48 protein-coding genes (1 of these 48 cut by a window edge) are annotated in these 57,671 nt (G+C 50.2%); 30 read left to right on the forward strand and 18 right to left on the reverse strand.

The genetic code is table 11. The annotated features are described in order from the left end of the window. Together B9Y59_RS02080 and B9Y59_RS02085 are read right to left on the reverse strand one after the other, a co-directional pair. On the reverse strand, window positions 1-701 hold a 701-nt coding region (locus B9Y59_RS02080), incomplete at its 3' end, for an ABC transporter permease subunit (protein ID WP_442856172.1). Between the two features lie 115 nt (window positions 702-816). Continuing rightward, a complete protein-coding gene (locus tag B9Y59_RS02085) occupies window positions 817-2,313 on the reverse strand; it encodes a sugar ABC transporter ATP-binding protein (protein ID WP_085531524.1) in 1,497 nt (498 codons plus the stop codon). 351 nt (window positions 2,314-2,664) lie between these two features. On the opposite strand from B9Y59_RS02085, the gene B9Y59_RS02090 reads away from it, so the two are divergent. Then, the gene (locus B9Y59_RS02090; RefSeq protein ID WP_085531526.1) at window positions 2,665-3,096 is read left to right on the forward strand and encodes a MarR family winged helix-turn-helix transcriptional regulator; all 432 of its coding nucleotides are present in this window, start codon (window positions 2,665-2,667) and stop codon (window positions 3,094-3,096) included. Window positions 3,097-3,179: 83 nt separating this feature from the next. On the opposite strand, the gene B9Y59_RS02095 is transcribed toward B9Y59_RS02090, so the two are convergent. Together B9Y59_RS02095 and B9Y59_RS02100 are read right to left on the reverse strand one after the other, a co-directional pair. Further along, complete coding sequence (locus B9Y59_RS02095; protein ID WP_085531528.1) at window positions 3,180-4,586, reverse strand: MATE family efflux transporter; 1,407 nt, start codon at window positions 4,584-4,586, stop codon at window positions 3,180-3,182. Between the two features lie 24 nt (window positions 4,587-4,610). Further along, entirely contained in the window at window positions 4,611-5,093 is a 483-nt protein-coding gene (locus tag B9Y59_RS02100; protein WP_085531530.1) for a MarR family winged helix-turn-helix transcriptional regulator, read from the reverse strand. Between the two features lie 562 nt (window positions 5,094-5,655). Here B9Y59_RS02100 and B9Y59_RS02105 point away from each other — a divergent pair. Beyond that, window positions 5,656-6,087, forward strand: a complete 432-nt coding sequence (locus B9Y59_RS02105) for a MarR family winged helix-turn-helix transcriptional regulator (RefSeq protein WP_085531526.1) — start codon at window positions 5,656-5,658, stop codon at window positions 6,085-6,087. A gap of 83 nt (window positions 6,088-6,170) precedes the next feature. Here the strand turns inward: B9Y59_RS02105 and B9Y59_RS02110 are convergent, their stop codons facing one another. Continuing rightward, window positions 6,171-7,577 (reverse strand): MATE family efflux transporter, encoded by a 1,407-nt coding sequence (locus B9Y59_RS02110; protein ID WP_085531528.1) that lies wholly within the window; start codon window positions 7,575-7,577, stop codon window positions 6,171-6,173. A gap of 24 nt (window positions 7,578-7,601) precedes the next feature. Further along, window positions 7,602-8,084, reverse strand: a complete 483-nt coding sequence (locus B9Y59_RS02115) for a MarR family winged helix-turn-helix transcriptional regulator (RefSeq protein WP_085531530.1) — start codon at window positions 8,082-8,084, stop codon at window positions 7,602-7,604. A gap of 351 nt (window positions 8,085-8,435) precedes the next feature. Here B9Y59_RS02115 and B9Y59_RS02120 point away from each other — a divergent pair, with 351 nt between their 5' ends. Both B9Y59_RS02120 and alr read left to right on the forward strand, forming a co-directional pair. Beyond that, window positions 8,436-12,194 carry a phosphoribosylformylglycinamidine synthase gene (locus B9Y59_RS02120; RefSeq protein WP_085531532.1) on the forward strand — a complete coding sequence of 1,253 codons (3,759 nt, stop codon included), beginning with the start codon at window positions 8,436-8,438 and terminating at the stop codon, window positions 12,192-12,194. 65 nt (window positions 12,195-12,259) lie between these two features. Beyond that, entirely contained in the window at window positions 12,260-13,453 is a 1,194-nt protein-coding gene (gene alr, locus B9Y59_RS02125; protein ID WP_054323465.1) for an alanine racemase, read from the forward strand. 813 nt (window positions 13,454-14,266) lie between these two features. Here the strand turns inward: alr and rbr are convergent. The 3 genes from rbr to B9Y59_RS02140 form a co-directional block, all read right to left on the reverse strand. Continuing rightward, window positions 14,267-14,809 (reverse strand): rubrerythrin, encoded by a 543-nt coding sequence (gene rbr / locus B9Y59_RS02130; RefSeq protein WP_085531534.1) that lies wholly within the window; start codon window positions 14,807-14,809, stop codon window positions 14,267-14,269. A 286-nt stretch (window positions 14,810-15,095) separates the two neighbouring features. After that, window positions 15,096-15,968: a PHP domain-containing protein gene (locus B9Y59_RS02135; protein WP_085531536.1), complete on the reverse strand. Its 873-nt coding sequence runs from the start codon at window positions 15,966-15,968 to the stop codon at window positions 15,096-15,098. Window positions 15,969-16,383: 415 nt separating this feature from the next. Then, complete coding sequence (locus B9Y59_RS02140; protein WP_158088919.1) at window positions 16,384-22,551, reverse strand: glycoside hydrolase family 97 N-terminal domain-containing protein; 6,168 nt, start codon at window positions 22,549-22,551, stop codon at window positions 16,384-16,386. Window positions 22,552-22,918: 367 nt separating this feature from the next. On the opposite strand from B9Y59_RS02140, the gene B9Y59_RS02145 reads away from it, so the two are divergent. The 12 genes from B9Y59_RS02145 to B9Y59_RS02200 all read left to right on the forward strand — a co-directional run bounded on the left by B9Y59_RS02145 (window position 22,919) and on the right by B9Y59_RS02200 (window position 32,199). Beyond that, window positions 22,919-23,509 carry a hydrolase gene (locus B9Y59_RS02145; protein ID WP_085534452.1) on the forward strand — a complete coding sequence of 197 codons (591 nt, stop codon included), beginning with the start codon at window positions 22,919-22,921 and terminating at the stop codon, window positions 23,507-23,509. 18 nt (window positions 23,510-23,527) lie between these two features. Further along, window positions 23,528-24,217, forward strand: coding sequence for a VanR-ABDEGLN family response regulator transcription factor (vanR, locus tag B9Y59_RS02150; RefSeq protein WP_054323474.1), 690 nt, complete (start codon window positions 23,528-23,530; stop codon window positions 24,215-24,217). Next, window positions 24,207-25,358, forward strand: a complete 1,152-nt coding sequence (locus B9Y59_RS02155) for a sensor histidine kinase (RefSeq protein ID WP_085531540.1) — start codon at window positions 24,207-24,209, stop codon at window positions 25,356-25,358. The genes vanR and B9Y59_RS02155 overlap by 11 nt, the downstream gene beginning before the upstream one ends. Before the next feature lie 7 nt (window positions 25,359-25,365). Next, window positions 25,366-26,415, forward strand: coding sequence for an ABC transporter substrate-binding protein (locus tag B9Y59_RS02160; RefSeq protein ID WP_085531542.1), 1,050 nt, complete (start codon window positions 25,366-25,368; stop codon window positions 26,413-26,415). Continuing rightward, window positions 26,399-27,460 carry a FecCD family ABC transporter permease gene (locus B9Y59_RS02165; RefSeq protein ID WP_143255210.1) on the forward strand — a complete coding sequence of 354 codons (1,062 nt, stop codon included), beginning with the start codon at window positions 26,399-26,401 and terminating at the stop codon, window positions 27,458-27,460. The genes B9Y59_RS02160 and B9Y59_RS02165 overlap by 17 nt, the downstream gene beginning before the upstream one ends. Continuing rightward, the gene (locus tag B9Y59_RS02170; protein ID WP_054323476.1) at window positions 27,408-28,190 is read left to right on the forward strand and encodes an ABC transporter ATP-binding protein; all 783 of its coding nucleotides are present in this window, start codon (window positions 27,408-27,410) and stop codon (window positions 28,188-28,190) included. Before B9Y59_RS02165 ends, B9Y59_RS02170 begins: the two co-directional genes overlap by 53 nt. A 210-nt stretch (window positions 28,191-28,400) precedes the next feature. Further along, window positions 28,401-28,778, forward strand: coding sequence for a GntR family transcriptional regulator (locus tag B9Y59_RS02175; protein ID WP_085531544.1), 378 nt, complete (start codon window positions 28,401-28,403; stop codon window positions 28,776-28,778). Window positions 28,779-28,805: 27 nt separating this feature from the next. Continuing rightward, window positions 28,806-29,285, forward strand: a complete 480-nt coding sequence (locus B9Y59_RS02180; RefSeq protein WP_085531546.1) for a hypothetical protein — start codon at window positions 28,806-28,808, stop codon at window positions 29,283-29,285. Window positions 29,286-29,336: 51 nt separating this feature from the next. Next, entirely contained in the window at window positions 29,337-30,035 is a 699-nt protein-coding gene (locus B9Y59_RS02185; protein WP_054323478.1) for an ABC transporter ATP-binding protein, read from the forward strand. Beyond that, window positions 30,029-30,838: a hypothetical protein gene (locus B9Y59_RS02190; RefSeq protein WP_085531548.1), complete on the forward strand. Its 810-nt coding sequence runs from the start codon at window positions 30,029-30,031 to the stop codon at window positions 30,836-30,838. The genes B9Y59_RS02185 and B9Y59_RS02190 overlap by 7 nt, the downstream gene beginning before the upstream one ends. Window positions 30,839-30,886: 48 nt before the next feature. Continuing rightward, window positions 30,887-31,645 (forward strand): type II CAAX endopeptidase family protein, encoded by a 759-nt coding sequence (locus B9Y59_RS02195; RefSeq protein WP_158088920.1) that lies wholly within the window; start codon window positions 30,887-30,889, stop codon window positions 31,643-31,645. A gap of 278 nt (window positions 31,646-31,923) precedes the next feature. Further along, the gene (locus B9Y59_RS02200; RefSeq protein ID WP_143255211.1) at window positions 31,924-32,199 is read left to right on the forward strand and encodes a hypothetical protein; all 276 of its coding nucleotides are present in this window, start codon (window positions 31,924-31,926) and stop codon (window positions 32,197-32,199) included. Between the two features lie 434 nt (window positions 32,200-32,633). Here the strand turns inward: B9Y59_RS02200 and B9Y59_RS16700 are convergent, their stop codons facing one another. Beyond that, window positions 32,634-32,753 (reverse strand): helix-turn-helix domain-containing protein, encoded by a 120-nt coding sequence (locus tag B9Y59_RS16700; RefSeq protein WP_442856145.1) that lies wholly within the window; start codon window positions 32,751-32,753, stop codon window positions 32,634-32,636. A gap of 552 nt (window positions 32,754-33,305) precedes the next feature. Between B9Y59_RS16700 and B9Y59_RS02205 the strand changes: the two genes are divergently transcribed. The 9 genes from B9Y59_RS02205 (at window position 33,306) to B9Y59_RS02245 (ending at window position 42,187) form a co-directional block, all read left to right on the forward strand. Beyond that, complete coding sequence (locus B9Y59_RS02205; protein WP_085531555.1) at window positions 33,306-33,767, forward strand: hypothetical protein; 462 nt, start codon at window positions 33,306-33,308, stop codon at window positions 33,765-33,767. 275 nt (window positions 33,768-34,042) lie between these two features. Further along, entirely contained in the window at window positions 34,043-34,291 is a 249-nt protein-coding gene (locus tag B9Y59_RS02210; protein ID WP_085531558.1) for a (2Fe-2S) ferredoxin domain-containing protein, read from the forward strand. 58 nt (window positions 34,292-34,349) lie between these two features. Then, window positions 34,350-36,056, forward strand: a complete 1,707-nt coding sequence (locus B9Y59_RS02215) for a [Fe-Fe] hydrogenase large subunit C-terminal domain-containing protein (RefSeq protein ID WP_054323485.1) — start codon at window positions 34,350-34,352, stop codon at window positions 36,054-36,056. A gap of 41 nt (window positions 36,057-36,097) precedes the next feature. Continuing rightward, the gene (locus B9Y59_RS02220; RefSeq protein WP_054323486.1) at window positions 36,098-37,276 is read left to right on the forward strand and encodes a SpoIIE family protein phosphatase; all 1,179 of its coding nucleotides are present in this window, start codon (window positions 36,098-36,100) and stop codon (window positions 37,274-37,276) included. A gap of 289 nt (window positions 37,277-37,565) precedes the next feature. Next, complete coding sequence (locus B9Y59_RS02225) at window positions 37,566-39,017, forward strand: 4Fe-4S dicluster domain-containing protein (RefSeq protein WP_085534454.1); 1,452 nt, start codon at window positions 37,566-37,568, stop codon at window positions 39,015-39,017. Between the two features lie 194 nt (window positions 39,018-39,211). Next, on the forward strand, window positions 39,212-40,171 hold the full coding sequence (locus B9Y59_RS02230; RefSeq protein ID WP_085531560.1) for an ABC transporter ATP-binding protein: 960 nt from the start codon (window positions 39,212-39,214) through the stop codon (window positions 40,169-40,171). 46 nt (window positions 40,172-40,217) lie between these two features. Beyond that, the gene (locus B9Y59_RS02235; protein WP_158088921.1) at window positions 40,218-40,961 is read left to right on the forward strand and encodes an ABC transporter permease; all 744 of its coding nucleotides are present in this window, start codon (window positions 40,218-40,220) and stop codon (window positions 40,959-40,961) included. A gap of 110 nt (window positions 40,962-41,071) precedes the next feature. Then, window positions 41,072-41,902: a PHP domain-containing protein gene (locus B9Y59_RS02240; protein WP_054323489.1), complete on the forward strand. Its 831-nt coding sequence runs from the start codon at window positions 41,072-41,074 to the stop codon at window positions 41,900-41,902. Window positions 41,903-41,929: 27 nt separating this feature from the next. After that, the gene (locus B9Y59_RS02245; protein WP_054323490.1) at window positions 41,930-42,187 is read left to right on the forward strand and encodes a TIGR03905 family TSCPD domain-containing protein; all 258 of its coding nucleotides are present in this window, start codon (window positions 41,930-41,932) and stop codon (window positions 42,185-42,187) included. Between the two features lie 65 nt (window positions 42,188-42,252). On the opposite strand, the gene B9Y59_RS15965 is transcribed toward B9Y59_RS02245, so the two are convergent. Beyond that, window positions 42,253-42,408, reverse strand: coding sequence for a hypothetical protein (locus B9Y59_RS15965; protein ID WP_162838195.1), 156 nt, complete (start codon window positions 42,406-42,408; stop codon window positions 42,253-42,255). A gap of 197 nt (window positions 42,409-42,605) precedes the next feature. On the opposite strand from B9Y59_RS15965, the gene B9Y59_RS02250 reads away from it, so the two are divergent. The 3 genes from B9Y59_RS02250 to B9Y59_RS02260 all read left to right on the forward strand — a co-directional run bounded on the left by B9Y59_RS02250 (window position 42,606) and on the right by B9Y59_RS02260 (window position 44,703). Beyond that, complete coding sequence (locus tag B9Y59_RS02250) at window positions 42,606-42,974, forward strand: UvrB/UvrC motif-containing protein (RefSeq protein WP_054323491.1); 369 nt, start codon at window positions 42,606-42,608, stop codon at window positions 42,972-42,974. Further along, complete coding sequence (locus tag B9Y59_RS02255; RefSeq protein WP_054323492.1) at window positions 42,967-43,989, forward strand: hypothetical protein; 1,023 nt, start codon at window positions 42,967-42,969, stop codon at window positions 43,987-43,989. Before B9Y59_RS02250 ends, B9Y59_RS02255 begins: the two co-directional genes overlap by 8 nt. 69 nt (window positions 43,990-44,058) lie before the next feature. Further along, entirely contained in the window at window positions 44,059-44,703 is a 645-nt protein-coding gene (locus B9Y59_RS02260) for a tetratricopeptide repeat protein (RefSeq protein ID WP_054323493.1), read from the forward strand. Between the two features lie 740 nt (window positions 44,704-45,443). On the opposite strand, the gene trpS is transcribed toward B9Y59_RS02260, so the two are convergent. Then, the gene (gene trpS, locus B9Y59_RS02265; RefSeq protein ID WP_085531564.1) at window positions 45,444-46,451 is read right to left on the reverse strand and encodes a tryptophan--tRNA ligase; all 1,008 of its coding nucleotides are present in this window, start codon (window positions 46,449-46,451) and stop codon (window positions 45,444-45,446) included. A 12-nt stretch (window positions 46,452-46,463) separates the two neighbouring features. Continuing rightward, complete coding sequence (locus B9Y59_RS02270; RefSeq protein ID WP_054323584.1) at window positions 46,464-47,654, reverse strand: aminotransferase-like domain-containing protein; 1,191 nt, start codon at window positions 47,652-47,654, stop codon at window positions 46,464-46,466. A gap of 1,115 nt (window positions 47,655-48,769) precedes the next feature. Here B9Y59_RS02270 and B9Y59_RS02280 point away from each other — a divergent pair. Continuing rightward, the gene (locus tag B9Y59_RS02280; protein ID WP_085531568.1) at window positions 48,770-51,184 is read left to right on the forward strand and encodes a SpoIIE family protein phosphatase; all 2,415 of its coding nucleotides are present in this window, start codon (window positions 48,770-48,772) and stop codon (window positions 51,182-51,184) included. A 99-nt stretch (window positions 51,185-51,283) separates the two neighbouring features. Here B9Y59_RS02280 and B9Y59_RS02285 read toward each other — a convergent pair whose 3' ends face one another. Next, the gene (locus tag B9Y59_RS02285; RefSeq protein ID WP_143255212.1) at window positions 51,284-51,571 is read right to left on the reverse strand and encodes a hypothetical protein; all 288 of its coding nucleotides are present in this window, start codon (window positions 51,569-51,571) and stop codon (window positions 51,284-51,286) included. A gap of 88 nt (window positions 51,572-51,659) precedes the next feature. On the opposite strand from B9Y59_RS02285, the gene B9Y59_RS02290 reads away from it, so the two are divergent. Then, on the forward strand, window positions 51,660-53,495 hold the full coding sequence (locus tag B9Y59_RS02290; protein WP_242967190.1) for a SpoIIE family protein phosphatase: 1,836 nt from the start codon (window positions 51,660-51,662) through the stop codon (window positions 53,493-53,495). A 99-nt stretch (window positions 53,496-53,594) separates the two neighbouring features. Here B9Y59_RS02290 and B9Y59_RS02295 read toward each other — a convergent pair whose 3' ends face one another. The 4 genes from B9Y59_RS02295 to B9Y59_RS02310 all read right to left on the reverse strand — a co-directional run. Beyond that, window positions 53,595-54,254, reverse strand: coding sequence for a TatD family nuclease-associated radical SAM protein (locus tag B9Y59_RS02295; RefSeq protein WP_054323496.1), 660 nt, complete (start codon window positions 54,252-54,254; stop codon window positions 53,595-53,597). Next, on the reverse strand, window positions 54,251-55,039 hold the full coding sequence (locus tag B9Y59_RS02300) for a TatD family hydrolase (protein WP_085531572.1): 789 nt from the start codon (window positions 55,037-55,039) through the stop codon (window positions 54,251-54,253). The genes B9Y59_RS02295 and B9Y59_RS02300 overlap by 4 nt, the downstream gene beginning before the upstream one ends. 9 nt (window positions 55,040-55,048) lie before the next feature. Then, the gene (gene metG, locus B9Y59_RS02305) at window positions 55,049-56,980 is read right to left on the reverse strand and encodes a methionine--tRNA ligase (RefSeq protein WP_054323497.1); all 1,932 of its coding nucleotides are present in this window, start codon (window positions 56,978-56,980) and stop codon (window positions 55,049-55,051) included. A 268-nt stretch (window positions 56,981-57,248) separates the two neighbouring features. After that, a protein-coding gene (locus tag B9Y59_RS02310; RefSeq protein WP_082402111.1) for an LCP family protein crosses the window boundary here: on the reverse strand, window positions 57,249-57,671 show its 3' end. Its footprint extends 705 nt past the window's final position; only the last 423 of its 1,128 coding nucleotides appear in the window; its start codon lies beyond the right edge, outside the window; the stop codon is at window positions 57,249-57,251.

A 57,671-nucleotide genomic window follows, 5' to 3' on the forward strand; every position in this document is an offset into this window, starting at 1 on the left:
CCGCCGATCGGCTGGGAACTGTTCGGAGGCATATCGAAATACAGAGAACATGCACCGTAGATCATAACCTGCACAGCCAAGGTGGCGATGAAGGGATGCATGTCATACTTTGCAACCAAGAAGCCATTGACCACACCAAACAGCATACAAGCTACAATTGCTGCGATGATCGGCAGAACAACCGGCAGCTGCGGCAGGTCCGGATAGAAACGATTTGCATATGTAGCTGTCTGCAACATAGAGGTGGAGATAACAGCTGCCAAACCGACCATACGGCCAGCGGACAGGTCCGTACCTGCAATCAACAGGGTGAAGCAGATGCCCAATGCAATAATCATTCTGGTAGAGGACTGCGTTAAAATGTCCAAGAGCACCTGAATCTGCATGAAACGGGGCTCAATAAAGCAAATCACGACAACCAACGCCAACAATGCCAGCATGATTGCGTTATTCGTCAAAAAGTTTTTCGCTGCTCTGGAGGAAAAAGAAACCTCCGGATGGAGGCGCTCGCCTCTCGTCATCTGTACAATACCATAGACAACGGCGATTACGCCAATGCCAAGGATAAACCACGGCAGATCAAATGTCGCTTTTGGATCCAATACAAAGTTGAGAATGACACCCAGGACAGCAAGAACTGCGCCCACAACGATGAAAGACAGCGCATATTTTTTGCGCGGGATCGTCTTTTCTCCTTGCATACCCATTTACCTCACTTTCTTTTTTACATATACCCATCTTTCGCGCGACGATCGTACAGGCATATGGCTATTAAAATTTTTGAAAAACCCTGCCACACTGGCCATGAGTTTTCATTTACATAAATTTGGTAGCCAAACGCATAACGCCAACGGAGTCCGCCTCGCCGCGGTCCAGGAAGCCCGTGACACGGCCTTCGCACATGACCATGACGCGGTCCGCCATGCCCAACAGTTCGGGCATTTCCGAAGAGATCATGATAATCGACTTGCCTTCCTTAATCAGGTCGTGCATGATCGTATAGATCTCATACTTTGCACCAACGTCGATTCCGCGCGTCGGTTCATCCAATATCAGGATGTCCGGATGCGTCAACAGCCAGCGCGCAATCAGAACCTTCTGCTGGTTACCACCCGACAGGTTCTGCATCAATTCCTTCATGCTCGGCGTCTTTGTGTGCATGCTTTCGTTCGATTCAGTCGCCGCTTTAAAGCGTTTGCTCTCCTGCAACACGCCATGCTTTGCAAAGCTCTTCTGTGCGGCAATGACCGTGTTGTCCTCGATCGACAGAATGCCAAATACGCCGCTCTGACGGCGTTCCTCCGTCAACAGCGCCAGCCCATGCGCCTTTGCATCGCGCACCGACTTCACCTTGAACGGCTTGCCGTCCTTTTCCACATGGCCCGATGCAATCGCACGCAGACCGAACAAAGCCTCGACCATCTCTGTACGCTGTGCGCCTACCAGACCGCCGATGCCCAATATTTCTCCTTTATGCAGCTCAAACGACACATGCTGGAACGACTTCGGCAGCGGCGAACACAGATCGTCCACCTTCAGCACGACTTCCTTCCCCGGCTTGTACGCCTTCGGCGGGAAACGGTTCGTCATATCGCGCCCTACCATTCGGTTGATAATCAGGTCCGTTGTCAGTTCGCTTGCCGGCCAGGTTCCTACATACGTGCCGTCTCGCATGATCGTTACTTCATCCGAGATCTTCAAGATCTCTTCCATCTTGTGGGAGATGTAAATGATCGCGCAGCCTTTTTCCTGCAGCTGCCGGATAATCTTAAACAAGTGCTCGGTCTCGTTGTCTGTCAACGATGACGTCGGTTCGTCCATGATGATGATCTTCGAATTGTAGCTGACCGCCTTCGCTATCTCCACCAACTGCAAGTTGGACGCCGACAGCGTTCCCGCCAGTACCTCCGGATCAATGTCCAGGTCGACCTCTTTAAAGAGCTCCTTTGTCTTTTTGATCATCGTCTTTTTATCGACGGCGATCCCTTTCATGGGGAATCTTCCCAGCCAGATGTTTTCCATTACCGGACGGAACCGGATTGGGTGCAGCTCCTGGTGGATCATCGAGATTCCCAGGTCCAACGCCTGTTTCGACGTATTGATGACCCGTTTCTTTCCATCCAGGATAATCTCGCCGCCATCTTCATGGTAGATGCCGAACAAACACTTCATCAGTGTCGATTTTCCTGCACCGTTCTCGCCCATCAGAGCGTGCACGCTGCCGGGCCGCACTTTCAAGGTTACTCCGTCCAGCGCTTTTACGCCCGGGAATACCTTCGTGATGTTGTTCATTTCCAGCACATATTCTCCCATACGATCAATCCTCCTCCCATGCCTTTCTTCTTCATGCTTTTGCAACTCCTCATTGGAACATTTTGGTGGGTTATACAACTAAATAAAAGGGTTATTTTTATTTATTGATAGAGAAATCGCTATATTATATCTATAAATTAGTTGCATAACCAATTAATTGCATTATAATGAGAAACAAAAGGATTGTCAATATAAAATAAAAAGTTATAGGAAGATCAAAGAAATTCGTAGATTTTTTATCCTGTCAACGGAAGGATTCCAGCTGTCGGAAGATTCGTTGACAACCCGTTTTCTACAAGTTAAAATAAACTTGGCGGAAGACGCAGGTATTGCTGTCGGGAGGGGAAAGCCGTGAAAGGACCATATTGGGATTACATCAAAATTTTTTCGGTAATCTATTGGCAGTCACAGGGATTTTGTGCAAAGCGTCTTAAGGATTTGGGGGTCACCTGCGGTCAGTTCATGTATATTCTCTGCATTTGCGACAACCCTGGGGTTTCACAAGAGAAGGTTGCAGAGCTGACCTGTATTGATAAGAGTACGGTTGCAAAGGCGGTACAGCAGCTTTTGAAGGGTGGTTTTATCACGCGGCAGGTCAGTTGTGAGGACCGTAGAGTCAATGAGTTATATCCTACGGAGAAGGCTACATCGATTTATCCTGAAATCGTACAGATCGTTAATGATTTTCATGAGGAGCAATTGCGTGGCTTGACAGACATTGAACGTGATCTATTTATGCGCCTGTTGCAGAAAATTTTTGAACATGTAAAACCAAAACCTTAAAAGGCTAAAGAGGGCACACCAATTGGTGTGCCCTCTTTAGCCTTTTGCATGCGATAAGAGTTGTTCTCGGTTAGATGCACCGTTCATAGGGTGGGTACCGCTGTTTGAATAGAAGCGTCTTTTCGGGATAGACGCCGCATTTCATGAATCATAAAAAGAATCGCCATCAATCCGGCGGCACCATCTGCCAGCGGCCCAGCGTATAGTACGCCGTCAATCCCCAAAAAGAGGGGAAGAATGAGAACAAGGGGCAGAAGGAAAAAGATCTGCCGGCTTAGGGAGAGTAGAATTCCTTTGAGTGCATAGCCGATAGAAGAAAAGAAATTGGATGTTAAAATTTGAATTCCATTGATAAAAATACAGAATAGAAAGATACGGAAATAGCGGATTCCAAATTCGTAATACAGCGCGTCGCCCTGTCCAAATAGGTAGATGATCTGTTTGGGGAAAATTTGAAAGCAGAGGAACGCCGCGGTTGCGATACAGGTTACCACGATTGCAGCCATTTTATAGGCGTTCTTGACACGCTTATAATTTCCAGCGCCGTAGTTAAAGCCCATAATCGGCTGACAACTTTGCGCGATACCAAAAATCACAGCAATAAAAATAGTATTGACCTTCGAGATGATTCCGACACAGGCGAGCGGAATATCCCTTCCATAGATGGAGAGTTCTCCATAATACCCCAGGGTGTTGTTTAAGACGATTTGTACCAAGGTGACAGCCAGCTGATTGAAGCAGGCGGCTGCACCGAGGGAGACGATGGAACGAACGGTCCGCGCACGGAAGAAAAAGTGTTCTCTTTTTAAACGCAGAGATCGGAATTTTCGAAAGTAGAGTAGGACGGCAATTGCCGTTACAATCTGTCCCGTGATGGTTGCCAAGGCAGCCCCCTGAATGCCCATACCAAAGCCAAAAATAAAGATGGGGTCCAGGACTGTGTTCAGGATGGCGCCGGAAAGGGCGCTGAACATGGAATACTTGGGACTCCCGTCCGCTCGGATCAATTGGCTTCCGGCAGAACCGAACAGTGTAAAGGGAATTCCGATAGCAGTGATGCCAGTATACTCTCTGGCGTAGATCAGAACCTGTCCTCTGGCACCGAAAAGCACCATCAGTGGTTCCAAGAATACCAAAACAGTAACGCTTAACGCAATGCCCGATAGGACTGCCATGCAGAGGCTGTTCCCGACAACCTTTGCCGCCTTTTCGTTTTCATTTTTTCCTAAATACAAGCTGAAATTTGAAGCACCACCCACACCGATCATCATCGAGAGCGAGGCCATGATGGTCACCAGTGGGAAGGCGACATTTGTTGCCGCATTGCCCAATGTGCCGACGCTTTGGCCAATAAAAATCTGATCGACAATATTATAGATGGAGTTCATCAGACCGCTGATAATGGCTGGGATGGCAAACTGACGCATGAGTTTTCCAATGGATTCTGTTTCCAGAGGGTTATGTGCTTCTATGGTGTTGGTTTGATTCATTCGTTTTCCTTTCTCCTGTGTCCCTTATTCGTTACAATTCCTTTCGGCTCCAGATGTATGTGAGATGTGGCCCTGTAACAGTTCGTTTCGCAATCGAATCCGCAGTTGTTCCAAGCTTTGTTCCATTGCGTCACACTCCGCCTCGGACATACCGTCCGTCAAGATTTGATGGAGCTGTTGATGGAGCATACGAATCTGTTTCACTGCCTCTTCCGCCTTTTTCAGGGGTTGAATGATACGCACACGATGGTCCCGCTTATCCACTTCTATCGCAACATAGCCCTCTGCACAGAGCTTTTTTAAAACCTTGGTGGTAGTGCCCTTGTCCACATGGAACCGTTCGGTCAACTCCTGTGGCATCCGTCCAGGGTGTTCATAGATGTATTGCAGAAAGAACTGCTGTCCCCATCCAATGCGATAAGCTTCCAAGCCACGGTCATAATACATGCGCATCATACGTGTGAGACTGGAAATGTTCCTCCCAATACTGGTAAAATCTTCGTTCAAACGACCACCTCCTTTTCCTGCGAAGATGATCTTATCATAAAATAGTAGCGTGCGCAACTATTGAACGGAAAAAATGGGGCTCTGCCTGTCCGATTCTTTTCGGGCTAGAATCGGATACTTGGTTGTTCAGAGCAGGGACGGAATTGATTATCTTGGGGAAATNCGGGAATACCTTCGTGATGTTGTTCATTTCCAGCACATATTCTCCCATACGATCAATCCTCCTCCCATGCCTTTCTTCTTCATGCTTTTGCAACTCCTCATTGGAACATTTTGGTGGGTTATACAACTAAATAAAAGGGTTATTTTTATTTATTGATAGAGAAATCGCTATATTATATCTATAAATTAGTTGCATAACCAATTAATTGCATTATAATGAGAAACAAAAGGATTGTCAATATAAAATAAAAAGTTATAGGAAGATCAAAGAAATTCGTAGATTTTTTATCCTGTCAACGGAAGGATTCCAGCTGTCGGAAGATTCGTTGACAACCCGTTTTCTACAAGTTAAAATAAACTTGGCGGAAGACGCAGGTATTGCTGTCGGGAGGGGAAAGCCGTGAAAGGACCATATTGGGATTACATCAAAATTTTTTCGGTAATCTATTGGCAGTCACAGGGATTTTGTGCAAAGCGTCTTAAGGATTTGGGGGTCACCTGCGGTCAGTTCATGTATATTCTCTGCATTTGCGACAACCCTGGGGTTTCACAAGAGAAGGTTGCAGAGCTGACCTGTATTGATAAGAGTACGGTTGCAAAGGCGGTACAGCAGCTTTTGAAGGGTGGTTTTATCACGCGGCAGGTCAGTTGTGAGGACCGTAGAGTCAATGAGTTATATCCTACGGAGAAGGCTACATCGATTTATCCTGAAATCGTACAGATCGTTAATGATTTTCATGAGGAGCAATTGCGTGGCTTGACAGACATTGAACGTGATCTATTTATGCGCCTGTTGCAGAAAATTTTTGAACATGTAAAACCAAAACCTTAAAAGGCTAAAGAGGGCACACCAATTGGTGTGCCCTCTTTAGCCTTTTGCATGCGATAAGAGTTGTTCTCGGTTAGATGCACCGTTCATAGGGTGGGTACCGCTGTTTGAATAGAAGCGTCTTTTCGGGATAGACGCCGCATTTCATGAATCATAAAAAGAATCGCCATCAATCCGGCGGCACCATCTGCCAGCGGCCCAGCGTATAGTACGCCGTCAATCCCCAAAAAGAGGGGAAGAATGAGAACAAGGGGCAGAAGGAAAAAGATCTGCCGGCTTAGGGAGAGTAGAATTCCTTTGAGTGCATAGCCGATAGAAGAAAAGAAATTGGATGTTAAAATTTGAATTCCATTGATAAAAATACAGAATAGAAAGATACGGAAATAGCGGATTCCAAATTCGTAATACAGCGCGTCGCCCTGTCCAAATAGGTAGATGATCTGTTTGGGGAAAATTTGAAAGCAGAGGAACGCCGCGGTTGCGATACAGGTTACCACGATTGCAGCCATTTTATAGGCGTTCTTGACACGCTTATAATTTCCAGCGCCGTAGTTAAAGCCCATAATCGGCTGACAACTTTGCGCGATACCAAAAATCACAGCAATAAAAATAGTATTGACCTTCGAGATGATTCCGACACAGGCGAGCGGAATATCCCTTCCATAGATGGAGAGTTCTCCATAATACCCCAGGGTGTTGTTTAAGACGATTTGTACCAAGGTGACAGCCAGCTGATTGAAGCAGGCGGCTGCACCGAGGGAGACGATGGAACGAACGGTCCGCGCACGGAAGAAAAAGTGTTCTCTTTTTAAACGCAGAGATCGGAATTTTCGAAAGTAGAGTAGGACGGCAATTGCCGTTACAATCTGTCCCGTGATGGTTGCCAAGGCAGCCCCCTGAATGCCCATACCAAAGCCAAAAATAAAGATGGGGTCCAGGACTGTGTTCAGGATGGCGCCGGAAAGGGCGCTGAACATGGAATACTTGGGACTCCCGTCCGCTCGGATCAATTGGCTTCCGGCAGAACCGAACAGTGTAAAGGGAATTCCGATAGCAGTGATGCCAGTATACTCTCTGGCGTAGATCAGAACCTGTCCTCTGGCACCGAAAAGCACCATCAGTGGTTCCAAGAATACCAAAACAGTAACGCTTAACGCAATGCCCGATAGGACTGCCATGCAGAGGCTGTTCCCGACAACCTTTGCCGCCTTTTCGTTTTCATTTTTTCCTAAATACAAGCTGAAATTTGAAGCACCACCCACACCGATCATCATCGAGAGCGAGGCCATGATGGTCACCAGTGGGAAGGCGACATTTGTTGCCGCATTGCCCAATGTGCCGACGCTTTGGCCAATAAAAATCTGATCGACAATATTATAGATGGAGTTCATCAGACCGCTGATAATGGCTGGGATGGCAAACTGACGCATGAGTTTTCCAATGGATTCTGTTTCCAGAGGGTTATGTGCTTCTATGGTGTTGGTTTGATTCATTCGTTTTCCTTTCTCCTGTGTCCCTTATTCGTTACAATTCCTTTCGGCTCCAGATGTATGTGAGATGTGGCCCTGTAACAGTTCGTTTCGCAATCGAATCCGCAGTTGTTCCAAGCTTTGTTCCATTGCGTCACACTCCGCCTCGGACATACCGTCCGTCAAGATTTGATGGAGCTGTTGATGGAGCATACGAATCTGTTTCACTGCCTCTTCCGCCTTTTTCAGGGGTTGAATGATACGCACACGATGGTCCCGCTTATCCACTTCTATCGCAACATAGCCCTCTGCACAGAGCTTTTTTAAAACCTTGGTGGTAGTGCCCTTGTCCACATGGAACCGTTCGGTCAACTCCTGTGGCATCCGTCCAGGGTGTTCATAGATGTATTGCAGAAAGAACTGCTGTCCCCATCCAATGCGATAAGCTTCCAAGCCACGGTCATAATACATGCGCATCATACGTGTGAGACTGGAAATGTTCCTCCCAATACTGGTAAAATCTTCGTTCAAACGACCACCTCCTTTTCCTGCGAAGATGATCTTATCATAAAATAGTAGCGTGCGCAACTATTGAACGGAAAAAATGGGGCTCTGCCTGTCCGATTCTTTTCGGGCTAGAATCGGATACTTGGTTGTTCAGAGCAGGGACGGAATTGATTATCTTGGGGAAATGATAAGGGGAAAAAGATACAGTCGGTGATGCGCTTTCAGGAAATCTACAGGGATTGAATCTTGCAGAACTCTCCCGTTTGCAGTAAAATGGCAGCGTCCTCTTTATTAAATGACATAAATATGCTATCATATTACCATCAATATCTGCTTGGCCGGTGGGACGGCACAGGCGGGGAAACGGGGGAAACAATGTCTGACGTAATCAGAGTATTTGTCGAAAAAAAACCCGGCTTCGACGTGGAAGCACAGCACATGAAGGCGGACTTGGTGGAAAATCTGGGAATGCCGGTCGAAGATTTAAAATTATTGAACCGGTATGACATTTCTGGATTGAGCCGTGAAGAATTTGAGGCTGCACGCGGCACGATCTTTTCCGAGCCGAATGTCGATACTGTTTATGACGAGGAATACCCATTGCCCGAGGGATATTCGATCTTTGCTATGGAATACCTGCCCGGACAGTATGACCAGCGCGCTGATTCTGCGGCTCAGTGCGTGCAGCTGCTGACCCAGGGGGAGCGCCCTCAGGTCGTTACCGCCCGTGTCATTGCACTCAAAGGGAATCTGGACCAAGAAAAACTTGAGAAGATTCAAAATTACCTGGTCAACCCGGTGGAGAGCCGCTTGGCGTCTTTGGACAAGCCCGAATCGCTGGATATGCAGGCGGATGTGCCGCCGGACGTGGCGCGGGTAACAGGCTTCATTTCCTGGAGCACAGAGGAAATGACCGCCTATTATGAGAAGATGGGCTTTGCCATGACCTTGGAAGATCTGCTCTTCTGCCGCGACTATTTTAAAAAGGATGAACACCGCGACCCAAGTGTCACAGAATTGCGTGTGATTGATACTTATTGGAGCGACCATTGCCGTCATACGACCTTCTCCACCCGCTTGGAACATATCAAGATTGTGGAGGGGGCATTAAGCGAGGCGATTGAAGGGGCTTTGCAGGCGTATTATGAGGCGCGCAGAGAGGTCTACGGAGAAAACACCGACCGGCCGGTTTCTTTGATGGATATGGCGGTGATCGGCATGAAACTTCTGCGTAAGCGTGGCCAGATTCCGGATCTTGACCTCAGCGACGAGATCAACGCCTGTTCCATCGAGGTTCCTGTGACCATCGACGGCAAGGAAGAAAAATGGCTGGTCCAGTTTAAAAATGAGACACACAACCACCCAACAGAGATCGAGCCCTTTGGCGGAGCGGCGACCTGTCTCGGCGGCGCAATCCGCGACCCGCTGTCCGGCCGCGCATATGTCTATCAGGCCATGCGTGTGACGGGGTCCGGGGACCCGCGCATTCCTTTTGAAGAGACGTTGCATGGAAAACTGCCGACTCGCAAGATTACAACCGGTGCGGCCAGCGGCTACAGCTCCTACGGCAACCAGATTGGCCTTGCAACCGGACAGGTCACAGAGCTGTATGATCCCGGTTATGTCGCAAAACGGATGGAGATTGGCGCAGTAATCGGCGCCTCTCCAAAGGAGAACGTGGTGCGCGAACAGCCGCAACCGGGCGATGTGATCGTGCTGCTGGGTGGCAGCACAGGCCGCGACGGGATAGGCGGTGCAACTGGTTCCAGCAAAGCGCATACAGAGAAATCCGTCGAAGTATGCGGTGCAGAAGTGCAAAAGGGCAACCCGCCGACGGAGAGGAAGATTCAGCGCCTATTCCGAGACCCGCAGGTTTCCCGCCTGATTAAGCGCTGCAATGACTTTGGAGCAGGCGGCGTCTGTGTGGCGATTGGAGAATTAGCGGACGGTCTGGAGATCGACTTGAACAAGGTTCCCAAGAAATACGAGGGTTTGGATGGGACGGAACTGGCTATTTCGGAATCTCAGGAGCGTATGGCGGTGGTCCTTGCTCCAAAGAGTGTGGAGGCATTCTGTCAGGCGGCCGCGGAAGAAAACCTCAATGCACAGGTGGTTGCCATTGTTACGGAGGCGCCACGCCTCAAGATGGAGTGGCGCGGGGATACGATTGTCAACATTGCGCGTGCATTCCTGAATACAAACGGCGTGACACAGCGCGCCGATGTAGAGATTGAAGCGCCAAATCCGGACCAGTATTATCGCAAGCAGATTCCCGATTGCCTGAAAGGAAAACCGTTGGCAGAGGCATTCCAGGAGAATCTGAGCCGATTGGAAGTCGCCTGTCAAAAAGGGTTGGCCGAGCGTTTTGACGCGAGCATTGGCGCGGCCACTGTGCTCATGCCGTTTGCAGGGAAGTACCAGCTGACGCCGGAGGAGGCGATGGTCGCCAAGCTGCCGGTTATCCATGGGGAAACGGACGATGCAACGGCAATGAGTTATGGCTATATACCCGGTATTGCAAGATTTTCTCCGTTTCATGGAGCGGCCTATGCAGTGGTGGAGAGCCTGTCCAAGCTCTGCGCAGTGGGGGCAAATCCACTCAGTTGCCGCTTGACGTTCCAGGAATATTTTGAGCGTCTCCGCACGGACCCTAAGCGCTGGGGCAAACCGACTGCAGCGTTATTGGGGGCGCTGGCAGCCCAGTTGGGGATGGGTCTGCCGTCCATCGGTGGAAAAGACAGTATGTCGGGTTCGTTTGAGCAGATGGATGTGCCGCCAACGCTGGTGAGCTTCGCGGTTGCCATGACAAAGGCAAGCAAGACGGTGTCAGCGGCGTTCCAGCATGCTGGGTCCCGCGTCGTTTTGCTTCCGATTCCGGAGGATGCCAAAACGCTGCTGCCGGATTGGGAGCGTTTAAAGACGTTCTATAAGCAAATCGGCGAAAAGATGGCGGATGGCAGCATACTGTCCGCGTCGGTTGTTAAGGAAGGCGGCGCCGCGGCGGCCGTGGCAAAAATGTGCTTTGGCAACGGTATCGGCTTTGACTTTGACACCGTGGATGAGGGAATCCTCTTTGCACCGTTGTCCGGCAGCCTGGTGGTTGAACTGGCAGAAGGCGTGCCGATCACCAATACAGCTACGGTGCTTCTGGGAAAAACGGTAGAGCCATCGGCCATCCAAATTGGCGGAGAGGTCCTTCCGCTTCAAAAGCTGGCCGAACGCTGGACGGGTACGTTGGAAAAGATTTTCCCGAATCATGCCCCAGCAGTGGAAATGCAAAACGAAGTGCCGCTCTATACAGCGCGGTATGCGCAAACGCCGGCGATCAAGGCGGCTAAACCGCGGGTATTTATCCCCGTATTCCCTGGCACAAACTGTGAGTACGATACCGTCCGTGCATTTGAAAAAGCAGGAGCAGAAACCGATGTGTTGGTTGTGCGCAATTTGTGCTCGACTGACATTGAAAATACCATCGAGCGGATGGAAAAAGCCATCCGCAATGCGCAAATTATCATGTTGCCCGGTGGTTTCTCCGGCGGCGACGAGCCGGACGGCTCTGGAAAGTTTATTGCGACAACCTTCCGCAATCCAAAGATTGCAGAGGCAGTTATGGAACTGTTGAAAAACCGCGACGGCCTGATGCTGGGCATCTGCAATGGATTCCAGGCGCTTATTAAATTAGGTCTGGTGCCCTATGGAGAAATCCGCGAGACAAGTGAGACTGCTCCAACATTGACCTTTAATACATTGGGGCGCCATGTATCCCGTATGGTGTATACACGAATTACGTCGGTCAAGTCTCCATGGTTTGCAGAGGTAAAAGCGGGCGATGTGGTCACGGTGCCTGTATCTCACGGAGAGGGGCGCTTTGTCGCAGACGATGCGACGTTGGCTCAGTTGATTGAAAACGGCCAGATTGCCACGCAGTATGTAGATCTGAATGGAACGCCAAGCGGCGAGATCGCTTGGAATCCGAACGGCTCGGTCTGTGCAATCGAAGGCATCACCAGCCCCGACGGCCGCGTCTTAGGCAAGATGGGCCATTCCGAGCGGAAAGGAACGGATCTTTATCGCAATGTACCTGGCGAGAAAGACCCACGTATTTTTGAATCCGGTGTGGCATATTTTAAATAAATGTAGATGAAAGCAGATGGGCCGGTGTCTGCCACAATCGAAAACATTGGGAGCGAAGTAGAAGGATGAATGACTTTTTCAGGCGCACTTGGGCGGAAATCGACCTGGACGCCATTGCACATAACTATCATCAGATCAAAGATCGTCTGAATCCGGAGACAAAGGTATGCTGTGTAATCAAGGCAGACGCCTATGGTCATGGGGCAGAACTTTTGGCGCGTGAGTATGAGGAGCTGGGGGCGGACTGGTTTGCAGTATCCAATTTGGAAGAGGCAATCCAGCTGCGAAATGCGCAGATTGGCCTGCCGATTCTTGTGTTGGGTTATACACCGCCAGAATCGGCGGCTGAACTGGCCAATATGGATGTTGCACAGGCGATCCTTTCCCGCGAATATGGGGAGCGGTTGGCCGCCTGCGCCCGTGAAGCTGGTGTCACAGTTCGTGCACATATGGTAGTAGATACCGGTATGAGCCGGATTGGTTTTATGTATCAGGACCCGGAGCGGGATGCCTGTGCAATCGATGAGATTGCGGAACTCTGTCAGCTGAAAGGCTTGGACCCGGAGGGAATCTTTACGCATTTCGCTGTTGCGGATGAAGGGAACGACGGACGTGGATATACCTTGATGCAGCTGGACCACTTCCTAAAGTTAATCGACCGGTTGGCACAGCGTGGGATTACCTTCCGTCTGCGCCACTGTTCGAACTCGGCCGCAGTCCTAGACTATTCAGACGCACAGCTCGATATGGTGCGGCCGGGAATCATTCTCTATGGGTTGAATCCTTCCAGCGCGGTCAAGGAACCTTTAGATCTGCGTCCGGCAATGCAGCTCAAATCGATTGTCTCCATGTTGAAAACCGTAGAGCCACAGACCAGTATCAGTTATGGACGGCGATTTACGACCAAACAGCGCACGATCGTGGCGACAGTCCCTATTGGATATGCGGATGGGTATCCGCGCCATCTGTATCACCGTGCCAGTGTGTTGGTGCGCGGCCAGCGTGCAAAGATTATCGGTCGTGTCTGTATGGATCAATTGATGGTGAACGTCACCGATATTCCAGAAGTTCGGGAAGGCGACATCGTTACGCTGTTTGGATATGATGGAGAGGCGTTTCTTCCAGTGGATGAGCTTGCCGGCTACAATCATACCATCAGCTATGAGTTGGTCTGTTTGCTCAGTAAGCGGGTACCGCGCATCTATTTCCGCAACGGAGAAGCGGTTGCAGAGTTGGACTATCTCTGCTCCAGCAAATAAAAGAAAGATGCAAAGGAAAGCATACTCTGAAGGTTATAAAAATACTTTTTCTGTAAGAACATTTAAATTGGGAAGCCTTTAGGAGGTTGAACAATCAATTGAAAAAGAGGGGAAACGCAAGGATTCAGTCCTGTGTTTCCCTCTTTTGCTGTTGTAGCAGGGCATACGGTGCAAAAAGGAGAGGAGAATGTCGTGCGATCAAAGGGCGCCATCGGACGGACGTTTGGGATAGCGTTTCCGTTCAATCGAACGTAAGAACTCCGTAAATATGTTTTTGAATTTGAAAAATCTTAAGTAGAGGGACTTTTTCGATACCCACTCAGAATGTTTAAGGCATGGAGAGAAAAGAGATAATAATCTATTGGCAACCTGTAGAAAACGAGAGAAGAATTCAGTTATTATTTATGAAATGGCTCCGGCCCTTATAGGCGTGTGTACAAAATTCTTCATGGTTTCTCCAATAACAAAGTACAGAATAATTGAAGTAAGTCCGCGCCGTTTATCCTTACAGGAGCCTAGACGAGTACCTTACGATCAAAGGTGATACCTCAGATACAGCTTTGGAACCTATATTGTTGGAACAATTGCATCGATGGATGCCAATGATGATAGAACAGGGGAAACGTTCCATGCAGAGTACAGATGAAACAGAAAAAGCACTGAATTGTTCCACAGAAACCGAATGGGGTTGAAGGAGGGAATAGGGAACACCGAGATGGCAAACCTATCATCATAAAAAACAACAGCCACCAGAGGAACTCCTCTGGTGGCTGTTGTGCAATAAGAAAGGTACGAACAAATCGGACTTACCAATCAATAGTTTTTAGCTAAAAGTTGGAAATACGCCTTCGGGTGGGCGCAAACAGGGCAGATTTCTGGGGCCTTTTTGCCCACGACAATATGGCCGCAATTGGAACACTGCCAGATCATATCGCCATCTCTGGAGAAAACCAAACCTTCTTCAACATTTTTCAACAGGGCGAGATACCGGGCTTCATGTTCCTTTTCAATCTTGCCCACCATTTCAAACAATGCGGCGATACGGGGAAAGCCTTCTGCACGGGCATCTTCGGCAAAGCTCGCATACATATCGGTCCATTCGTAGTTCTCACCTGCTGCCGCGTCCTTTAGATTGGTAGCGGTATCTGCGATTTCTCCGTCATGCAAAAGCTTAAACCAAATTTTTGCGTGCTCTTTTTCATTGTTTGCGGTTTCTTCAAAGAGATTTGCAATTTGTACATATCCTTCTTTGCGTGCTTTAGAAGCGTAGAATGTATACTTATTGCGTGCCTGGGATTCGCCGGCAAAAGCTGCCATCAAATTTGCTTCGGTCTTTGTACCTTTAATATTTTCCATACCAAATATCCTCCTGTTTCTCTTAAATTTTAATAATAATACTTAATATTATTTTATAGTCTTATATTACCAGCTGTGGAGGATTTTGTCAAGGAATATCTAAAAAATTAATAATTATTCTTAATTTTAAGCCTGCTAGAAATAGACCTTCCGAAAAAATAGAATATGACAGACGATTCATAGAGAGTTCTATATGGGAAAAATCCTTTTCAAAGAGGATAGAAGCACTTTCTATCCAGGTACATGAAGAATATTGGATATCGTTTTAAATAGAGATATTTAAAAACTACAATGCTTCGTGCAATCTATGCAGAAGGTTGGATTCTTGTCCACCACAGTCGAAGCCACCCAGGGAGATACTGGGCTTGATTTTTCCATGAAAATCACTCCCACAGCTTACAGCGAGAGAGAGGTCCTCCGCTTGACGTAGATAAAAGGCAATTTGCTCAGGAGAATGGTAACTGCTGTATGCTTCCATTCCGCAGACCCCCTGCGCGGCAATATCTCGGAGCAACGTCACATCCTCGTGGATATTGTTGCCTGGATGTGCTAAAACGGGAAGACCTCCCGCGGTTCGAATCAAAGAAATGGCTTCTTGTAAGCTTTGAAAAGCAATGGGAACATATCCGGGTTTCCCTTGCGAAAAGAAGTCCCAGTAAAAATTTACGTAGGGATTATCGCTGCGATTACCTCCGGGCAGATAAGGGGTGAGAGCAGGATGGTGAGGGTCCTGCGCCAGTACAGCTTCAGCGATCATCTCACCGGTTACCACACCATCTTTCTCCGCAAGGAGAGGGGATGCATCAAAGTGAAAACCCATTTCATAAGCGTGTTGAATACGGTATTCACCGGCCCTCTGTTCTTGTTCCAAAATAGCACGTTCGGTCTCATGAAATCCTGGATATTCCGGTTGAATCCAGTAACCTAGAAGGTGCAGATCGATGCCTTTATAGGTGCAGTCCAGCTCTACAGCGGGAATACATTCCATTCCCAATTGCTGTGCCCGCTGCATGGCGCGAGGAACCCCACGGGTGCAATTGTGATCTGCAACAGCAGCGACACGTACGCCGTTCTTCAGACAAAGATCCATCAATTCCTCTGGGGAATATGTGCCATCATCACTAAAGTTGGTATGCATATGTAGATCCAGCCAGCTCATATAGAATTCTCCTTGTATAATAAAGTAGTAGTTATTAGAGCCCCTCTCCAAGGGCTGTGCTACACTGTGAGGGATGCTGTGGATTGGATTAGGCGCTTTTTTTAGCACTGGTTTGAGTAGAATCTGTTTTCAGTATAGGGAAAATGAAAAAAGAAGCAAGCCCTTTTAGAGATTTTTGGGGAAGACAAAAGAAGAGAGAAGTAAAACGAATCATCTATTTTGATAAAAAGTTTTCCAACCCCATTACAAATTGACATTTAGGAGAAATATATCGAACCGGTAAACAGGCTTTCACTAGCAGCGTTTTGATCCAGCATCTTACCTCTCGAAGGGCCGTAACCGAACTATAAAAAACTCCCGGCCCGTCACACGGACGAGCCAGGAGAAATTTGGAAAGGGAAGGTGGCTGATATACTTATGCAGTGATGGTCGCAACGCAGTGGCGCACTGCATTCTGGTTGGGCATCGTGGTATAGATGCCAGAAGCACTGCCTACATTGCCGGTCGCCCAGATGCGGAAGTAATAGTCATTGCCGTCCTTCTTCACAAACTGGGTCTTAAATACGCCGTCTGTACCGCTTACAAAGAGCGGTGTAGAGGTGCTACCATCGGTAACGGTCATCTTAAAGGTGTACACCTGGCCTTTCTTGATCGAAATTGAACCAGTTGTATCGCTGTGCACAGAACCTTCCAGAATATTTGCCGTAAAGGTGGAGGAAGTTCCATCCAAGGTGACCGTAATGGTGGAGTCGCCCATTCCAGCGCCGTTCAGCTGGAAGCTGTATCCATCCGCAGTTTTGGTGAGATACTGCACCGAAACGTTCGCGTTATTTGCGGTAACCGTTGGGGCGGTTGCAGAGGTTGTCTTGACTGTAAAGACAAAGCGTTCTCCCACGCGGAACGAGCAACTCTTGGTAGATTCGTCCAGCGTAAAGTTGGAGGCTGTTGTGGCCGTCGAAGTAGAATCGTTGTTGGAAGAACTACTGGAAGAACCACTGCTGGAACCACCGCTAGAACTACTGCCCTTTTCGTCCAGATGGTCGATTGCAGCAGCTAGCTTGGTTTCGATATTGCGAATCTTGGCTTCAGCGGCCGGATCGCCCTCGGCAAGAGTGTTGTCGTCCAAAACAACCTGTGCTTCCTGCATGACCTTGACCAGGTTCTGATAACTCGCCACTGTGAACCGGTCTGCGTCCTTTGCCTGCGCGATCTCCATCAATTCCTTTAAATAATCCTTGTTTGCGATCTTACGCAGGGCGGTCATGGCGCCTGTTAAGGTCTTGCTAGCGTTATCGACTTCTTCCTGTGTTGCCTGTGGATCTTCATAGACCTCTTGGGCTTCCTTTCGTGCAGTGAGGAATTCCTCCTTGCCCTCTTCAACATACAGGTCGAGTTCATTCGAGATAGCCTCAGCTTTCGCTAGGACTGTGGCCAAAATCGATTTGTCTGCCTGATGGCGGACATTATCAATTGCTTCCTTGAGCGCGTTGACAGCCTCTGTAATTTCTTGCTCCATCGCATCGGGATTGTCGTAGACCTTTTGGGCCTCTTCCATGGCATCCTTCAGTTCTTCAATGGTACTCGGGTCCAGACCTTCCGAAGCTTCTACAATCGCTTCTGCAATCTCCAGCTGAATTTCCAGCTCGCTCTTGTCGCCAGGCTGGAAGGAGAGATAATGGATGGCATCCAGCAAACCTCCCCAAGCGTCGTTGATATCTGTCTGTGTGACTGCAACCTCTTTCGCGACTCTTACGGCTTCATGATATGCCTTTTCAAATTTTGCCTGGACGGTTGGCACAGCAGCGGCAACCTCATTGTCCAATGTATCGGCATACGCAATCAGGGAATTCAAAATCTCCTTATTGACGATTGTGAAAGAGAAGTCAAGGGTTTCTGCCGTAGCACCTTTTTCCGCTGTATAGGTGAATTCCTTTGTGTTTGTGATTTTTTGCGGTTCGCCGCCCAAGAGGATTTCACTGAATTCGCGGCCCTCTACAGAAGGAACAAAGGAGAGATTCAGCTCAGTGCCCTCCTCAAAGTTGCCGGTATACCGGCCAATGAGATTGGCAATGGTCTGCTCTTCGCCATTGAGCGTAAGCTCTACATTCGTACCGTAGTTGACCATGAAGCTGGTGCTCTCTTCCACAGTCGGCTCCTCCGCAAACGATCCAACATTCCCATTAACGGTGAAGTCTTCAAAGGTTGCTGGCAGAGAACCGGTCTTTCCGTTACCGTCCACTGCATAGATACCAACCTTGAGATCGCCATCCATTCGGACTTTGCCGCCCATCGTCATATCGACAGGATCGGCGATAGGCGTCCAATTCTGGTTATCATAGCTGTAATAGGAGGAGAACGTAGTTCCTTCCTTCACAACCTTCAGATAGACGCTTGCCTCTGGATCGGCGTCCGGGGTTGTATGTTCAGAGAACTTGCCATTATTGAGGACAAAGTCCGTAAAGATGTTCCCATCAAACCCACTGTGATAGCGCTTATAGGCGCCATAAATGTTGCTGGAATCCTGATAGACGATGATACCGGCGGTTTGATAATCGTCTGTCGGAACAAAGTCAAGCTTCGTCGAGACAGTGAAGTCGCCCTCTACCGGGGACAGGAATACGTTTTTGGCATTGTCGGTGTTGGTATAGAATTCACCCGGCTGTGTGATGATCGTAATGGAGTTTTCACTGTTGATCTGCCAGTGCTCCGGATCATTGCGCAGGACATCCCAATCGTCCGTCAAGACCAGATCTGCAGGAGAAATGGTCACTTCACAGGAAGCAGTCACCTCGTTGTTGAAACCTGTCATAGCGGTGATGGTGACCGTACCCGCCTGGTATGCAGTGATCTTTCCGTTTTCATCGACCGATGCGACGTCTGGGTCGCTGGACGTCCATACAACTGGATCGTCGGCTCCCTCCGGTGTAACCGTAGCGGTGAGGGTAGCGGTCTCATACTGTTTCATGGAGAGCTCTGTATGATCGAGTGAAATTTCGGTTGCTTCCACGTATTGGTTGGCAAACGGGATCACTTCGTTATTGATTGTGAAGTCTTCGAAGGTTGCCGGCAAAGAACCGCTCTTGCCATTGCCGTCGACCGCATACAGACCGACCTTGAGATCGCCGGTGAGGCTGGACACATTCAACGGATCTGCAATTTGTACCCATTCCGAGTTGTCATAGCTGTAATAAGCGGTGAAGGTTGTACCTTCCTTGACAACCTTTAGATAGACCGGTGCGTCTTTGTTCAAATCTGGCGTTGTATGCTCGGAAGCGCTGCCCTTATTGATTGCAAAATCCGTGAAGATATTGCCATTATATCCGGAATGATAGCGCTTGTATGCGCCATACAGATTCTTGCTGTCCTGATACACGATAATGCCAGCGGTCTGGTAGTTAGCGCCCGGAACAAAGGTCAGTTTTGTCGTAGCTGTAAAATCGCCCTCCACTGGGGTCAGGAATACGTTTTCTGCATTGTCGGTACCGCTATAGAATTCGCCTGCCTTGGTTGTAATGGTAATGGAATTCACGCCCGTTAGTTTCCAGTTTTCCGGATCGTTGCGGATGATGGACCAGTCGTTGGTCAGGGAGAATTCTGGACGGCGGACGGTCACTTCGCAGCTGGCGGTGATATTGCCGTCAAAGCCAGTAGCGGCGGTGATCGTAGTGACACCGGGCTTTAATCCGAGGACTTTACCATTTTCAACTGTGGCAACCTCGGGATTACTGGAAGTCCATGTGACAGTGTCGTATTCAACATCCTCAGGGGTGAGGGTCGCGGTCAATACCATTGAATCGTTCTGTTCCAGAGTGAGTTCACTGGCACTCAGGGTGATGGATTCTGCCTGGCTGGGCTGATTCCGGAGGATCTTAATCATAGCACCGCCGTGTTCGGCCATCGGAATCGTCAAAACGGTGTCCTTGTCGACCTTTTCAATGCGCGCGGTGATGTCATCCACAGTCTCGCCGTCCTCATAGATAAAGGCATAATAGTCCCCCTCACCGAGGAAGTCCAGCTGGAACTCTGCGGTGCGCTGCTCGTTGCAGATCAGGCCAAGATACCAATTCTCTCCACTTCTGCGCGCGGTGTTGACATATTCGCCCGGCTCGCCTGCCAACAGCTGCGTCTCGTCCCACTGCCCAGGGAAGTCCTCAAAGAAATAACGGGCGGGGCTGTTGAGGTACGCTTCTGGACGGTCCGCAAAGCATTGGATACCGCTCTCATAGGTGACGGTCAGGGCGCCCATCTGCGCGATGGTGAACTGTTTGCGGGTATTGGTGCGGTGGGAGAACATCGGTGTATAGTCTGCGGGACCAACCGCACAACGCATAAATGGCAACATACAGTTGTGGTAAGCGCTTACATCCGCAGGGCGGAAGAGATCCTGTTCGGCACCGAAGATACCTTCACGGCTGAGTGCGTTCGGATACGTGCGGCGCTCGCCGGTCGTCTTATTCGCACCATGGATATTGATGAACATATGGTTTTCCGCGGTGACCCGCATCAAACGATTATAGAACTGGATATAATCCTGGGATTGTGAGTTGAAGAAGTCCGGCTTGATGCCTTTGATTCCCATGTCAGCGAGCTCCTTGATACGGCGCTCTGCTTCATCGCCCTTCTTCAAATCGTTGTGGTTTTGCCAGGCGATCAGGCCGATGCCCTTCTCGTTGGCATAGTCGATCAGATCTTCGGTCCAATCGTAATAACCATAATAAGCGAATTCGCTGTGGCCCTGGCTGCTGCCGCTTGGCTGCCAGCCCTCATCCAAAAGTAGATACTGCCAACCCATCTCTGCAGCGAGATCGATGTATTCTTTATAGACATCCGGATCGTTGACCGGATCGCGGTTCAGCCAAGTCCAGGCGGTGACACCGGGCTGAATCCAGGAGGTATCCTCCAAAACGTTGGCAGGACTGAGGTTTTCCGCCATAGTATTCTCAACGATGTCCGCGGTGGTGCCAATCACAGCAAAGCGCCACGGCGTTGCAAACGGAGCTTTTGTCTGGATGGCAGATTTCTGTTCGTTGGAGAATACAATGTCAAGGCGTCCGTTCGGATTGCCGATGATGTCTGCACCACAATACTCATCGTGGAGCCCTGCCTCAGAGATCAAGGCGTACTCACCCGTAGGCGTCTTGTACAACAATGGCATACAATACCGTTCATCCAATTCTGAAAGCTGCTTTTCCTCCTCAACTTGCTCGTTATGATTGATGTACGGCATCACATAAGCGGTAGAGCCCTGCGGAATTTGCAAAGTCGTATTTTCAGAGGAAATGGTGATGGGCGTGTCTTCATTTTCGGCTGTGATCTGATATTTAAAAGCAATTCCGTCGTCGTACGCGCGTGTAACAATACTGAAGGTGACACCTTCGACGCCTTCTTTGGTAAAGTTCAGCGTTGTCTGGTTGGCGTGATTTTCAACCTGTGTAATCTTTGCACCGATCAACTCATAGGGATCGTTGATTTCTTCATCGACACGATCGACGAAAGTCAGCTCGGAAAAATCCCCCAGGCTGGTGGTCAAGCCGACAGCGGAATTGTCTACAACTAAGTTGTTGTCCTTAAAAGAAGAATAAGAAACCTTGCCATCATGTAGGGCAAACAGGGCGGTGATGCTGCCGTCCGGAGAAGCAATCTGCCAGGAAGAAGCTGGATCGCCCTTACCAATGATGATATCCACGGTGGCTTCACGGACGACGTCGCCTTGCGCGAGTGTACAGGTAATGGTTGCAATACCATCTCCGATACCGGTTACAACGCCGCTGCTCGAAACTGTGGCGATGGAATCGTCCGAACTCTTATACGAAACAGCCAGCGTATCAGCGGGGATCTCTGCGCCACCGATGGAATAACCGACCGGGGTCAACTGGGTAGTCTTACCAACCGGCAAAACGGACTGCTGTGCAGTGACCGCTGCGGAAGCTAATGTGGTTTGTACCTCGCGGTCGCAGAGAATCTTTGCATCGCACCACAAGCTGTGGTCACAGGTAGTAACCCCGTCCGTACCGTTGTCGGTCTTGAGGGTCAGTGTTTTGGCGCCCTCCGGAATGTCGATATTGACAAAGACCTGGGCAGCCTGTCCGGAAAGGTCGTCGATGTGATATTTTTGTTCGCCGTCAACTTCTACAGTGAAACCACAGTTGCCATAGATGCCATCGTAAACAGAATCCGCTTGAACGCCTATGTAGGCCTGAAATGTTTTTGCACCCTGGGCTGAGATGTCATAAACCAGCTCCGATGCTGCATGGGCACAGAGCCCCTTTTCGTACTCAACGATGTCTAAGTTTTCATCGAGCAGGCGTAGCGGCTTATTGTCGATGTCCTGATCTACCCCCAAGCTACCGAAGCCAACCTTTGTCTTGGTCGGTTTCATGTCGCTCAAATAAAGCGCAATGTCGCCTTCTTCCTCTTGCACAACAGCCGTGATTGCCTGGCGGGCGGCAGGAACAGCCTGAGCCGCCTGTGCGGCAAATACCGGTGTTGCGCCGGCAGCCGCCATCTGTAGCGCGAGTGCTACAGCAATAAAAGATTGCACGGTCTTTCTCTTCATAATTTTCTCCATCCTTTTCTCTACCATTGTGGGTTTCTCCTCCATTTGGAAGGAACTGGGACCTCCTTTCCGAACCGACGTCCTTCCCTAAAATAATGATAAAAATAACTTGAAACGGCTTAATCAATATCTTTCTAAAGCTACATTTTAAAAATATTCTATTTAAAATGCATAAAAACGAATCACGATTTAGCCGTTTGTTGTCGCTATAGTATCACGAACTCTGTCTAAAATCAATATCTAAAAAGATGATGAGACAATCGTATATATTTTTGAAACAATTTTCCATATAATATGAGGAATTCTGGATTGCCTTTACACACCCGGACCTTTCCAGTATAATGGGGAAAGGTTGGCCGAGAGGCATTAAGGAGAAAGGTGGGATACCATGGGCTTGAGTTATCAAGAGGAATTTGAAGAGATTTTCCGCAGTAAAGTTACCCGGGAAGGCAGCGCGGCCTTTTTGGAATGGCTCTCCAAGACGGACTTTTTTACCGCGCCGGCAAGTACAAAATTTCACTGTGCCTGTCCAAGCGGCCTGGTACAGCACAGTATCAGTGTGTACCGCACTATGGTGGAGCGGTATTTCGACCCTGAAACGGACAGCGAAGAAAGCTTTGCTATCTGTGGCCTGCTGCATGATGTCTGTAAAGCGCAGTTTTATAAGGAAGGCACCCGCAATGTCAAAAATGAACAGTCCGGGGCCTGGGAGAAAAAGCCATATTATATGATTGAGGACAGTTTTCCCTACGGACATGGGGAAAAGTCCGTGTTCCTGATCGAGCGCTTTTTGCGCTTGAAAACCAGCGAAGCGATTGCGATCCGTTGGCATATGGGCGGCTTTGACGATGCGGCGCGCGGCGGGAGTTTTGCCATCAGCCAGGCGTACGACCGCTATCCGCTGGCGGTAAAGCTGCATTTGGCCGATTTGGAGAGCACCTACCTGCGTGAGAAGGGTACCTCCGTGGTGCGCGCACAGCGATAATTACAGGGGGAGAATGGAATGCCGGACATTTTGGTGGTTGACGATGAACAAGAGATTGCCGACCTGGTGGAGCTCTATTTAAAGAACGAGGGTTATACTCTATATAAATGTTATGACGGAACGCAGGCATTGGAACAGATCGAAATGCGCCCCTTCGATCTGGCGATTTTGGACGTTATGCTCCCGGAAACCAGCGGATTTGCGCTTTGCCGCAAAATTCGTGAGAAGTACACGTATCCAGTCATTATGTTGACGGCGCGCACCGAGGATATGGATAAGATCACAGGGCTGACCATCGGTGCTGATGACTATGTGACAAAACCGTTCAATCCTTTGGAGCTGGTGGCGCGGGTCAAGGCGCAACTGCGCCGGTCGACTCGTTACAATGCAGGAGCCGCTCCAGAGTCACATGTGATCGACTTTTCCGGCTTGGAGATCAACCGGGATACCCACGAGTGCCGGCTGTACGATCAACCGGTCGATCTGACGCCGACAGAATTCTCCCTGCTGTGGATGCTCTGCCAGAATCGGGGGAAGGTGCTGTCCTCAGAGGAGCTTTTTGAAGGGGTTTGGGGAGAAAAATATCTGGATTCCAACAACACGGTGATGGTGCATATCCGGCGCCTGCGTGAAAAGCTACATGAGCCTGCACGCAACCCGAAGTTCATCAAGACGGTCTGGGGGGTGGGGTATAAAATTGAAGGATAGATACACACGCCTGAAAGTTAAGATGGTGCTAGAACTGGCAGGTATCACGTTGATGACCGCTGTTCTGGGGATTGTCCTGATGTATGTTGTGGTGGACGGCATCTTTCAAGCTCCCTTTGCCGATATTTTTGTCGGTTTCTGTCAGAACTTCTTTGGAATCAGCGAAGAGTTTGCCGTTTCCCTCTACCAAAATATTTTTCAGCAGAATAAATTCTTTTTTATGGTACTTGGGTTTCTATTTCTGCTGTTGATTGCGGTTTATCTAGCGATGTCGCGAATCAGCCGGTATATGAACCTCATCAGTGAGGGGGTGGACAAGGTGCTGGAGGATACGGGAACATCGATCTCACTGCCGTCGGAGTTAAAACCCATGGAGGACCGGCTGAACACTCTCCGGGACCGGTTACGGCGGCGGGAGTACGAGGCGAAGGAGGCAGAACAGCGCAAGAACGACCTGGTAGTCTATTTGGCGCACGACCTCAAAACCCCTTTGACCTCTGTGATTGGTTATTTGAGCCTCTTAAACGAGGAAAAAGAAATCTCTCCAGTTCTGCGCGATAAATATACGAACATTGCCTTGGACAAAGCCGTAAGGTTGGAAGGTTTGATCGATGAATTTTTTGAGATTACGAGGTTTAATCTTCAAGGGATTGAATTGGAACGGTCGCGGATCAATTTGACGCGATTGTTGTGCCAACTCGCGGATGAGTTCTACCCGGTGTTCTCCGAGGAACGTCTTACCTGTAAGCTGCATATTCCACAGGGGTTGGAAGTTCAAGGGGATGCGGACAAGCTGGCTCGCGTATTCGACAATCTTCTCCGCAATGCGGTTCACTATAGCCCGGAGGGAGCAGAGCTTACGGTGGCTGCGCGCCGGAACGGACCCCAAGTGGAGATCCTTTTCCGCAATACCGGTACACGGATACCACCGCAACAGCTGGAGCGGATTTTTGAGAAGTTTTACCGGCTTGACTCTGCTCGTTCCAGCCGAACCGGTGGGGCGGGGCTCGGATTGGCAATTGCCAAAGAGATTGTAGAGCTGCACGGAGGGAATATTGTTGCATCCAGTGACGACCAGTATACGGAGTTCCGCGTCACACTCCCGGCTGTGCCGGAAATAACCATACAAGAGAAGGAGTAAATATCATATGAAAAATCGAATTGTTGGGAAGGCTACGGCGGCGTTTTTGCTCGCCTTGGTGCTTCTTTTTTCCATGGTGGGTTGCGGCCCACAGGTACAGAATGTCACAGAGCCCTCCAACTCTGTAGAATCGTCGGAACCCGCCAGCAGCGCAGAATCCGCTTCCTCTGAGGAGCAGGATCTGCCAGTGGGGGTGATTGCAGAAACAGAGGACACCATCACTTACGACGACATGCTGGCAGGGGAGGTCACCATTCAGAAGCGCCCACAGCGCGTGGTGGTCATGCTCAATGCGGTCATGGAACTGTGGTATATGGCGGGAGGAACAGCCGTCGCCCGCATCGAGGGGGAGGACAATATCCCGGAAGAGGCGAAGGAGCTGCCGACCATTGGAACGATGAGTACGCCAAGTGTGGAAAAGATCGTCAGTTATGAGCCAGACCTGGTTATTTTGGTGAATACTTTGACGAAGAACCGGGAGATTCAGCCAGCCTTGCAGGAGGCGGGAATTCCGAATATTTCCGTACGCTATAAGGATTATCAGGATTTCTGCGATCTGTTCGAATTATTCACCCATATCACCGATCAGCCCGAGCGGCTGGAGGCATTGGATGGGATTCAGGCCCAAGTGGATGCAGAGGTTGAAAAGGTACAAGGGCAGCCCCAACAGAAGGTGATGATTCTCTATGCAACGGCCAAGTACGTGAAGGCTGGTGTTCGCGAAAGTGTGATCGGCGATATGCTGGAACGCCTTGGCGCAGTAAACATCATCGATGGAGAGGCGGCAAACGGCCAATCCATGGTTGATTACAGCATGGAGAAGGTATTGGAAAGCAACCCGGATGTTTTGTTTATCCAGATGGCGAACGGCGGAAAAAAGGCGGAACAAAACGCTTTGGATGAGATTCAGAACAATCCCGCTTGGCAGGAAGTACGTGCGGTTCAGGAAGGGCGCGTGTACACGGTGCCGCGAGAGTACTCGACTTTAAAGCCAAATGCCCGTTATCCGGAGGCATTCGCTTACTTCGCAGAAAAGCTCTATGGCGATGCGTCTTGATGGTGGTCACCGGACCGCCGCGCGGCTGACCGCATTGGCGCTGTTGACAGGGCTCTGTGTTTTGGCATTTTTCCTCAGCGTTGGCGCGGGTGCAGTGAATCTATCCCTCACTGAGGTGGGGCGCGCCCTGTTTGTGGATACGAGCGGCGTACAAAGACAGATTGTTTTTAACTTACGCCTTCCCCGGGCACTGGCAGGGGCGATGGTCGGGGCTTGCTTGGCGGTATCCGGTGTATTGTTGCAGGCGGTGATGCGCAATCCGCTCGCTTCGCCCAGTGTGATCGGCGTTTCTTCCGGGGCTGGATTTTTTGGAATGCTGGCAATGGTGCTGTTTCCCGGCAATCTCTACACGGTTTTGCCGCCAGCCGCTTTTTTGGGAGGGCTGGCCACCACGCTGGCGATCTATCTGCTGGCATGGCGCAATGGAATCAATCCGACGCGGATGATCTTGGCCGGGGTAGCGACCTCCACTTTTCTGCGTGCAGGGGTGGACGCCCTGATGGTCTTTTTCCCGGATGAACTGACCGGGTTTGTCAGTTTTTCCGTGGGAGGGCTTTCCGGTGTGACCTGGAGGCACGTCTGGATGCTGCTTCCCTATGCGGCCGTTGGATTGGCGCTTGCGGCGCTTCTTTCCCAGCAATTGAATGTGCTGCTGTTGGGAGATGAGGCGGCCACTGGTTTGGGACTGCACGTGGAGCGGACGCGGGTGTTGGCGATTGCGGTATCTGCACTTCTGGCGGCGGCGGCGGTCAGTGTAGCGGGGCTGTTGAGTTTCGTCGGATTGATTGCTCCCCATCTCATTCGGATGTTGATCGGGACGGACGAGCGTTACCTTGTACCTGGCGCGGCCTTAGGCGGCGCGACGCTTGTCATGCTGTGCGATACGTTGGGGCGCGTGCTTGTCCCCCCGATCGAAGTGCCGGTGGGCATCATCCTCGCCATCCTGGGCGCACCATTTTTCCTGTATGTTTTGAGGGGGAGGTCGAAACACGATGTTGCAGGCAAAAAATATTACCATCAAATACGGCGCAAAAACCGTCCTTGAAAACGTCTCTCTCGACTTTGCAGAAGGTTCTCTCACAGCGATCATCGGGCGAAACGGTTGTGGAAAATCGACCCTGCTCAAAACCATGTCGCGCAGTCTATTCCCTTTAGAGGGAGATGTGTTGCTCGATGGACAATCCATTTTCCGTCAGAATACCAAAAAATTGGCCCAACGATTGGCGATCTTGTCGCAAGGGGTGCGTTCGCCTGAGGATTACACGGTACGCCGTCTGGTGTGTTGTGGCCGTTATCCCTATGCAGGGTTTGGAGGCAGATTGACACAAAAGGACTTTGACGTGGTGGACCGTGCCGTCGCGGATGTGAATATTGTACATTTATGCGATCGTCCTGTGGAGACGCTCTCCGGTGGAGAACGTCAACGCGCCTGGATCGCCATGCTTTTGGCTCAAGAGCCAGAAATCATGCTGCTGGACGAGCCTACCACCTTTTTGGACATCGGCTGCCAATATGAGATTTTGCGGCTGGTGCGCCGCCTAAATCGGGAGAAGGGGATCACTACGGTGATGGTGCTGCACGATCTCAATCAGGCAGCGCGTTATGCAGACCGCATTGTCGTGATGCAGGATCATCGGGTGTTTGCAGACGGTTTACCGGAAGATATCCTTACCGAAGAGCTGATTGCTTCGGTATTTGGAGTGCAAGCACGCGTCCTGAGAGACGATGTGACCGGTACCCCCTACTACATTCCGATGGAGAGCGAATCAGATTGAAGCATTTTAAAGAAAAGCCTTTGGCGCATCCTCTCTATCAAGGGAATCGGATTCTGGACAATAGAGAACCATAAAAGCGACATACAAAAATGCCCATGGTATATTCCATGGGCATTTTTGATTTTTTTTGTGGGAGGACTTGACAATTCCAAAAAATAGCTGTACTATTGTATTAGGTCGTTAGTACAATAGTACAATGGAGGTGAAGAAATGGGATGGAACTTAAAATCAGACCGGCCGATCTATGCACAGCTGATCGAACAGATTGAGTTGATGATTGTATCCGGATTGTATCCGCCGGGCGCAAAGCTGCCCTCTGTGCGAGATCTGGCCGCAGATGCAGCGGTGAACCCAAATACCATGCAGCGTGCGCTTTCACAACTGGAAGCGGATGGGCTTTTGTACACACAGCGGACCAGTGGACGATATGTGACGGAGGATGTGGAAAGAATTATGCAGACAAAACGAAGCCTTGCCACGGGGTTGGTAAAAGAATTTTTGGAAAGTATGGGACACCTCGGCTTTGACCGGCAGCAAACCATCGAGCTATTGCAATCACTGGGGGATTCAAAGCGCGACAGCGCCTGACTTTGGTATAGAAAGAGGGAAATCGGTATGAAAAGGATCGGAACAGTCGCCTTGTCATTTTTGGCTGTTGGCTGTCTGTTGAATGGATGTGCCTTGGGAGATGCTGCACAGATGGATGGAGCGGTACAGAACAGCGATTTTGCGAAGGCGCAGGAGATTACCGCAGTTCGGGTTGGGGAGGACGTCCCCGTCTATACCGCAACAGAGAAGGAACACATTGAAACCTTCGTAGAACAGTTGCAAATCGATGAGTGGAAGATTGGGACTCTCCCAGAGGACGCCGAAGCAAGTGTGGTCTATTCCTTTCAGCAGGAGAAGACCGTTCTATTTGGGGAATCGAGCACGGACGGCAGTATGGATGAACTTTTGAAATTTACCGTCTATGTGGACGCTCCATACCTTTCGTTGGAAGTTCTTGGACAGTCCCTGCATTTTCAGATTCCTGAAGATGCAGCCAACTATTTAAATCATCCGGAAGAGATCGAATCGATCGGCTCCGGCGTGTAAAGATACAAAGAACCGCCCCGGAGTTTTGCCGGAGGCAAGGAGGAATGATTGATGGAAAACATTTTAGAGTGCCGCGGACTAATCAAGTTCTTTCCGAACTGCTTGGCGCTCAATAACGTCGACCTGACCGTACCAAAGGGACGGATTGTCGGCCTGTTGGGTCCAAACGGCAGCGGAAAAAGCACCCTGATTAAGCTGGCAAACGGCTTGCTGACCCCTACGCAGGGCACCATCTTGGTGGATGGAAAAGCGCCGGGCATTGAGACCAAAAAGATCGTCTCTTATTTGCCGGAACGTACCTATCTGACTGAGTGGATGACGGTACAGGACATGTTGGATTTGTTCAACGACTTTTATGCCGATTTCAATATGGAAAAGGCGCGCGATATGTTAGCGCGGTTAAATATCCAGACCAAATCCAGAATTAAGACCATGAGCAAAGGGACCAAGGAAAAGGTGCAGCTGATCTTGGTGATGAGCCGGGAAGCGCAGCTGTATTTGCTTGACGAGCCGATCGGCGGAGTTGACCCCGCAGCACGCGATTATATCCTGAATACGATTATCGGAAATTACAATGAAAACGCCACGGTTCTGATCTCCACTCACTTGATTTCAGATGTGGAGCAGATCCTGGATGACGTCATTTTTATCAATCAGGGAAGCGTCGTTTTAACTTCTTCGGTGGACGACATCCGTGAAAAACAGGATAAGAGCGTAGACGCGCTGTTCCGGGAGGTGTTCAGATGTTAGGAAAACTGATTAAATATGAGTTCAAAGGGACGGCCCGCCTGTATTTGCCGTTCTTTGCCCTCCTGATTCTTTTGACAGTAGTAAACCGCCTCTCCTTGCAGTTTGGCCTTGGCAATTCTGAGTTTCTGGAGATTCCAGCGGTCATCTCGATGATGCTCTACATTGTTGCGGTCGTTGCAGTCTTTGTGATTGCCATGGTGGCGACGATTCAGCGTTTTTATAAGAATTTTATGACGGATGAGGGCTATTTGATGTTTACCCTGCCGGTCTCGCAGGACGGATTGATCCTCAGCAAACTGATCGTTGCAACGATCTGGAACATTTTTAGCGTCCTTATCGCAATGGTTTCCCTCTTTTTCCTGTTGATTGACGGGGACATTTGGAGCGCCATGATCGAAGTGCTGTGGCGACTTCCGTCCCTGGCGGCAGCGAATGGGATCAACCTGTTTTCGATCTGTGCGGTGATTCTGCTGGCGATGTTGACCAGTCTGGTAGCGGGGATTCTACAGATTTATGCCTCGATAGTGATCGGCTGTATGAGTTCCCGTCATAAGCTGATCCTCGGACTCGGCGTGTACTTGGGGTTCAACGTTGTGATGCAGACGGCTTCCCTTGTGATGTTGCCCTTCATCACAAACTGGTTTACCGCGATCACGGAGCAGGGTGGGTCTCCCACTCCGGTACAGGTTGCGGATTTCTTCCAGGGGACAATGCTTTATGGGATAGGGTTTTCGTTGGTGTTTGGCGCAGTATTTTATGTGATTACCCGCCTGATGCTCAAAAAGAAACTCAACCTGGAATAAGCAGAAATTTTTCAGCGTTATCAATACGGCCAGCAAAGGAGGATGACCATGGGCCCCCCATATGCCAGACAATACCTGTTGAATTTTGCGCGGTTGATTGTTACGACTGGTTTGACAATCGGATTATTTGGGGCCGCGGTAATTCTTCTGGCTGGCCGCCTTCCTGGGTTACTCGGCAAGTTCCTGTTTGTAATAGCGGCCTTGTCGCCTGTTTTGATCTGTGTATGGGGGTTTGAGAAAAAGCCCCTACAGGCGGTGGGGCTGACGGCACGGCGGATAGACATCGGTTACTTTTTCTTTGGGATGCTTTGGGCAGCCGCTTGGATGGTGGTTGTCCTTTGGTTGGTCGGCCTTTCGACAGGCCGGAATGATTTTTTTGTCGCCCTACGCCAGAGTGCGAGCGGTTCCCGGCTTGTCCATTATCTGCTATTGGGCTTCTGCGAAGAGTTGTTTTTCCGCGGATACCTGTTTCAGAACCTGTTCTGCGAGTGGCCCTTTTGGAGGAGGAGCCTGCTCTCCGCGGCGATTGTGTTGGTGTTCCACAGCTTGGGCGCCTATGAAAAAAATGCTCTGCTACTCTTTGCTTTTCTGTTCGGCCTTTTAGCGAATTACCTCGTTCATTGCACCGGGAGTATTTGGATGGGAGTCGGATTGCATGGAATGTGGAATTTTTTGACCGTATCCTGCTTTTTGGATCAGGGCACTGGGAAAATCGCCATGCCCCTATTTCCTTTTCTTCTCCTGCTGTTCTTTCCGCTGTTCCGCCTGTTGTTTCACCGGGATAAACGGCATGTTCAGAGGGCGTGATCTTACCCTTGCGTTTTTGCTATATATGGAATATACTGAGGTTGGTACATGGGGGACGGCACCCATCACAAAAAACAGGGCATGTACATTTCCCAAACGGAGAGGGGACGATACCCATCGAACGGACCATTGTCGTGGAGGACGGATGGGGGAATCGCTGTGAATCCACCTATCCGCGCCGGGCGAAACAATTGGTAAAAAAGGGCAGGGCATGCTTTGTCGGCCCGGACCGGATCCGCCTTGCGTGTCCGCCAGTAAAACAGTTGGAGGATATAGCTATGAGCGATCGGCAAATTTCTGCAAAGGAAATTTTGGAACGCATCGACCGTATACTAAGCGATACCGCTTATTTAAAGGACGCTTTTACCACAATTGAAAAGATTCCGCAGGGGGGCGACGATACAGAGGCCGCCCGGCTGAAGGCCGAAGCGGTGGAACGGATTGTTCAATCCCGCGAAGAAACCCATCGCCAGGCGCTTCGCTTGCTGGAGGCGCTCGCTTGGGAGACCGACGAGGACGAAGACGATGAAAGCGAGTACGAAGCGGAAGCATAAACCGTGGAAAAAGAGCGGTCGCTTTTGATGAACGTTGGCCAAGGATGAACCGAATAAACGGACTTGTGGCCTAAGAAACCGATTGCGACAAGGACGGGCAAGAAGCTGTGGCTTCTTGCCCGTTTTTTGCGCTTTTGGGAAGACACAGGGGTTCTCCCCTCCTAGCCTACGATGCATAACCTGCTATATGACCTGCCTTCGTTAGAAATGCCCTCTGTTATAACCGCCCCTTATGATTCTCTTGACATTTTTCTAAAGCTATTTTTGTGGCTTTGGCTATATTGGTTATGACCCGGAGTTGTGTGGTCGAACAGCTTTCCAATGCTTGCCCCCATTCGTTTAAGGATGCTTTACGCGACGAAGGGATTAAATAACAGGTCGTCTGTTGGGGTCTCAAGGATTTTTACAAGTTTGGCAAAGATAGGTAAACTTAGCTACGTATTTCCGGTCTCAATATGGCCCATATGCGTAACAGAAATCCCGATTTGTTCCGCCAATTGCTCTTGTGATAGCCCTATATTTTCGAATCCGTGGCCCAATCTGATAACATCCATAAAAATCACCGAATGAGTTTATTTATACTCAAATTGTATAGGCAGATATGATATATAGAGAAATAAACTGTAAAGGCTATTCTATGCTTATCTTATACAGTTAATATAATGCGGGTGGAAAAACGGAAACAGGGAGACGCGATGGACAAAATGTGAATTTGTAAAACCTGTGGGGTAGAAATTGCTGCAAGTACAAAGAGTTGCCCATCTATTTCCGAATCCGTTGCCCAATCTGATAACATCCATAAAAACCACCGAATGAGTTTATTTATACTCAAATTGTATAGGCAGATATGATATATAGAGAAATAAACTGTAAAGGCTATTCTATGCTTATCTTATACAGTTAATATAATGCGGGTGGAAAAACGGAAAGAGGGCGACGCGATGGATAAAATGTGAATTTGTAAAACCTGTGGGGTAGAAATTGCTGCAAGTGCAAAGAGTTGCCTATCTTGTGGAGCCAAGAATAAGCCGCCTGTTTACAAAAGAATATGGTTTTGGCTTTTCGTTGCGCTTGTTGTCATTCCAGTGGTTGGCGGGATTGTAGGAATGGGAGGGGACACAAATAGCGCCAATCTTTCAGATGAAACCGTATCTTCAACCGAAAAGGTCGTGTCAACGAAGAGTTCGGTGTTTGATGGCGATTGCGGGATGGTTGCCTCCGCTGAAATGGGTCCATCGTCAATCGGGTATCCAGAATGGACGATTTCCATAACGAACACAACGGAACAGGAAATATCGGCAATTCCGTTCTATGCCGTTCCCTGCGGTGTATATGGGGATGAAATTGCAGGATGGACAAGCCAAAATAAACTGTATACAGATACGGCGATCGGGGCAGGCAAATCGGATTCGATCCGTTACCAATTTATGGAAGATAGCGTGAAAACCTTAAAATTGTATGTTTATAGCGTTTACTTTGCTGATGGAACCGTATGGGGCGATCAAGACGCTACAAAACCCACGATTCTGAACAATGGAGCAGCCATTGAAGTACCTGGGCAATCGTAATCAAAAGGAGGCCGCCGCAGATTTCAAAATCTGCGGCGGCCTCCTTTTCCATCTCTATTCTGTTACAAAACCGGCGTCTTTAATGGATGTATCTTTCCAGGCATTTCCTTTGGAGAGGATGGGGGAAATGATGAAATCTCGCATAAATTCTCTTGTCAGAAAAACGTTGGAATGTTATAATATAACCAAAATTGCACGGTCTATATTTTTTTGTCCTTTGCATCATTGCCGTGTGAAACAAGCAGCAGGGGAGCACCCCAGGAGGAAATGAGAGTATGGAAATAACAGTGTGTATCGGCAGTTCCTGCCACCTGAAAGGTTCCCGCGACGTCATCAGTATCTTTCAGCGTCTGGTTTCGATGAATCATCTGGAAGATAAGATTGACTTAAAGGGTTCCTTCTGTATGGGAGAGTGCACCAACAACGGCGTCTGCGTCTGTTTGGACGGGGAACGCTTTAAGGTCACCCCGCTTGAAACGGAGGCCTTTTTTAACCGAGAGGTTATGAAACGCTTGGAGAAGTAACGCGCTCCAGAGAGTATCAATGGGGAATCCCCCTAAGTATTAGGATAGGTGATGACAAATGAGTATTATTGGCTTAAAGAAAGCGAACTGCAAGAACTGCTATAAATGTGTCAAGGTTTGCCCTGTGAAATCGATCAAAGTGGAAAACGAACAAGCCAAAATCATCGACCGCGACTGCATCCTTTGTGGAACCTGTTTGGAGCAGTGCCCGCAGAATGCAAAAACGGTGGTAAGCGATGTGGCGTTGGTCAAAGAAATGCTCAAGAGCGGGGAGAGGGTCATCCTTTCGATTGCCCCCTCGTATTATGGATGCTTTGATTTTGACGATGTGCATCAATTTGCAGGCGCCCTCAAGGAGCTCGGCTTCTATGGCGTTTCAGAAACAGCGGAGGGCGCAGCTTATGTGACAGCGGAATACCATCGGATTATGCAGGAAAACAGCATGAAGAACATCATCTCCACCTGCTGTCCCTCGGTAAACCGTCTGATCGAACTGTACTACCCGTCGTTGGTGGATCAGATGGCTCCGGTCGTCTCCCCTATGATCGCGCATGGGCGTCTGCTCAAGCAGAGCTATGGTCCTGGGACGCGTGTGGTCTTTGCAGGTCCCTGTATTGCGAAGAAAGACGAAGCAGCAGACATCCGCCACAACAATGAAATTGATGCGGTGTTGACGTTTGAAGAGCTCAATGCTTGGCTAAAGGAAGAGCACATCTCCTTTGCAAAGGCGGAACCGGCGACATTCCTCAATCCGAGTTCGAAGATCCTGCGTATGTACCCGATCGAAGAGGGAATTCTCGCTTCCTTGCGGTCCAGGGGCGACATCGGCGATTGGAAGCTCTTGTCGGTTTCCGGTTCCGGCGCCTGTATCGACCTTTGCCGGGCGATGGAGCGCGGGGAGCTCGACCATTGCTTTATTGAGATCAATATGTGCCGCGACGGCTGTGTCAATGGCCCTGGTTCTGGAACGGATACCGTCTCCCGCTTTGCTTCCCGCGTGAGGATTCGGGACTATGCCTATGAGGATGCAGATTCCTATCCGAACCTGCCGGAGAAAATCCCAATGGCAATGCAGTTTGTCGATCGTTCCAACAAGGAGGATATTCCGGACGAGGAGACGATTCGCGCGATTCTGGCAAAGATCGGCAAGAATGGCCCCGAGGACGAACTCAACTGTGGTTCCTGTGGTTACCCCACCTGCCGTGCCAAGGCGATTGCTGTCTACCAAGGCAAGGCGGAACTACATATGTGCATCCCTTATATGAAGGAGCGCGCGGAGTCCTTGAGCAACTGCGTCCTGACGGAAACCCCGAATATCACCATCATTGTGGACAGCGATTTGAATATTATTGAATTTAATGCTGCGGCGGAGCGCGCCTTCCATATTACCCGCCACGAGGCATTGCAGAAGTGCATCTATGAGTTGATTGACAGCTCGGACTTCCAGTTTGTCTTTGATAGTAAGCAGTCCATCACGGATAAGAAGGTGCACTACAAAGAATATGGCATCACGATGGAACAGACCATCGTGTATATTGCGAAGGAAAATATCGCAATGGGCATCTTTAAGGATATTACCAAGGAAGAAGCCAGCATTGAGAATCAGTATAAACTGCGTGCGGAGACGATGGAGATGGCCCAGAAGGTCATTGATAAGCAAATGGTTGCGGCACAGCAGATTGCAAGTCTGTTGGGTGAAACCACAGCGGAGACGAAGGCAACGCTGACCAAGCTGAAAAATATGATCGTGTTCGACGAGGACTGAGTGCCTCCGATGCGGAATTTATGCTGTAAAGGAATGATTCGATGAAAATGCATGTGGATGCCGCATATCGGAGCCTCAACAAATATGGGGAAGAGCTTTGCGGCGATAAGGTTAAGATCATACGAGCGCCTGATTCCACCATTGCGGTGCTGGCGGACGGCCTGGGCAGCGGTGTCAAGGCCAATATTCTTTCGACGCTCTCCAGCACCATTGTGTCAACCATGCTGCACGAGGGTTCCACCATCGCTGAGGTAGTGGAAACCATCGCAAAGACACTGCCGGTGTGCAGTGTGCGAAAGTTGGCGTACTCAACTTTCAGCGTTTTGCAGATTTTTGACGACGGAACCGCACACTTGGTGGAATTTGACAACCCGCCGTGTATCTTTGTGCGCAATGGCAAAGTGATGGACTTGGAATCGCGCAGCGAGTTGAAGGAGTACGGCGGCAAGCAAATTTCAGAGTGTACCTTTTCTGTGCGGCCGGGCGACGTCCTTGCGTTGGTCAGCGACGGTGTGATTTATGCCGGCGTGGGCCAGGCTTTGAATTTTGGTTGGAACTGGGACAATGTATCGTCCTGGTTGGCCAAGACGACTTTGAAGGAAAATTCTGCGCCCCGTTTGGCGGTTTCCCTTTCGGAGGCCGTGCGCGAACTGTATCTCGACAAGCCGGGCGATGATTCGACGGATCTGATTATTCGTATTTCGCCCAAGAGTGTAGTGAATATGCTTTCTGGTCCGCCAGTCAACAAAGAGGATGACAACCGTATGGTGCACGATTTTATCACCTCCTATGGGAAAAAGGTGGTTTGCGGCGGCACCAGTGCCAATATTGTGGCGCGTGTCCTCAATCGCAAAATCGAAACTTCCATCAATTATGTTGACCCGACGATTCCGCCTACGGGCAAGATCGAAGGAGTGGACCTTGTGACCGAAGGCGTGCTCACACTGAGCCGCACGGTCGATATTTTGCGTGACTATCTGAATAAGGAGGCCGACTCGTTCTATTTCCATCGGTTGGACGAAGAGAACGGCGCTTCTATGATTGCAAAGATGCTTCTGGAAGAGTGCACGGACCTGCGCGTTTTCATCGGAAAAGCGATCAATCCGGCGCATCAGAATCCAGGGCTTCCGTCAGACCTCAGTATTAAAATGAAACTGATCGACGAACTGTGTGATCTCGTCAAGAAACTGGGGAAGAACGTCGAAAAAGTTTATTATTAATCACGAAATTAAGGTTACCCCTTGTCAGGACAGGAGAAATGATTTAAGATGATAAAAAAGGATTGTTAAAAAAAAGGCAAAGTGTCGAAAGGTATGGATTCGGCGTCCCTCTGTGGAGCCTTATTTTTACAATCTTTTTTAGACGAAGGAAGAATGGATGCCTCTTGACCTGCGGAGGGACCAGGACGTAGGATGAATGCCGTCAGCTTGTCCCCCTATGTCTACTTTGTATTGTTTATCAATGCAAAATGAGGGAGCAGGTGCAATTTCGAAAAGCGAGGATAGAATCATGCAATACGATAATGACGCGAAACAACTGAAATATCAAGTGCTCACAAAGGTAGCAAAATATACCTTTGATGGAACATTGGATAAGCATATCCAGGAGATTCCGTATGACATTATCCCCGGCCCAGTGCCAACCTTCCGGTGCTGTATTTACCGCGAACGCGAGATCATTCGCGAACGCATCACCTCTGCACAGGGAGTGAGCCTTCCGGGGCAGGACGATCGAGGGATTGTCGGCGTGTTGCCGGCAGCTTGCGAAGGCTGCCCGATCAGCCGTTTTACCGTGACAGACAACTGTCAGAAATGTTTGGCGAAAAAGTGCCAGGCGGCCTGCCCGTTTGGCGCGATTTCCATCACAGGTAAAGGCGCATATATCGACCCGGCCAAATGTAAAGAATGCGGCCGCTGCGCAGCGGCCTGTCCGTACAATGCCATTTCGGACACCATGCGTCCCTGCATCCGCGCTTGCCCGGTCAATGCGATCAGCAAGGACGACTACAATCGTGCTTCTATCGATTACAGCCGTTGTATCAGCTGCGGCGCCTGTGTGGTTGGATGCCCGTTTGGTGCGATTACAGACCGTTCAAACATCGTTGCGGTGATTGAAGCGATCAAGAGCGACGACCCGGTCATTGCAACATTTGCTCCGGCTATTGAAGGTCACTTTGGAGATGCGAATGTCGGCCAGCTCAAGGCGGCAATCCGTAAATTGGGCTTTACGGATGTTGTCGAAGTTTCCTTGGGTGCGGACGCAACCGCATGGCATGAGGCCCAGGAACTCAAGGAGGCGGTCGAGTCCCACAGAAAGATGACCACTTCCTGCTGCCCGGCCTTTGTGGAAATGATTGAGAAGCATTTCCCGAAGTTAATTCCCAATATTTCGACGACGGGTTCGCCGATGACATTGGTTTCCCGTTACATTAAAGCGAACAACCCGAATGCAAAGGTGGTCTTTATTGGACCATGTATTGCAAAGAAGCTCGAGGCCAAAAAGGTCGAGGATACGGCAGACTATGTGATTACCTTTGAGGAGCTTGCGGCGCTCTTTGAAGCAAAGGCCATCAATGTTCATGACGCTGCTGAAAATGAGCAGGACGGCAGCCGCTTGGGCAAGGGCTTTGCGCAGAGCGGTGGTGTTTCTGCATCTGTAGCCGCGGTTCTGGATGATGAAAACTTTGAGCTGCCGTTCTCCTGCGTCAAGTGCAATGGCGCGAAGGAGTGCAAGAAGACCTTGATGATTTTGAACGCCAACCGCCTCCAGGAGGACATCGTGGAAGGTATGGCATGCGAGGGCGGCTGTATTGCAGGCCCTGGCGGCGTAGAGACGATGCAGAAGCTCCTAAAGAATCGTACAAAGTTGTTGGCGACAGCGGATAAGCGCGGGATTAAAGAGAATATTGAAGAAATTCACGACTTCTCTAAGATCAATATGGTTGTCCCGCACAATGTTTGAGTTTGTACCAGCAGGATTCTTAGGTTAGAAAGATTGCGGTTGAATAGAAGGATGCCTGTATGATCGGGCATCCCTTGGGGTAAATTGAGGATAGGGGCGCTTGCGCCCATGGATCAGGGGCGTGGATCACGCCCCTGATCTTTTATAGACGTGTGCCTGTTTGGGGTGTGCGGTTGGGGAAAGGAGGCTGTGCTTTGGACGCAGTCACAGCGGTACAGCTTACAAAGACATATGGGAAGATTCAAGCTGTGGATCATTTGAACCTCTGTGTTCCACAAGGGGGAGTGTTTGGCCTATTGGGGGCAAAGGGAGCGGGAAAAACAACAGTTATCCGGATGCTCTGCGGTTTAACAAAGCCGACCAGTGGAGAATGTAGGGTGCTGGGGCGCTCTCCGGCGGAGGACCCAGCGGGTGTTCACGCGATTTGCGGTGTAATGTTAGGAAATGCCAAGCTGTATGCCCATTTGTCGGGTCAGCAAAATCTACTGTTTTTTGCACAGGCGGCCGGCATGGGAGAAAAGGCTGCGGCGCGCCGTGTCTCAGAATTGATGAAAGATTTAGAGCTGTGGGAGGTACGGGAACTGCCTGCTTCCAACTATTCCACTGGAATGTTACAAAAGCTCTCTTTAGCCCGTGCCTTAATCAATTATCCCAGTGTCCTTTTACTGGATGAACCCACAAATGGTTTGGATTATGAAGCTGCACATGCGTTGAATACGCTGGTGAGCAAATTTGCTGCGCGTGAGGATACCACGGTGGTGTTATGCACATCAAAGATGCACTATGCACAGAGTATCTGTACAGAATTTGGTATATTGGACCACGGAGAATGGCTTGCTTCCGGCGATTTTCAGACGCTTCGGGAAATGTCTGGATGCCGGGCACACGCAGAGTTCCGTCTGTGTGGGGGACAAGATTTAGAGGGTTTTCAGCTGGATGAGACTTCGGTCTCTGGCTTGGTGGAGCACAACGGCTGGTGGCGTGCAGAGTTGCGCGACGAAGAGGAAATGCCTGGACTACTGCGGCGGATTGTGGAGAATGGCTGCGACATTTTGGAGGCCCGGTTGGTTCAGCCGACCATAGAAGACATCTATAAAAGGATCTTAGAGCAGCATCCGAGAAAGGCAGGGGAACAGAATGTTTACACCGGCTGAACACGCATTGATTAAAAAAGATTTTTTGGAGATATGGAGCTCCAAAATGGCACGAGCTACTTTGATTGCAGTACCGATCGGCCTGGTAATCGTAGTACCAGCGCTTTTCCTTGGAGCCGTTTGTCTGGTGCCGCTGGAACAAGCGCCCGGAATACAGGAAATGCTCTCCATTCTACCGCCAAAGCTAGAGGGATATACTGCACAGCAGGGGCTTTTCGATCTCTTGACCAATACATTGTTTTCACTCTTCTTTTTGATGATTCCCTTAATGGCCTCTGCTGTATCCGCCTCTTGCATTTTTGTGGGGGAAAAAGAACGCAGTACCATAGAAACCCTTTTGCTTACGCCGTTGAAAGTCCGGCAAATCTTCCGGGCAAAACTGGCGTGCTGCTTATTCCTGTCGTTTGTGACCACGGCAATCGCGTTTGGTGCCTTTACAATTGTGGTTTCCGTGGGAGACATTATGCTGGGGATTCCATTCTTTTTGAATTGGTCGTGGCTGGTGATCATCTTGTTTCTTGCGCCGGGGCTGATGGTGTTTGGCGCTGTATTCATGGTGTTTGAATTCAACCGTATTAACAGCCGGTTGGAGTCCTTCCAAACCATTGCCTATGTGGCATTGCCATTTTTGTTGTTGTATATTGCTCCATTTACCGGCTTGTTCCGGGTGAACGCTTCCGTTTTGCTGGTGGTTTCGGCGATTGTCTGGCTTTGTGACTTGTTCCTATGGATCATAGATATCCGAACCTTTCTGCCGGAAAAATTTCTCGAACAGCCTTTGGAAGATTGAGCCATTGTGCCGCTTGTTTTATGAGGATGAATCGCTTATAATAAGGATGGAAATATTCTCAAAAGAAGTTCATAGAATCAAACCGCTGGCTAAATGGATGGGGTGATCGTGTGCCAGCAGATTTGCATTGTCATACAAAGATGTCCGACGGTTCTGTAGGGATAGACGAGCTGGTTCAGCTGGCTAAACGTTCCGGCCTTTCTGCCATTGCCGTGACGGATCATGACACATTTTCCGGCGCCTTGCGTGCAAAAAGTTATGGGGATCGCATCGGAATGGACGTGTTGCCCGGAGCAGAGTTTTCCTGTATGGACCCAGCTACGGGCCGTAAAGCGCACATTTTGTGCTATGGAAATGTCCGAGTGCATCGCTTGGAGGGATTGTGCAAAAAGATCGGGGAAAGCCGGCGAAAGTCAGTCAGTGTTTCTCTGCAAAAGGTGATGCGCTTATACCCAATTACCATGGAGATGGTGGTGCAGCGGGCCCATGGCAGTAGCAATATTTTTAAACAACACATCATGCATGCGTTGATCGATGCAGGTTATGCGGATTCCTTTTATGGTGCGGTCTATCAGAAACTATTTCGGCCGCGGACTGGCTTTGCCTACTGTAAGACGGAGTATCCAGATGTACATGATGTAATTGCCCAGATTCACGATGCAGGGGGGATTGCCGTCCTGGCCCATCCGGGCGTGTATGATAGCTATGATCTTTTAGAGCAATTGGCACATGACCACGAAATTGAAGGAGTAGAGGTCTGGCATACGCGCAATCGAGAGGGAGAGGAACAGCGTTTCCAACAGATTGCTGCGCACTATCACTTACTTATGACAGGTGGTACGGATTTTCATGGGATGTACAGCAAAGTGATGCATCCCTTGGGGTCTTGTACGACACCGGACGATCAACTCGCCTTATTGAAAAGATGGCGGACGGAATAGGTTCGATATATGAGGAGGCTTTATAGAATGGAGTATCGCTATAAAACGCGCGGTGTATGTTCATCGGAGATTTTGCTCGAGCTTGACGGGGACGTTGTAAAGTCGGCAAAATTTGTCGGCGGATGCAACGGGAACCTCAAAGGAATCGGCGCTTTGATTGCGGGGATGAAGGTGGACGACGTTATTGCACGGTGTAAAGGAATTCGTTGTGGGTTTAAGCCGACGTCCTGTCCCGATCAATTGGCGAACGCCCTGATGCAGGCGAAAGAGCAGCAAAACAAATGAAAGGCTTGTCCTAAGTGGGCAAGAGGAAAAGGGGCTGCGAAAGGCAGCCCCTTTTCGCGCGGGAATTAGCAGCCGCAGCCGCAGTTGTTGTCGCAGCCACAGCCGCAACCACTGTTGTTGCCATAGCCGTAGCCGCTGCCACCGCAGCAGCACAGGAGAATGATGATGAGGATGATGATCCAAGAGCACCCGCAGCCGCCTAAGAAGTTGTTGTTACACATAATTGTTTGCCTCCTTTCGAATTACAGTATAGTATATTGCGCGGGGGCAAAAGGTGTTACAACCAAATTGAGGGAGGAAACGCTCTTTGATAAATAATCCTTTACACAAACGTATATAGATGAAGAACAGGCACAAAAGCCAAGTAAACGCGGCTAGCGTGAAAAGGATGCAAATCCTGTTGATTGGAGGAATACTTATGACACCACATCGCCAGGAAGAAGAAAAGAAGAGAGTACCCACACATGTGCGGGTTGTGGTCGACGTCCATTGTCCTGTGTGCGGGGCCTCATTTGACGACATTGTGCGCAATGGCCGGGCGGGATGTGCGGAATGCTACCACACGTTTTCCGACCGTTTGAAGCCAATGATTGAGCGTATTCATGGAGAAGCCATTCATCGGGGAAAGGCGCCCGGCGCCAATCTGCCACAACCGAGGCAGAGCAGCCAGCTGGTGGTAAAACGCCGCGCTCTGCGGGAAGCGATTGACACGCAAAACTTTGAATACGCCGCCGCCCTTCGCGATCAGATCAAGGCGTTGGAAGAGGGAGGCGACCGCCATGCATAAGTGGTATCAGGAGGTTGGTGAACAGAACGATGTCGTCATCAGCACGCGGGTCCGTCTGGCACGCAGTTTGCCGGGGTATCCGTATCCCAAGCGAATGAATGCCGCGGGACGGCAACAAGTGGAACAGATGGTCTATGAAGCGGTGACAAATGAAAATGCCGCAGTGGGGCACTCGTTTTCTTATCTGCGCATGGACGAAATCGGCCGGACCGACAGCCTTTCTTTGGCAGAGCGGCGGTTGGTGCGTCCGGATTTTCCCGCGGACCGCATCGGAGGAATCTTGGTCACACAGGATGAGGGTCTCTCACTATTAATCAATGATGAGGATCATCTGCGGATTCAAGTGTTCCGGGCTGGGATGGACCTCGAAGGGGCCTATGCAGAAGCAGACCGGCTGGATACCATTCTGGATAAAGCGCTGCATTTTGCATTTGATCCGAAGTTGGGGTATCTGACACAGGACCCAGCCAACCTTGGAACAGGTATGCGGGCTTCCGTTCTGCTGCACCTCCCAGCACTGCATGAGAGTGGTTCCATCGGGCGGATTGCAGCAGGCTTGGCGAAGCTGGGACTGATTTTGGAGGAGGAGCCGTTTGACCCTTCTAGCGAGGAAGAAGAGACCTCACGCTATCTGTTATCCAACCGTTTAACCTTGGGATTGAGTGAAGAGGAGGCCCTGCGAAACCTCAAGAGCATTGCGCAACAGCTTTTCGTGCAGGAACGCACCGCACGCCTGTCTCTCGCAGAGAAATTGGAGATGCAGGATGCAGTCAGCCGAGCGCTTGGTGTGCTCCAGAGCGCGAAAATGTTGGGGGAAGCAGAGTTACCCGATCTGCTCTATCGGGTGCGCTTTGGCATCTCCGCCGGCCTGATTTCCGGTGTTGGGGTGGAGAAAGTAGACGCCCTTCTGATGGAACTACAACCCGCGACTTTGACCTTGGCCTGTGGCCGGCGGCTGAGCCAGTCTCAACGCGATGGCTTGCGGGCGGAAGTGGTTCAGCGAGTTCTCGGTTAAACCGATTGTAAAAGACAGCGATCCGAGTGAAAAGAAAGAGATGTATGATTTTTGAAAGAAGGGAATGCCATGCCGAATGGAACCATTCGTCAAACAGAATTGGCTGCTGCACTGTTCCATATGATTGGGGGAACTGTTCCTCATCCATACGAGCGGGAAGCGGAAGCCCGTACACTTGCCGAGCAGTTGGGAGACCGGTCAAAGATCCTACACAAGGTTGTTGAGCTCTGTGGGACGCCCACCACACCCAAGCAGCTTTTTCTTGTGACCCGCGCCTATAGCTTCTTAGGAAATCGATATGCAAAGGAGACGGAGAAAGCAGCTACTGCGTACTTGGCTACAGCGGGGTGGCAAGAGCTGCCGCATCGAACCGTTTATGAAGAAGGAATTCCGGTGAATGGGGCGGCTGCCGGCCGCGCTTGTATTGTGTCCGACTTGGCTGCGGCGGAAGAACATTTGGGAAAGTTGGAAGCAGCCATTTCGCATTATTTGGAGGCATACCGTCTGGAGCCATACCGCGCGATGTATGCCATCAAGGCGGCGGATGGGATGGTAAAGATGGGGCGAAAGGAGGAGGCGCTCACCTTTTTGCGGCAGCAAAAGGAAAACCGCTATTATACGCCGGTTAAATACCGCGATGCACAGGGACAGTGGCGTCACAATGATACCTTCCGGGAATTACTAAACGCCCAGATTTTGAAGTTCGAAAGCTGAAAAGAGTCAACCCCCACCGGCTAAGGAGGGGAGATAAGGAGACTCTATAAGGGGCTATTACTGACAAGCGTCCCAGGGGATGCACGGAACTTTATTCCGCTTACGTCACTTGCCTACAGCCCGTAAACGGGCAATCACCGTTCTAACAGCAATTTTCTATCATCGAAAGATTTTTGTTAGCAGCTTGCTTTGCTCGATGCTTGAAGCGAAAGCTTTTATAGGGTGCCTCCACCGCCTCTGCTGAGGCCCTAACCAATCAAAGAGGGTGTCCCAAAACTACGGATCTTTCGATTCATAGGAAAGGGTATCCTCTTTCTGTTTGAAAAAATATCTGCGTTTCTAAAAAAACGAGGGTATCCAAAAGTCATGAAATGACTTTTGGATACCCTCGTTTTCTATTGTGCATCTGAGCAAAGTGCAAACTTGCAGCTCTATTGGGTAAAGTGGGATCGCTTTCGCTTATAAGTAAAGCGGGAAATAAACAGCAACCTATCCACAACACCATCGGTACATAAGGCGCCCGTTTATAGGCTGTGAGACAGCAAATGAAAATCGAAGAAAACCGTACCTCTTGAGAAGGTTTGCCGGTATGAATCTCTTATCAGAATTTATCAAATCCGTGGCTTTGCCGGGAATGCCCCCTAGGAATCCAAAACTCCCGGACATTTCAGAGAGGATTCCCCCTCCCCAATGGAGGAATAGGCAAAAACCGCCTTAAAAAGCCGTATCCGTCCTGGAGATCATAGAATGTAACCGATTTTTTTCATCACCTTACGCAACGTGCGCTGAGAAATGGCCAATGCCTTTTCTGCACTCGCGCGGTAACACTGCTCCAGATAATCCTTGTTTTTGCTGTAGTCAGCATACCGTTCTTGGATGGGGCGCAAATGCTCTACTACGGCTTCTCCAACAGCCGCCTTGAAATCGCCATAACCCTTGCCCTCGAATTCATGCTCAATCTCTTCGAAGGTCCGGCCAGTCACAGCAGAATAAATACCCATCAGATTGTTTACGCCGTCCTTACCTTCTGCGTAACGCACACAGGCGTCGCTGTCTGTAACTGCACGTTTAAATTTGCGCATGATGTCCTCCGGCTTATCCAACAGTGCAATACAACCATTGGCATTCTCGTCAGACTTACTCATCTTCTTGGTTGGGTCCTGTAAGGACATGACCCGTGCACCATTTTTAGGGATGTATGGGTCCGGAACAACAAAGGTAGGGCTGTACAAACCATTAAAGCGTTCTGCAATGTTGCGGGTCAGCTCCAAATGCTGTTTCTGATCGGCCCCAACCGGGACAAGGTCGGCTTGATAAAGAAGAATGTCTGCCGCCATCAGAGCGGGATAGGTGAACAAGCCCGCATTGATGTTGTCCGCATGCTTGGCGGATTTATCCTTGAACTGTGTCATACGCGAGAGTTCGCCGAACTGTGTATAGCAGTTTAGAATCCATGCCAACTCCGCGTGGGTGTGGACATGGCTCTGCATGAAGAACAGACTTTTGCCCACATCAATTCCACAGGCCAGCAGTAGGGCATAGGCCTCCATAATGTTGCGGCGAAACTTTGCAGGCTCCTGCCGTACGGTGATGGTATGCAGGTCGGCTAGGGCAAAGATACAATCAAATTCATCCTGAAGGGCAACCCAATTTTTCAATGCACCCAGATAATTGCCCAATGTGATGGTGCCGCTGGGCTGAATGGCACTGAATATGACTTTTTTGCGCTCAATCGGTTGATTATCCATGGGAACCCCTCCTTACAGGATGTCCTTGGCGAGCTGGCCAAGAATCTCAATCCCCTTGACCAACTGCTCGTTGGTCGGGGTGGAATAATTAATGCGGAAGCTTTGACAAGGTTCGCTCTCATCGGTCAGGAAAGCGTTGCCTGGAACCACACAGACTTTGCGCAACACCGCTTCCTTACAGAACGCAGGCATATCAACCCCGGCCGGCAGGGTGCACCACAGGAACAGGCCGCCTTCGAACGGGTTGTAAGTGATTTTATTCGGAACCAGACATTCGTCCATCTTACGCAGGGCTAATGCAGATTTCACATCGTAAAGCTCGCGCAGGCGGGCGAGATGTGCCTCATAATCGTACTTGGTCATGAACTCGTGGCAGACGATTTGGCCCCACATAGAGGTATGAACATCTGCACCCTGCTTGCATACCACCAGTTTTTGCAGAAGGGCCTTCGGCGCAATGGCATATCCAACGCGCATACCAGGAGAAATCACCTTGCTGAAGGTACCCGCATAGATCACGATTCCATCCTCATCCATGGATTTGATACATGGAATGGACTCTCCTTTGATGCGGATGTCGCCATAGGGATTGTCCTCCAAAATCAACACCCCGTATTGTTTCGCCAAGGCATAGAGCTGTTTGCGTTTTTCAAAACTCATGGTGATTCCCGAGGGATTCTGGAAATTTGGGATCGTATAGATAAATTTTGCACGAGGTTCTTCTTTGAGGGCGCGTTCCAGCTCGTTCATATCCATGCCGTCGGACTCCATGGGAATACCGCGCAGCCGGGCGTTATAGGAACGGAAGGTATTCAGGGAGCCGATAAAGCTCGGCGCCTCACAGATCACCACATCGCCTTCGTTGCAAAGGGATTTTGTGGTCAGGTCCATCACCTGTTGCGCGCCGGAGGTGATGAGAATATCGTCAAAGTCACGTCCGACTTGATGTTTCTCCTTCATATAAGCGGCCAGATGTTGGCGTAGCGGTAGATACCCTTCGGTCAATCCGTACTGCAAGGCATCCACAGGGTGTTCTGCCATCATGCGGGAAGAAATTTCGGCGATTTCCTTGGCCGGGAAGGCTTCGGGGGCAGGATTGCCAGCGGAGAGGGAAACCACAGTCGGGTCCGCCGCATACTTGAAGATTTCGCGGATCGCAGACGGCTTGAGAGTCTGCACGCGGTCGGAAATTTTGTATTCCATGAAGCAAGTTCCTTTCATTTGATGAATTCCTGTTCAGTTTACCACATTTTACGCATAACGTCCAGCGCATGCCAAGGCGTTTTCCTCCAAGACCAGTATGTGGGAAAGTATCCGCCGGCTTGACGGAAGGTGACCGACAGGGTATCTGGCTAACAGGAAGGGAAGAACGGAACATGGCAGAAAAATTGACGGATAGGGGAAGATGGGGATGGTTTTGCAGAATATGGAAGGAAGCAAAGCAAGACATGATTCCCACACGATATATTTCTGAATCGAAAAGCATTCTCATTGTGAGAAAGGGCTTCTCTAATTTTCATAAAGTCTTTTGCAGGGATGTTTACACATGATTCCGTAAAGGTGACCGACAGGGTATCTGGTTAACAGGAAAGGAAGAACGGAACATGGTAGAAAAATTGACGGATAGGGGAAGATGGGGATGGTTTTGCAGAATAGGAAAGGAAGCGAAGCAAGACATGATTCCCACACGATATATTTCTGAATCGAAAAGCATTCTCATGGTGAGAAAGGGCTTCTCTAATTTTCATAAGGTCTCTTACAGGTATGTTTACGCAAGATTCTGTAACGGTGACCGACAGGGTATCTACCTAACAGGAAGAGAAGAACGGAACATGGCAGAATAATTGACGGATAGGGGAAGATGGGGATGATTTTGCGGAATACGGAAGGAAGGGAAGTAAGACATGATTCCCACACGATATATTTCTGAATTGAAAAGCATTCTCACTGTGAGAAAGGGCTTCTCTAATTTTCATAAGGTCTTTTGCAGGTATGTTTACACACGACTCTGTATAGGGTAGAAAATGAATGCGATTCTACATCAAAAGGTTAGGGACAAAACTCTGGAATCGAGGATTATGCGTCGAAAAACAGAGAAAGCAAAACAAGACGCCGCGCAAAATAACAGATCGTCCGTTTAAAAACTACCTTGGAAGGAAGATACTGCGACGAGAGCTTCCAAAATATTACACTACGTTATGACAAAAGTTTCCATATACTTATTGTATAATGTTCCCGTAAACCCTTTTCGATGGCCTTGATGGATGCCCTCCCCAAAGGGTGGACATGCACAAAATCATAGAAGGAGAGCGATGGGAATGGCAAAGGAAAAAGTGGCAGTACAGGTCCCGGAGGGACAAGCGCCGCCGGTATCCAGTCGGCGTGCAGATCTGGAAAACTGGTTGGCGGCTCTGTTACCAGGTTTCCGAGCTGTTGCGCGGCAGGCGGTGTTCTTTTTGGTTGGGCTGCTCTGTGCGCGCGGTGTTGTATTTGGAAAATATGCGCCCTTTGGAGTGGCCGCCGTGGCGGCCATGCCTTATCACTCTATGTGGAGTACGGTTTTGGGATGCGCAATCGGTTACCTTTTGCCGTCGCAAGTATCGGTGCCTGTCCATTATATCGCTGCGATTCTTGCTGCTGCGGCCATTCGTTGGACGATGAATGATTTAGTTCGTGTGCGGCAGCATCCCATCTTCGCTCCTATGACGGCCTTTTTGCCCATGCTGTGTACAGGGCTGGCGTTGGCATTTGTCAATGGGTCCACCGCCTCTGGCACTGCAATGTATGTGGCGGAATCTTTATTGGCGGGGGGGGCCGCCTATTTTTTAGCACATGCGGGCGCTGCGCTTGGTTCCCGGCGCGGCGTTTCCGGATTAAGCGGACAGGAGATCGCCTGCGTGCTCCTGTCCTTGGGAATTCTCCTGCTGGCTTTTGCCGATCTGACCGTCGGAAGCATATCCATCGGCCACATTGTAGCGGTATTGGGAATCCTCTTTGCAGCACGTTATGGAGGTGTGGCTGGTGGTGGAATCTCTGGAATAGCAGTAGGAACCCTGTTCAGCCTGGCGACGACAGGGCTGAATTATGTATCAGGCGCTTACGCTCTCGGCGGTCTGATGGCAGGAGTCTTTTCTCCAGTCGGACGTTTGGCCTCAGCCGCAGCGTTTGTAGTGGCAAACGGCGTAGCATCCTTACAGGTGGGAAACCAAGCCGCAGTGGTCAGCGGCCTGTATGAAGTGATGGCGGCGTCCATTCTTTATATTGCACTTCCCAAAGAAATCGGCGGCAAATTGGTTGGTTTATTTTCCAGTGGGGACGATCATTCCCGCTCGGATGGTTTACGCCGTTCTGTGATTATGAAGTTAGATTATGCAGCAAAGGCCCTGGGGGGCGTATCCGAATCCGTGGAAGAAGTCAGCCGGAAGCTGGGCGCGGCCTGCGCACCGGACATCAATGGCGTATACAAAAAAGCAATCGACGAAATATGTATGGGTTGTGGTCTGAAGGTCTATTGTTGGGAACGCAACTATGGCGACAGTATGAATGCGTTTAATGATTTGACCTCGCGCCTACGGACACGGGGACGAATCGACCGGTCTGATTTTAGCCCACATTTTGCGACGCACTGTAGCCGCCTGAATGATATGGTGGAATGTGTCAACCGGAACTACGAACAATTTACAGTGCGCCAAGCGGCAGAGGGCCGCGTGGCACAAGTACGGAACATGGTTGCAAATCAATTTACAACGACCAGCCGGATGTTGGAGGATATGGCTAGCGAAATGGAACTTTTTGAACGGTTTGATTTTGCTGCAGCGCAAGGAGTATCCGAGGTTCTGCGCTCCGCTGGCGTTACGCCCATCGAGGTAAGTTGCCGGGTAGATCAGTTCAACCGGATGTCTATTGAGATCGAGGCCATGCAGGTGGAGCGGATGCGCATGAATCGCGGTGCAGTGGTAAAGGAAATTTCCCGCGCATGTGGCCGGTTGTTTGAGACTCCATGTATCAGTACCGCCCAGGGGAAATGCAGAATGCAGATGAGCGAGCGGCCTGTATTCCGCGTACAGACCGGATGCTATCAACATGTATGCGGGGGAGGCCAGTTGTGCGGAGATAGTTATGCATGTTTTAATGACGGAAGCGGACGTCAGGTGGCGTTGATTAGCGACGGCATGGGTTCGGGCGGACGGGCTGCAGTGGATGGCGCGATGGCGAGCGGCATCTTCTCGCAGCTCGTAAAGGCCGGAATCGGGTTCGATACCGCCTTAAAAATTGTCAACTCCGCATTGGTGGTGAAGAGCGGGGACGAATCCCTCGCGACCATTGATGTGGCAGTGTTGGATCTGTTCAGCGGTTGTGTAGAATTGCGCAAAGCAGGGGCGCCGATTACGATTTTACGACAGGGGGGACAAGCCAAACGGATCGACGCGCCCTCGCTTCCCATAGGAATTCTAAACGATGCCCGCTTTGCTAAGATGGATGCCGTACTCGGGGACGGGGACCTGGTGGTTCTGATGAGCGATGGCGCGCTCGCTGCTGGGGATGATTGGCTCTGTGAAGCGGTGGAACAGTGGCAGGGCCTTTCGCCACAGGATTTGGCGGAGGAACTGGTGGCAGAAGCGGTGGCAAGGCGATCCGATGGGCATGACGATGATGTAACCGTTTTGGTACTGCGCATGACCATGCCTCAGCCACTCCCAAAGGAGGAGAAGGAAGAGGAGAAGGCCGGATAAAGGCCCAACAAAAAATGCTGTAGGAGAGTCATACTCCTACAGCATTTTCATGTTTCCAATGAGAAAGGGTCAACCTATGAACCCGACCGATGGTATCTTCTATGAGATTTGTGGGTCTGGTTTTTTGGCCTCTTCTTCATAAGTTGTGATATATCGCCGCACCCGGAAATGAGCGCCGGTCTGTCTACAGAGCGCCTCACAGGCAGAGAGCTCTTCTTTTGGTGTTCCGTTATCCACTACCGTCATATCGACCTCCGGAACGTACTGGACCACTTCCTTTGTGAATTTTAAGATCGCAGGAAGTGCCTCCAGGCCATATTTAGGATGGCAAAGCGCCACATACCCCTCCGGCGTGGACGCGTTTAGGCTGACAGAGATCGTATCCACCAGCCCCTGGAAAGAGCTTGCCGTATTCCGGCCGTTGATGAGATNCCGGCGCGGCGTTTCCGGATTAAGCGGACAGGAGATCGCCTGCGTGCTCCTGTCCTTGGGAATTCTCCTGCTGGCTTTTGCCGATCTGACCGTCGGAAGCATATCCATCGGCCACATTGTAGCGGTATTGGGAATCCTCTTTGCAGCACGTTATGGAGGTGTGGCTGGTGGTGGAATCTCTGGAATAGCAGTAGGAACCCTGTTCAGCCTGGCGACGACAGGGCTGAATTATGTATCAGGCGCTTACGCTCTCGGCGGTCTGATGGCAGGAGTCTTTTCTCCAGTCGGACGTTTGGCCTCAGCCGCAGCGTTTGTAGTGGCAAACGGCGTAGCATCCTTACAGGTGGGAAACCAAGCCGCAGTGGTCAGCGGCCTGTATGAAGTGATGGCGGCGTCCATTCTTTATATTGCACTTCCCAAAGAAATCGGCGGCAAATTGGTTGGTTTATTTTCCAGTGGGGACGATCATTCCCGCTCGGATGGTTTACGCCGTTCTGTGATTATGAAGTTAGATTATGCAGCAAAGGCCCTGGGGGGCGTATCCGAATCCGTGGAAGAAGTCAGCCGGAAGCTGGGCGCGGCCTGCGCACCGGACATCAATGGCGTATACAAAAAAGCAATCGACGAAATATGTATGGGTTGTGGTCTGAAGGTCTATTGTTGGGAACGCAACTATGGCGACAGTATGAATGCGTTTAATGATTTGACCTCGCGCCTACGGACACGGGGACGAATCGACCGGTCTGATTTTAGCCCACATTTTGCGACGCACTGTAGCCGCCTGAATGATATGGTGGAATGTGTCAACCGGAACTACGAACAATTTACAGTGCGCCAAGCGGCAGAGGGCCGCGTGGCACAAGTACGGAACATGGTTGCAAATCAATTTACAACGACCAGCCGGATGTTGGAGGATATGGCTAGCGAAATGGAACTTTTTGAACGGTTTGATTTTGCTGCAGCGCAAGGAGTATCCGAGGTTCTGCGCTCCGCTGGCGTTACGCCCATCGAGGTAAGTTGCCGGGTAGATCAGTTCAACCGGATGTCTATTGAGATCGAGGCCATGCAGGTGGAGCGGATGCGCATGAATCGCGGTGCAGTGGTAAAGGAAATTTCCCGCGCATGTGGCCGGTTGTTTGAGACTCCATGTATCAGTACCGCCCAGGGGAAATGCAGAATGCAGATGAGCGAGCGGCCTGTATTCCGCGTACAGACCGGATGCTATCAACATGTATGCGGGGGAGGCCAGTTGTGCGGAGATAGTTATGCATGTTTTAATGACGGAAGCGGACGTCAGGTGGCGTTGATTAGCGACGGCATGGGTTCGGGCGGACGGGCTGCAGTGGATGGCGCGATGGCGAGCGGCATCTTCTCGCAGCTCGTAAAGGCCGGAATCGGGTTCGATACCGCCTTAAAAATTGTCAACTCCGCATTGGTGGTGAAGAGCGGGGACGAATCCCTCGCGACCATTGATGTGGCAGTGTTGGATCTGTTCAGCGGTTGTGTAGAATTGCGCAAAGCAGGGGCGCCGATTACGATTTTACGACAGGGGGGACAAGCCAAACGGATCGACGCGCCCTCGCTTCCCATAGGAATTCTAAACGATGCCCGCTTTGCTAAGATGGATGCCGTACTCGGGGACGGGGACCTGGTGGTTCTGATGAGCGATGGCGCGCTCGCTGCTGGGGATGATTGGCTCTGTGAAGCGGTGGAACAGTGGCAGGGCCTTTCGCCACAGGATTTGGCGGAGGAACTGGTGGCAGAAGCGGTGGCAAGGCGATCCGATGGGCATGACGATGATGTAACCGTTTTGGTACTGCGCATGACCATGCCTCAGCCACTCCCAAAGGAGGAGAAGGAAGAGGAGAAGGCCGGATAAAGGCCCAACAAAAAATGCTGTAGGAGAGTCATACTCCTACAGCATTTTCATGTTTCCAATGAGAAAGGGTCAACCTATGAACCCGACCGATGGTATCTTCTATGAGATTTGTGGGTCTGGTTTTTTGGCCTCTTCTTCATAAGTTGTGATATATCGCCGCACCCGGAAATGAGCGCCGGTCTGTCTACAGAGCGCCTCACAGGCAGAGAGCTCTTCTTTTGGTGTTCCGTTATCCACTACCGTCATATCGACCTCCGGAACGTACTGGACCACTTCCTTTGTGAATTTTAAGATCGCAGGAAGTGCCTCCAGGCCATATTTAGGATGGCAAAGCGCCACATACCCCTCCGGCGTGGACGCGTTTAGGCTGACAGAGATCGTATCCACCAGCCCCTGGAAAGAGCTTGCCGTATTCCGGCCGTTGATGAGATCGGACAATCCATTGGTGTTGACCCGGATGGGTATATCCCGCAGGGCACGAACCTTTTTGCAAACCCATAACAGATCGTCCAGGCGGCAAGTGGGTTCGCCATACCCGCAAAAGACCAACTCTCGATATTGGCTCAAGTCATAGTGGGATAACGCAACCATGATTTCCGTCTGCGTAGGCTCCCGGTCCAGCCAAAGATTATCCCCGGAACCGACGCTTTTGCTGTGCGTTCGGATGCAGAAATCACAGGCGCATGGGCAACGATTTGTGATATTCAAATATAGGGTGTGTCCAAGCACATATGCGACATTACGGTCCAGATCGCTCATGTGGATGCCTCCTCCAACGGGATTCCAAATAGCTTTGCGGCGTTGCGCTGGGTTGCCTTTAGAAGTACTTCCACGGGGATTCCACGGATTTCCGCAATGCGTTCTGCAGTTTTTGCAATCATAGAAGAATCACAACGCTTTCCGCGAAAAGGAACGGGCGCCATGTAAGGGGCGTCGGTCTCCAGCAAAAGATGCTCCAACGGAACATCCGCTGCCACCTCCACAGGTACACGTGCGTTTTTAAAGGTAACCGCCCCTCCAAGGCCGATATACATGCCGAGCCGGACAACCTCCCGCGCCATTTCTACACTGCCAGAAAAGCAGTGCACGACCCCTTTCGGGCGGTACTTTTGCAGGAGCTCCATGGTGTCCCCATGCGCATCACGGTCGTGTACAATCACTGGGAGGCCTCTCCGGTTTGCAAGGTCGAGCTGCCGGGCGAACCATTCGCGCTGAATCTCCCGTGGTGCGTTATCTGCAAAGTGGTAATCCAAACCGATCTCTCCTACGGCAACTACTTTTGGGGCATCCAACAGCGCTTCCACTTCGTTAAGTGCCTCCGGAGAGGTATCGTTGATGCATTCGGGATGAATACCCGCAGCTGCATAAATATGGGGATACTGTGCGGCTAACGCGACAGCATCACGGCATCCCTGTAAATCTGCGCCTACGTTGACAATCCGGCAGATACCCTGCGCGGGGAGATTCCGAAGAATCTCCCCGCGGTCTGGATCAAATGCCTCATCATCATAATGCGCGTGCGAATCAAAAATCAAACGGTCCATCGTTCTAAATCAGTGAATCCGGGAACCGGCTGGAATACCATCCACAAAGATTACCCGTACACTGTCCTCCCCATCGTCTGCGGCAAGAATCATGCCTTGGCTTTCTACTCCACAAAGAGTGGCCGGCTTGAGGTTTGCCACCAAAATAACACTGCGGCCGATCAGGTCTTCCGGCTTATACCATGCAGCAATACCAGAAGCAACCACACGCTCCCCTTCGCCGTCGTCCAGTGTAAGTTTTAAGAGTTTCTTTGCGCGCTTGATCGGCTCACAGGCTTTTACCTTTGCTACACGCAATTCCACCTTATCGAATACATCGATCCCGATCTGCGCGAGACCTTCGATATGCTTCTTTTCCGGTTCGCAGGGATTCGGAAGAAGCTTGTTCAACTCTTCGATCTCCTTGTCCACATCGATGCGCGGGAACAGAGTCTCCCCCTTGGTGACGACCGCGGTCGGAGACAACAGGCCCCACTTGGAAGAAGACTCATAAGTGAGGACCTCTGGAATAGCGCCGATCTGCTGTTGAATCTTCGGGGCAGTCTCCGGCATAAAGGGCGCGATCAAAATGGAGATGATGCGCAACGTTTCACAGAGGTTATACAGAACGCTTGCAAGACGCGCACGCTTTGTGGCATCCTTGCCCAATGCCCACGGCATGGTTTCGTCGATATACTTGTTGGCGCGGGCGACCAGCTTCCAGATCTCCGCCAAAGCGTTGGAGAATTGATACCCATCGATCGCGGCGTCGCATTTGCCGCGCAACATGGAGGCCATGGTAATCAGTTCGCCGTCCGGCGCAGAAGCGCAGCGCTCCGGCGGGATCGCACCGCCGAAATATTTTTCCACCATTGCAGTGGTGCGGGACAGAAGATTTCCAAGATCGTTGGCCAGATCGGAATTGATGCGGTTGATGAGCGCCTCATTTGTAAAAACTCCGTCCGCGCCAAAGGGAATTTCCCGCAGAAGGAAGTAACGAATCGCATCCACACCGTACCGGTCACAAAGAATGAGCGGGTCTACGACATTTCCCTTGGACTTGCTCATTTTGGTGCCATCGCCGAAAAGCAACCAGCCGTGTCCGTAAACCTGTTTTGGAAGAGGGAGGTCCAGCGCCATCAACATGGCAGGCCAAATAATGGTGTGGAAACGCACGATTTCCTTCCCCACAAAATGGACGTCAGCCGGCCAAAATTTGCGGTACATCAGATCGTTTCCAGAACCATAGCCAAGTGCTGTGATATAGTTGGTCAACGCATCCAGCCATACATAGACCACATGATCGGGGTCGAAATCCACTGGGATTCCCCAAGAGAAGCTGGTGCGCGTCACACAGAGGTCATCCAGACCCTGCTTAATGAAATTAATCATCTCATTTTTACGGCTCTCCGGCTGGATAAACTCTGGACGTTCTTCATACAGTTTGAGCAGACGGTCGCCATACTCGGAAAGACGGAAGAAATAGGCCTCCTCTTCCGCCCATTTGACCTCGCGCCCGCAGTCCGGGCATTTGCCGTCCTTGAGCTGCGTTTCCGTCCAGAAGGACTCGCAGGGCGTACAATACCATCCTTCATATTTGCCTTTATAGATGGCGCCTTTCTCATACAAAGCGCGGAATATTTTTTGTACAGCGCGCATATGATACGTATCTGTCGTACGGATAAAGCGGTCGTTGCTGATGTTCAAAAGCTTCCAAAGGCTCTGGAACCCTGCAACAATTTTGTCGACATATTCCTTCGGGGTTACCCCCGCTTCCGCCGCTTTGAGTTCGATCTTCTGGCCGTGCTCATCCGTGCCCGTCAGAAACATCACGTCATATCCTTGTAGACGTTTATAGCGTGCAATCGCATCGCTCGCCACGGTGCAATAGCTGTGGCCGATATGCGCCTTGCCGGAGGGATAGTAGATTGGCGTGGTGATATAAAACGTTTTTCTTTCCATGTCATTCGCTCCTACTGTTCAGTCTACACATTTCCCGTGCTATGCCCGGTAACTGTTGAAAAATTGCGCAAAATCGTTTTCCAATTGGTAAACGATTTACACATATAACAATCCTATTATACCATTTTCAATCGGGTTTTCAGTCGCATAAAGAAAAACAGAAAGAATGTGTGCGTTTTTTAACAACAAATATCAATAATAAAAACGCATTGTGAGGAAAAAGAGGTCCCCACAATGCGCATCACGCTTTAAAAGAATTTTTATTGTTCTAAAGATCCAGACTCTCTTGGCCATACAAAAATTCACGCAAAAGCCGGCAATTTTCCGGCAGATCGGGAACCAGCACCATCCCGCTGCCCTGGATTGTCTGATCCTCATAGGTGTCTATATTCGGGACAGCCATGGTTTCCATCTCATAGTTCATGATAGCAGGGGCCATCGCCGCCAAAGCCAACAAATCACCGTCGCTGAGATTGGTTTCTACAAAGGGGAGATAATCGTACATCAATTTGCTGAACTCTACAGGATTGAGTTCCTTCATACGGGAAATCATCGCTTCGACCACCTGTCTCTGGCGGCCGGTACGGCCGAAATCGCTGTCGGTTGCCCGAATCCGCGCATAATATAGCGCCAAACGACCATCTAAATGATTGACGCCTTCATGCAGATTGCTGCCCATGTTTCGGTTCTC

It is taken from the genome of Anaeromassilibacillus sp. Marseille-P3371, from assembly GCF_900169665.1.
Lineage (GTDB): Bacteria > Bacillota > Clostridia > Oscillospirales > Acutalibacteraceae > Anaeromassilibacillus.

Excerpts from the sequence above, each read along its gene's own strand:
- B9Y59_RS02170 (WP_054323476.1), top strand. The coding sequence starts at position 27,408 with ATGTTGCAGGCAAAAAATATTACCATCAAATACGGCGCAAAAACCGTC.
- B9Y59_RS02165 (WP_143255210.1), top strand. The coding sequence starts at position 26,399 with ATGGCGATGCGTCTTGATGGTGGTCACCGGACCGCCGCGCGGCTGACC.
- B9Y59_RS02220 (WP_054323486.1), top strand. The coding sequence starts at position 36,098 with ATGAAAATGCATGTGGATGCCGCATATCGGAGCCTCAACAAATATGGG.
- B9Y59_RS02185 (WP_054323478.1), top strand. The coding sequence starts at position 29,337 with ATGGAAAACATTTTAGAGTGCCGCGGACTAATCAAGTTCTTTCCGAAC.
- B9Y59_RS02110 (WP_085531528.1), bottom strand. The coding sequence starts at position 7,577 with ATGAATCAAACCAACACCATAGAAGCACATAACCCTCTGGAAACAGAA.
- rbr (WP_085531534.1), bottom strand. The coding sequence starts at position 14,809 with ATGGAAAATATTAAAGGTACAAAGACCGAAGCAAATTTGATGGCAGCT.
- B9Y59_RS02225 (WP_085534454.1), top strand. The coding sequence starts at position 37,566 with ATGCAATACGATAATGACGCGAAACAACTGAAATATCAAGTGCTCACA.
- B9Y59_RS02255 (WP_054323492.1), top strand. The coding sequence starts at position 42,967 with ATGCATAAGTGGTATCAGGAGGTTGGTGAACAGAACGATGTCGTCATC.
- alr (WP_054323465.1), top strand. The coding sequence starts at position 12,260 with ATGAATGACTTTTTCAGGCGCACTTGGGCGGAAATCGACCTGGACGCC.
- B9Y59_RS02190 (WP_085531548.1), top strand. The coding sequence starts at position 30,029 with ATGTTAGGAAAACTGATTAAATATGAGTTCAAAGGGACGGCCCGCCTG.
- B9Y59_RS02085 (WP_085531524.1), bottom strand. The coding sequence starts at position 2,313 with ATGGGAGAATATGTGCTGGAAATGAACAACATCACGAAGGTATTCCCG.
- B9Y59_RS02235 (WP_158088921.1), top strand. The coding sequence starts at position 40,218 with ATGGCACGAGCTACTTTGATTGCAGTACCGATCGGCCTGGTAATCGTA.
- B9Y59_RS02195 (WP_158088920.1), top strand. The coding sequence starts at position 30,887 with ATGGGCCCCCCATATGCCAGACAATACCTGTTGAATTTTGCGCGGTTG.
- B9Y59_RS16700 (WP_442856145.1), bottom strand. The coding sequence starts at position 32,753 with ATGGATGTTATCAGATTGGGCCACGGATTCGAAAATATAGGGCTATCA.
- B9Y59_RS02270 (WP_054323584.1), bottom strand. The coding sequence starts at position 47,654 with ATGGAATACAAAATTTCCGACCGCGTGCAGACTCTCAAGCCGTCTGCG.
- B9Y59_RS02175 (WP_085531544.1), top strand. The coding sequence starts at position 28,401 with ATGGGATGGAACTTAAAATCAGACCGGCCGATCTATGCACAGCTGATC.
- B9Y59_RS02245 (WP_054323490.1), top strand. The coding sequence starts at position 41,930 with ATGGAGTATCGCTATAAAACGCGCGGTGTATGTTCATCGGAGATTTTG.
- B9Y59_RS02210 (WP_085531558.1), top strand. The coding sequence starts at position 34,043 with ATGGAAATAACAGTGTGTATCGGCAGTTCCTGCCACCTGAAAGGTTCC.
- B9Y59_RS02095 (WP_085531528.1), bottom strand. The coding sequence starts at position 4,586 with ATGAATCAAACCAACACCATAGAAGCACATAACCCTCTGGAAACAGAA.
- B9Y59_RS02295 (WP_054323496.1), bottom strand. The coding sequence starts at position 54,254 with ATGAGCGATCTGGACCGTAATGTCGCATATGTGCTTGGACACACCCTA.
- B9Y59_RS02250 (WP_054323491.1), top strand. The coding sequence starts at position 42,606 with ATGACACCACATCGCCAGGAAGAAGAAAAGAAGAGAGTACCCACACAT.
- trpS (WP_085531564.1), bottom strand. The coding sequence starts at position 46,451 with ATGGATAATCAACCGATTGAGCGCAAAAAAGTCATATTCAGTGCCATT.
- B9Y59_RS02205 (WP_085531555.1), top strand. The coding sequence starts at position 33,306 with ATGGGAGGGGACACAAATAGCGCCAATCTTTCAGATGAAACCGTATCT.
- vanR (WP_054323474.1), top strand. The coding sequence starts at position 23,528 with ATGCCGGACATTTTGGTGGTTGACGATGAACAAGAGATTGCCGACCTG.
- B9Y59_RS15965 (WP_162838195.1), bottom strand. The coding sequence starts at position 42,408 with ATGTGTAACAACAACTTCTTAGGCGGCTGCGGGTGCTCTTGGATCATC.
- B9Y59_RS02260 (WP_054323493.1), top strand. The coding sequence starts at position 44,059 with ATGCCGAATGGAACCATTCGTCAAACAGAATTGGCTGCTGCACTGTTC.
- B9Y59_RS02200 (WP_143255211.1), top strand. The coding sequence starts at position 31,924 with ATGAGCGATCGGCAAATTTCTGCAAAGGAAATTTTGGAACGCATCGAC.
- B9Y59_RS02140 (WP_158088919.1), bottom strand. The coding sequence starts at position 22,551 with ATGGTAGAGAAAAGGATGGAGAAAATTATGAAGAGAAAGACCGTGCAA.
- B9Y59_RS02300 (WP_085531572.1), bottom strand. The coding sequence starts at position 55,039 with ATGGACCGTTTGATTTTTGATTCGCACGCGCATTATGATGATGAGGCA.
- B9Y59_RS02280 (WP_085531568.1), top strand. The coding sequence starts at position 48,770 with ATGGCAAAGGAAAAAGTGGCAGTACAGGTCCCGGAGGGACAAGCGCCG.
- B9Y59_RS02120 (WP_085531532.1), top strand. The coding sequence starts at position 8,436 with ATGTCTGACGTAATCAGAGTATTTGTCGAAAAAAAACCCGGCTTCGAC.
- B9Y59_RS02180 (WP_085531546.1), top strand. The coding sequence starts at position 28,806 with ATGAAAAGGATCGGAACAGTCGCCTTGTCATTTTTGGCTGTTGGCTGT.
- metG (WP_054323497.1), bottom strand. The coding sequence starts at position 56,980 with ATGGAAAGAAAAACGTTTTATATCACCACGCCAATCTACTATCCCTCC.
- B9Y59_RS02135 (WP_085531536.1), bottom strand. The coding sequence starts at position 15,968 with ATGAGCTGGCTGGATCTACATATGCATACCAACTTTAGTGATGATGGC.
- B9Y59_RS02160 (WP_085531542.1), top strand. The coding sequence starts at position 25,366 with ATGAAAAATCGAATTGTTGGGAAGGCTACGGCGGCGTTTTTGCTCGCC.
- B9Y59_RS02215 (WP_054323485.1), top strand. The coding sequence starts at position 34,350 with ATGAGTATTATTGGCTTAAAGAAAGCGAACTGCAAGAACTGCTATAAA.